The sequence below is a fragment of the Pseudomonas sp. KBW05 genome (assembly GCF_003852405.1).
Taxonomy (GTDB): Bacteria; Pseudomonadota; Gammaproteobacteria; order Pseudomonadales; family Pseudomonadaceae; genus Aquipseudomonas.
In genome coordinates, this window is record NZ_QAJM01000045.1 from 1 (window position 1) to 44,597 (window position 44,597).

Annotated in this window: 42 protein-coding genes; 21 read left to right on the forward strand and 21 right to left on the reverse strand. The window is 60.9% G+C overall.

Annotated elements, in window-relative coordinates; translation table 11 throughout:
• Positions 1-145 precede the first annotated feature (145 nt).
• Positions 146-1,345: a tyrosine--tRNA ligase gene (tyrS, locus tag DBR46_RS27825; protein WP_017739632.1), complete on the reverse strand. Its 1,200-nt coding sequence runs from the start codon at positions 1,343-1,345 to the stop codon at positions 146-148.
• A 209-nt stretch (positions 1,346-1,554) separates the two neighbouring features.
• Between tyrS and DBR46_RS27830 the strand changes: the two genes are divergently transcribed.
• Both DBR46_RS27830 and DBR46_RS27835 read left to right on the forward strand, forming a co-directional pair.
• A complete protein-coding gene (locus DBR46_RS27830) occupies positions 1,555-2,973 on the forward strand; it encodes a peptidoglycan DD-metalloendopeptidase family protein (protein ID WP_124529303.1) in 1,419 nt (472 codons plus the stop codon).
• A 3-nt stretch (positions 2,974-2,976) separates the two neighbouring features.
• Positions 2,977-4,068, forward strand: coding sequence for an anhydro-N-acetylmuramic acid kinase (locus DBR46_RS27835; RefSeq protein WP_124529305.1), 1,092 nt, complete (start codon positions 2,977-2,979; stop codon positions 4,066-4,068).
• Positions 4,069-4,133: 65 nt separating this feature from the next.
• Here the strand turns inward: DBR46_RS27835 and erpA are convergent, their stop codons facing one another.
• Both erpA and argC read right to left on the reverse strand, forming a co-directional pair.
• On the reverse strand, positions 4,134-4,484 hold the full coding sequence (gene erpA / locus DBR46_RS27840; protein ID WP_003176443.1) for an iron-sulfur cluster insertion protein ErpA: 351 nt from the start codon (positions 4,482-4,484) through the stop codon (positions 4,134-4,136).
• 165 nt (positions 4,485-4,649) lie between these two features.
• Positions 4,650-5,684, reverse strand: a complete 1,035-nt coding sequence (gene argC, locus DBR46_RS27845; RefSeq protein WP_010206935.1) for an N-acetyl-gamma-glutamyl-phosphate reductase — start codon at positions 5,682-5,684, stop codon at positions 4,650-4,652.
• A gap of 135 nt (positions 5,685-5,819) precedes the next feature.
• Here argC and hemJ point away from each other — a divergent pair, with 135 nt between their 5' ends.
• The 6 genes from hemJ to coq7 all read left to right on the forward strand — a co-directional run bounded on the left by hemJ (position 5,820) and on the right by coq7 (position 10,246).
• Positions 5,820-6,248: a protoporphyrinogen oxidase HemJ gene (gene hemJ / locus DBR46_RS27850; protein ID WP_124529307.1), complete on the forward strand. Its 429-nt coding sequence runs from the start codon at positions 5,820-5,822 to the stop codon at positions 6,246-6,248.
• Positions 6,249-6,272: 24 nt separating this feature from the next.
• The gene (locus DBR46_RS27855; RefSeq protein ID WP_124529309.1) at positions 6,273-7,235 is read left to right on the forward strand and encodes a nitronate monooxygenase family protein; all 963 of its coding nucleotides are present in this window, start codon (positions 6,273-6,275) and stop codon (positions 7,233-7,235) included.
• A gap of 69 nt (positions 7,236-7,304) precedes the next feature.
• The gene (locus DBR46_RS27860) at positions 7,305-8,252 is read left to right on the forward strand and encodes a DUF805 domain-containing protein (RefSeq protein ID WP_124529311.1); all 948 of its coding nucleotides are present in this window, start codon (positions 7,305-7,307) and stop codon (positions 8,250-8,252) included.
• Between the two features lie 62 nt (positions 8,253-8,314).
• Positions 8,315-9,103 (forward strand): SDR family oxidoreductase, encoded by a 789-nt coding sequence (locus tag DBR46_RS27865; RefSeq protein ID WP_124529313.1) that lies wholly within the window; start codon positions 8,315-8,317, stop codon positions 9,101-9,103.
• A gap of 46 nt (positions 9,104-9,149) precedes the next feature.
• Positions 9,150-9,488: a histidine triad nucleotide-binding protein gene (locus tag DBR46_RS27870; protein WP_124529315.1), complete on the forward strand. Its 339-nt coding sequence runs from the start codon at positions 9,150-9,152 to the stop codon at positions 9,486-9,488.
• A 110-nt stretch (positions 9,489-9,598) separates the two neighbouring features.
• Complete coding sequence (coq7, locus tag DBR46_RS27875) at positions 9,599-10,246, forward strand: 2-polyprenyl-3-methyl-6-methoxy-1,4-benzoquinone monooxygenase (protein ID WP_017739622.1); 648 nt, start codon at positions 9,599-9,601, stop codon at positions 10,244-10,246.
• 52 nt (positions 10,247-10,298) lie between these two features.
• Here coq7 and DBR46_RS27880 read toward each other — a convergent pair whose 3' ends face one another.
• On the reverse strand, positions 10,299-10,721 hold the full coding sequence (locus DBR46_RS27880; protein ID WP_005792019.1) for an OsmC family protein: 423 nt from the start codon (positions 10,719-10,721) through the stop codon (positions 10,299-10,301).
• Positions 10,722-10,957: 236 nt separating this feature from the next.
• Here DBR46_RS27880 and crp point away from each other — a divergent pair, with 236 nt between their 5' ends.
• Positions 10,958-11,602 carry a cAMP-activated global transcriptional regulator CRP gene (gene crp / locus DBR46_RS27885; protein ID WP_026137165.1) on the forward strand — a complete coding sequence of 215 codons (645 nt, stop codon included), beginning with the start codon at positions 10,958-10,960 and terminating at the stop codon, positions 11,600-11,602.
• On the opposite strand, the gene DBR46_RS27890 is transcribed toward crp, so the two are convergent.
• The 14 genes from DBR46_RS27890 to DBR46_RS27960 all read right to left on the reverse strand — a co-directional run bounded on the left by DBR46_RS27890 (position 11,599) and on the right by DBR46_RS27960 (position 26,759).
• Positions 11,599-12,294, reverse strand: coding sequence for a lipoate--protein ligase family protein (locus DBR46_RS27890; protein ID WP_124529317.1), 696 nt, complete (start codon positions 12,292-12,294; stop codon positions 11,599-11,601). The two genes, crp and DBR46_RS27890, sit on opposite strands and share 4 nt — an antisense overlap.
• Before the next feature lie 144 nt (positions 12,295-12,438).
• On the reverse strand, positions 12,439-13,275 hold the full coding sequence (gene trpC / locus DBR46_RS27900) for an indole-3-glycerol phosphate synthase TrpC (protein ID WP_124529319.1): 837 nt from the start codon (positions 13,273-13,275) through the stop codon (positions 12,439-12,441).
• The gene (trpD, locus tag DBR46_RS27905; RefSeq protein WP_017739618.1) at positions 13,272-14,321 is read right to left on the reverse strand and encodes an anthranilate phosphoribosyltransferase; all 1,050 of its coding nucleotides are present in this window, start codon (positions 14,319-14,321) and stop codon (positions 13,272-13,274) included. Before trpD ends, trpC begins: the two co-directional genes overlap by 4 nt.
• A 9-nt stretch (positions 14,322-14,330) precedes the next feature.
• Positions 14,331-14,924: an aminodeoxychorismate/anthranilate synthase component II gene (locus tag DBR46_RS27910; RefSeq protein ID WP_124529321.1), complete on the reverse strand. Its 594-nt coding sequence runs from the start codon at positions 14,922-14,924 to the stop codon at positions 14,331-14,333.
• Positions 14,925-14,933: 9 nt separating this feature from the next.
• Entirely contained in the window at positions 14,934-16,415 is a 1,482-nt protein-coding gene (gene trpE / locus DBR46_RS27915) for an anthranilate synthase component I (protein WP_124529323.1), read from the reverse strand.
• A gap of 69 nt (positions 16,416-16,484) precedes the next feature.
• Positions 16,485-17,303, reverse strand: coding sequence for a phosphoglycolate phosphatase (locus DBR46_RS27920; RefSeq protein WP_124529325.1), 819 nt, complete (start codon positions 17,301-17,303; stop codon positions 16,485-16,487).
• Positions 17,300-17,974 (reverse strand): ribulose-phosphate 3-epimerase, encoded by a 675-nt coding sequence (gene rpe / locus DBR46_RS27925; protein ID WP_017739614.1) that lies wholly within the window; start codon positions 17,972-17,974, stop codon positions 17,300-17,302. Before rpe ends, DBR46_RS27920 begins: the two co-directional genes overlap by 4 nt.
• An 84-nt stretch (positions 17,975-18,058) precedes the next feature.
• Complete coding sequence (locus DBR46_RS27930; RefSeq protein ID WP_124529327.1) at positions 18,059-19,207, reverse strand: iron-containing alcohol dehydrogenase; 1,149 nt, start codon at positions 19,205-19,207, stop codon at positions 18,059-18,061.
• 219 nt (positions 19,208-19,426) lie between these two features.
• On the reverse strand, positions 19,427-20,251 hold the full coding sequence (locus tag DBR46_RS27935) for an ABC transporter permease (protein ID WP_124529329.1): 825 nt from the start codon (positions 20,249-20,251) through the stop codon (positions 19,427-19,429).
• 12 nt (positions 20,252-20,263) lie between these two features.
• Complete coding sequence (locus tag DBR46_RS27940) at positions 20,264-21,511, reverse strand: ABC transporter permease (protein ID WP_124529331.1); 1,248 nt, start codon at positions 21,509-21,511, stop codon at positions 20,264-20,266.
• 182 nt (positions 21,512-21,693) lie between these two features.
• Positions 21,694-22,734, reverse strand: coding sequence for an ABC transporter substrate-binding protein (locus DBR46_RS27945; RefSeq protein WP_124529333.1), 1,041 nt, complete (start codon positions 22,732-22,734; stop codon positions 21,694-21,696).
• 44 nt (positions 22,735-22,778) lie between these two features.
• The gene (locus tag DBR46_RS27950; protein WP_017739609.1) at positions 22,779-23,891 is read right to left on the reverse strand and encodes an ABC transporter ATP-binding protein; all 1,113 of its coding nucleotides are present in this window, start codon (positions 23,889-23,891) and stop codon (positions 22,779-22,781) included.
• 225 nt (positions 23,892-24,116) lie between these two features.
• Positions 24,117-24,746 carry a response regulator transcription factor gene (locus tag DBR46_RS27955; RefSeq protein ID WP_017739608.1) on the reverse strand — a complete coding sequence of 210 codons (630 nt, stop codon included), beginning with the start codon at positions 24,744-24,746 and terminating at the stop codon, positions 24,117-24,119.
• An 18-nt stretch (positions 24,747-24,764) separates the two neighbouring features.
• Positions 24,765-26,759, reverse strand: coding sequence for a transporter substrate-binding domain-containing protein (locus DBR46_RS27960; RefSeq protein WP_124529335.1), 1,995 nt, complete (start codon positions 26,757-26,759; stop codon positions 24,765-24,767).
• Between the two features lie 77 nt (positions 26,760-26,836).
• On the opposite strand from DBR46_RS27960, the gene DBR46_RS27965 reads away from it, so the two are divergent.
• Positions 26,837-27,811, forward strand: coding sequence for an alpha/beta hydrolase family protein (locus DBR46_RS27965; RefSeq protein ID WP_124529337.1), 975 nt, complete (start codon positions 26,837-26,839; stop codon positions 27,809-27,811).
• Positions 27,812-27,963: 152 nt separating this feature from the next.
• On the opposite strand, the gene DBR46_RS27970 is transcribed toward DBR46_RS27965, so the two are convergent.
• Genes DBR46_RS27970 through DBR46_RS27980 form a run of 3 tightly spaced genes read right to left on the reverse strand, consistent with a single transcriptional unit; the run spans position 27,964 to position 30,429 of the window.
• Positions 27,964-28,731 (reverse strand): TerB family tellurite resistance protein, encoded by a 768-nt coding sequence (locus DBR46_RS27970; protein ID WP_124529339.1) that lies wholly within the window; start codon positions 28,729-28,731, stop codon positions 27,964-27,966.
• A 1-nt stretch (position 28,732) separates the two neighbouring features.
• Positions 28,733-29,407, reverse strand: coding sequence for an N-acetylmuramate alpha-1-phosphate uridylyltransferase MurU (murU, locus tag DBR46_RS27975; protein WP_124529341.1), 675 nt, complete (start codon positions 29,405-29,407; stop codon positions 28,733-28,735).
• The gene (locus DBR46_RS27980) at positions 29,404-30,429 is read right to left on the reverse strand and encodes an aminoglycoside phosphotransferase family protein (RefSeq protein ID WP_124529343.1); all 1,026 of its coding nucleotides are present in this window, start codon (positions 30,427-30,429) and stop codon (positions 29,404-29,406) included. Before DBR46_RS27980 ends, murU begins: the two co-directional genes overlap by 4 nt.
• 130 nt (positions 30,430-30,559) lie before the next feature.
• On the opposite strand from DBR46_RS27980, the gene DBR46_RS27985 reads away from it, so the two are divergent.
• The 11 genes from DBR46_RS27985 (at position 30,560) to DBR46_RS28035 (ending at position 44,568) form a co-directional block, all read left to right on the forward strand.
• The gene (locus DBR46_RS27985; protein ID WP_124529345.1) at positions 30,560-33,337 is read left to right on the forward strand and encodes an LPS-assembly protein LptD; all 2,778 of its coding nucleotides are present in this window, start codon (positions 30,560-30,562) and stop codon (positions 33,335-33,337) included.
• Positions 33,318-34,652, forward strand: coding sequence for a peptidylprolyl isomerase (locus DBR46_RS27990; RefSeq protein WP_124529361.1), 1,335 nt, complete (start codon positions 33,318-33,320; stop codon positions 34,650-34,652). The genes DBR46_RS27985 and DBR46_RS27990 overlap by 20 nt, the downstream gene beginning before the upstream one ends.
• Positions 34,649-35,638: a 4-hydroxythreonine-4-phosphate dehydrogenase PdxA gene (pdxA, locus tag DBR46_RS27995; RefSeq protein ID WP_124529347.1), complete on the forward strand. Its 990-nt coding sequence runs from the start codon at positions 34,649-34,651 to the stop codon at positions 35,636-35,638. The genes DBR46_RS27990 and pdxA overlap by 4 nt, the downstream gene beginning before the upstream one ends.
• Positions 35,635-36,447, forward strand: a complete 813-nt coding sequence (gene rsmA / locus DBR46_RS28000; RefSeq protein ID WP_124529349.1) for a 16S rRNA (adenine(1518)-N(6)/adenine(1519)-N(6))-dimethyltransferase RsmA — start codon at positions 35,635-35,637, stop codon at positions 36,445-36,447. Before pdxA ends, rsmA begins: the two co-directional genes overlap by 4 nt.
• A 106-nt stretch (positions 36,448-36,553) precedes the next feature.
• Positions 36,554-36,934, forward strand: coding sequence for a Co2+/Mg2+ efflux protein ApaG (gene apaG, locus DBR46_RS28005; protein ID WP_124529351.1), 381 nt, complete (start codon positions 36,554-36,556; stop codon positions 36,932-36,934).
• Positions 36,934-37,782: a symmetrical bis(5'-nucleosyl)-tetraphosphatase gene (locus tag DBR46_RS28010; RefSeq protein WP_124529353.1), complete on the forward strand. Its 849-nt coding sequence runs from the start codon at positions 36,934-36,936 to the stop codon at positions 37,780-37,782. The genes apaG and DBR46_RS28010 overlap by 1 nt, the downstream gene beginning before the upstream one ends.
• Before the next feature lie 8 nt (positions 37,783-37,790).
• Positions 37,791-38,120: a thiosulfate sulfurtransferase GlpE gene (gene glpE, locus DBR46_RS28015; RefSeq protein WP_124529355.1), complete on the forward strand. Its 330-nt coding sequence runs from the start codon at positions 37,791-37,793 to the stop codon at positions 38,118-38,120.
• 285 nt (positions 38,121-38,405) lie between these two features.
• Positions 38,406-40,328 carry a PrkA family serine protein kinase gene (locus DBR46_RS28020; RefSeq protein WP_017739508.1) on the forward strand — a complete coding sequence of 641 codons (1,923 nt, stop codon included), beginning with the start codon at positions 38,406-38,408 and terminating at the stop codon, positions 40,326-40,328.
• Positions 40,329-40,441: 113 nt separating this feature from the next.
• Positions 40,442-41,713: a YeaH/YhbH family protein gene (locus tag DBR46_RS28025; RefSeq protein ID WP_017739509.1), complete on the forward strand. Its 1,272-nt coding sequence runs from the start codon at positions 40,442-40,444 to the stop codon at positions 41,711-41,713.
• Positions 41,710-43,275 (forward strand): SpoVR family protein, encoded by a 1,566-nt coding sequence (locus DBR46_RS28030; protein WP_124529357.1) that lies wholly within the window; start codon positions 41,710-41,712, stop codon positions 43,273-43,275. The genes DBR46_RS28025 and DBR46_RS28030 overlap by 4 nt, the downstream gene beginning before the upstream one ends.
• A gap of 63 nt (positions 43,276-43,338) precedes the next feature.
• A complete protein-coding gene (locus DBR46_RS28035) occupies positions 43,339-44,568 on the forward strand; it encodes a multifunctional CCA addition/repair protein (protein ID WP_124529359.1) in 1,230 nt (409 codons plus the stop codon).
• The last annotated feature ends 29 nt before the right edge of the window (positions 44,569-44,597 follow it).

A 44,597-nucleotide genomic window follows, 5' to 3' on the forward strand; every position in this document is an offset into this window, starting at 1 on the left:
TCCTTCGCGCTTCGATGAACTTAAGCAACCTGCTGCCGAAACCTACATAACTCATTGTTTACCAAGGAGTTTTCCGTTTCGACTGCGCCGGAAGTGGGGCGAATTATAGACAGTTACAATTCGCCGTCAACACTTAATTACAGATTTATTCGGATTTGAGCGTGATACGCGCAAACGCCTTCTTTCCGGCCTGGCAGACATGGGTAGCGCCCAGCTCGTATATAAAGGTGCGATCGACAACCTCACCATCTATACGCACACCGCCGGAACCCAGAAGGTCACGCGCAACCGCTGAGTTTTTCACCAACCCTGCCTTATTAAGGACGGCAGCAATCGGCATAGCCTCCGCAGCAGTCAGCTCAACCTCCGGCAGATCATCCGGCAGCTCGCCATCCTTCATGCGATTGCCCGCCGCGCGGTGAGCACTGGCTGCAGCCTCTTCACCATGGAAACGCGCAACAATCTCTTCCGCCAGCTTGATCTTCACGTCACGCGGATTGGCACCCGCCTCGACGTCAGCGCGCAACGCATTGATCTCGTCCATCGAGCGGAAGCTCAACAGCTCGAAGTAACGCCACATCAACGCATCCGGAATCGAAACCAGCTTGCCATACATAACGCCCGGCGCTTCCTGGATACCCACATAGTTACCCAGCGACTTGGACATCTTCTTGACGCCATCCAACCCTTCCAGCAACGGCATGGTCAGGATGCACTGAGCCTCTTGCCCATACGCACGCTGCAGCTCTCGACCCATCAGCAGGTTGAACTTCTGATCGGTACCCCCCAACTCGACGTCCGCACGCAGCGCCACCGAATCATATCCCTGGACCAGCGGATACAGGAACTCGTGAATAGCGATTGGCTGGTTGGTGGAGTAACGCTTGTCGAAGTCATCACGCTCAAGCATGCGCGCGACAGTGTACTGAGAGGTCAGGCGAATGAAGTCCGCCGGCCCCATCTGATCCATCCAGGTGGAGTTGAACGCCACTTCCGTCTTGGCCGGATCAAGGATCTTGAACACCTGAGTCTTATAGGTCTCGGCATTATCGAGCACTTGCTCGCGCGTCAGCGGTGGGCGCGTCGCACTCTTGCCACTTGGGTCACCGATCATCCCGGTGAAGTCACCTATAAGGAAGATGACCTGATGCCCCAGCTCCTGGAACTGGCGCAGCTTATTAATAAGCACGGTATGACCCAGGTGCAGGTCCGGCGCAGTCGGATCAAAGCCGGCTTTAATACGCAGGGGCTGGCCACGCTTGAGCTTTTCGATCAGCTCCGCTTCGACCAACAGTTCTTCCGCACCACGTTTTATCAGCGCTAGCTGCTCTTCAACCGACTTCATAACAGACCCGCAAGGCTCAGATTCAAAAGGGAACCAACCATACAAGATCAGGGACTAATTACAAGTTTTGCCCTGCGCACGGACACCATTCAGCAAGCCCAGCGTTCGCGAGCTTGCGCCACAGATGATTTGGTTATATTTTATACAGTTATTTCATCTTCATCATGTCATTCATCTTTTCCATTTCATCTTCAAAGTCAAAATTACTTATGACCACTGAACCGTCTAAAGCGCCGCCGCTTTACCCGAAGACCCACCTGCTCGCCGCAAGTGGTATCGCCGCTCTTCTCAGCCTGGCACTCCTGGTATTCCCTTCCAGTGACGTAGAAGCCAAACGAACATCCCTGAGCCTTGACCTGGAAAGTCCAGTTGAACAACTGACACAAGATCAAGACGCTTCCGACGCGCAACAAGCCACAAATGCACCCACCGAATCACCGTTCGCCCAGATAGACGGCAGCCCGGAAGAGACTCAGCAAGCAACCCAGGAACAACCTGCGCCTGTTACCACTGCGGCCAAGAACCCGCAGCACCGCGAAGTAATCGTGGCCAAAGGCGATACTCTATCGACCCTGTTCGAGAAGGTCGGCCTGCCGTCAGCCACGGTTAATGAAGTATTGGCCAGCGACAAACAAGCCAAGCAGTTCACCCAGCTCAAGCACGGCCAGAAACTGGAGTTCGAACTGACCCCCGACGGCCAACTGCACAACCTGCACAGCAACATCAGCGACCTGGAAAGCATCACCCTGACCAAGGGCGCCAAAGGCTTCGCCTTCAACCGCATCACCACCAAACCCGTGATGCGCTCCGCCTATTCCCACGGCGTGATCAACAGTTCCCTGTCGCAATCGGCCGCACGCGCTGGCCTGTCCCACAGCATGACGATGGACATGGCCAGCGTGTTTGGCTACGACATCGACTTCGCCCAGGACATCCGCCAAGGCGACGAATTCGACGTAATCTACGAACAGAAGGTCGCCAACGGCAAAGTGGTCGGCACCGGCAATATCCTCTCTGCACGCTTCACCAACCGCGGCAAGACCTACACGGCCGTGCGCTACACCAACAAACAAGGCAACAGCAGCTACTACACGGCTGATGGCAACAGCATGCGCAAGGCCTTCATCCGCACACCCGTGGACTTCGCTCGTATTAGCTCGCGTTTCTCCATGGGTCGCAAGCACCCAATTCTGAACAAAATCCGCGCCCACAAAGGCGTCGACTATGCAGCCCCTCGCGGTACGCCCATCAAGGCCGCGGGTGACGGCAAAGTCCTGCTGGCCGGCCGCCGCGGTGGTTACGGCAACACTGTCATCATCCAACACGGCAACACCTACCGCACCCTGTATGGCCACATGCAAGGCTTCGCCAAAGGCGTGCAGACTGGCGGCACCGTGAAGCAAGGCCAGGTGATCGGCTATATCGGCACCACCGGCCTGTCCACCGGCCCGCATTTGCACTATGAGTTCCAGGTCAACGGCGTACACGTCGACCCACTGGGCCAGAAGCTGCCGATGGCCGACCCGATCGCCAAGGCCGAACGCGCGCGTTTCATGCAACAAAGCCAGCCACTGATGGCACGCATGGACCAGGAGCGCTCCACCCTGCTGGCCTCGGCGAAGCGTTAAGGTATGTCGCTCTATATAGGTGTGATGTCCGGGACCAGCCTCGACGGCCTGGACATCGCCCTGATCAAACAGGGCCCGGCGATCGAGCTGATCGCCACCCACTACATTCCCATGCCCGCCGCCCTGCGCACCGAATTGCTCGGACTGTGCGCCAGCGGTCCGGATGAGATTGCCCGTTCGGCCATCGCCCAGCAACACTGGGTGACGCTTGCAGCCCAAGGCATCCACGCCCTGCTCGACCAGCAAAACCTCAAGCCTCAGGATATTCGCGCGATTGGCAGCCATGGCCAGACCATCCGCCATGAGCCCGCTCGCGGTTTTACCGTACAGATCGGCAACCCTGCCCTGCTCACCGAGCTGACGGGCATCACCGTGGTCAGCGATTTTCGTAGCCGCGACGTCGCCGCCGGTGGCCAAGGCGCCCCGTTGGTTCCGGCCTTTCACGAAGCGCTGTTTGGTGAACGCACCGGCAATCGCGCGGTATTGAACGTAGGAGGCTTCAGCAACCTCAGCCTGATCGAGACTGGCAAGCCAGTAGCCGGTTTCGACTGCGGTCCAGGCAATGTGCTGCTGGATGCCTGGATTCATGAACAGCGGGGCGAACACTTCGACCGTGATGGCCAATGGGCAGCCAGCGGCACTATCGTGCCCCAGCTACTCAACGCCTTGCTCAGCGACCCCTTCTTCCTGACCAAGGGCCCTAAAAGCACCGGCCGCGAAGTGTTCAACCTGGGATGGCTGCAACAACACCTTGGCCGCTTGCCCGTATTCGCGCACCAGGACGTCCAGGCCACCCTGCTGGAGTTGACCGCCCAGACCATCGTGGAGTCCCTGCAAACCGCCCAACCCCAGACCGGAACCCTGCTGGTCTGTGGGGGTGGCGCGCACAACTCGACCTTGATGAATCGTCTGGCGGCGCTGCTACCCTCAACCCAGGTCAGCAGCACCGCGACCCATGGCGTAGACCCTGACTGGGTCGAAGCGATGGCCTTCGCCTGGCTGGCCCATTGTTGCCTTGAAGGCATCGCCGCCAACCGCCCCAGCGTTACCGGCGCGCGCGGGCTTCGCGTACTGGGCGCGATCTACCCCGCCTGAGCCCCAGACAGCAAAACGCCGCTTGGCCTATGAAAGCCAAGCGGCGTTTTTGTATCCGCAATCGATCAGATCGAGAACGAAGACCCGCAACCACAAGTGGTGGTGGCGTTAGGGTTCTTGATCACGAAACGCGAACCTTCCAGACCTTCCTGGTAATCCACCTCGGCACCTGCCAAGTACTGGAAGCTCATCGGGTCCACGACCAGGCTCACGCCCTCGCGCTCGACGATGGTGTCGTCATCGGCCACATCTTCATCGAAGGTAAAACCGTACTGAAACCCTGAACAACCGCCGCCCGTAACAAATACGCGCAGCTTCAAGCGATCATTACCCTCTTCATCGACCAGGCTCTTCACCTTGTGCGCAGCACCGTGGGTGAATTGCAAAGCCGTGGGGGTGAAGGACTCAACGCTCATGCTGATAATCTCCCGGCGTACCGCCGCCATATGCGTAATGGCGGGCATTATCCGCTTCTCCTAGAAAAGCGGTCAACTATTGTTACGGTATATCAATCTGCACAGCGGCCATTAAAAACGCAAAAGGCCCGATCAACGGGCCTTTTGTGCAACTACCGCAATGCCTTAAGGCAGCATGCCCGCGTGGGACAAGCCCAGCTTCTCATCCAGGCCGAACAGGATGTTCATGTTCTGCACCGCCTGCCCCGACGCGCCCTTGACCAGGTTATCGATCACCGACAACACCACCACCAGGTCGCCGTCCTGTGGACGGTGCACGGCAATACGGCAAACGTTGGCACCGCGCACGCTGCGGGTTTCCGGGTGGCTGCCAGCCGGCATCACATCGACGAACGGTTCGTTGGCATAACGTTTTTCAAACAACGCCTGCAGGTCCACCGAGCGATCAACCACAGTCGCGTACAGCGTGGAGTGAATACCACGAATCATCGGCGTCAGGTGCGGCACAAACGTCAGCCCCACATCCTTGCCGGCCGCACGACGCAGCCCCTGGCGGATTTCCGGCAAGTGACGATGCCCTTTTACCGCATAGGCCTTCATGCTTTCCGACGTCTCGGAGTACAGCGAACCTACCGCAGCACCACGACCGGCACCGCTGACGCCCGACTTGCAGTCAGCGATCAAACGCGATGCATCCGCCAGCCCGGCCTCCAGCAGCGGCAGGAAACCCAGCTGCGTTGCGGTCGGATAGCAACCTGGCACCGCAATCAGGCGCGCTTGCTTGATCTGCTCACGATTGACTTCCGGCAGACCGTATACCGCCTCTTCAAGCAATTCCGGGGCGCCGTGAGGCTGGCCGTACCACTTGGCCCACTCATCGGCGTCTTGCAGACGGAAGTCAGCCGACAGGTCGATGACCTTGGTACCCGCCGCCAGCAACTCACCGGCCAGTGCATGGGCAACCCCGTGCGGCGTAGCGAAGAACACCACGTCACAGGCGCCCAGGGTCTTGATGTCCGGCACGCTGAACGCCAGGCCGTCATAGTGGCCTCGCAGGTTCGGGTACATATCGGCCACGGCCAGCCCAGCCTCGGATCGGGAAGTGATGACCACCACCTCAGCCTGCGGATGCTGAGCCAACAGACGCAGCAATTCGACACCGGTGTAACCCGTGCCGCCGACGATACCGACCTTGACCATATACCTGCCCTCAACGAACCCACTGGAAAGCCGACGATAATAGGGGCCGTATCGTCCTGCGACAACCGCCAACGTGACGTACGGGCGCATGAGCCACTACTATCTTGGCTACCGTGAACCTGGGAATAACTAAAAATGCTTTATCTATGGGTCAAAGCCTTCCACATCATCAGCATCGTCTGCTGGTTTGCCGGGCTGTTCTACCTGCCACGCCTGTTCGTCTACCACGCGCAAAGTGAGGATACCGTCAGCAAGGAACGCTTCAGCCTGATGGAGCGCAAGCTGTATCGCGGCATCATGGGCCCGGCGAGCGTGGCCACGCTGGTGTTTGGCGGCTGGCTGATCTACCTGAACCCGAGCATCTTTCAATCGGGCGGCTGGATCCACGCCAAGCTCACCCTGGTCGTGCTGCTGATCGGCTACCACCACATGTGCGGCGCGCAGGTAAAACGCTTTGCCCGTGGCGAAAACACCCGCAGCCATGTCTTTTATCGCTGGTTCAATGAAGTCCCGGTTCTGATATTGCTGGCTATCGTAATTTTGGTCGTGGTCAAACCGTTCTAACTTCAATCACACGGGGTAACTCCAATGTCGCTGCCCGCTTTGCTTGAACAACATCTGCGCCTGCCTGTGGTGGTCGCGCCGATGTTTCTGATTTCCAATCCGCAACTGGTACTGGCCTGCTGCCGCAATGGTGTCGTCGGGAGTTTCCCGGCGCTCAACCAGCGCGAAAGCAGTGGTTTCAAAGCCTGGCTGGAAGAAATCGAAGCGGGCCTGGCGCAGTTGGACAACCCCGCGCCCTACGCCGTGAACCTGATCGTGCACCACAGCAACCCACGGCTGGAGGCCGACCTGGCGATCTGCGTCGAGCACAAGGTGCCGATCGTTATCACCAGCCTCGGCGCGGTGAAGGAGTTGGTCGATGCCGTGCACAGCTACGGCGGCCTGGTCTTCCACGACGTGACCACCCGGCGCCATGCCGAGAAAGCCGCTGAAGCCGGCGTAGATGGCCTGATCGCCGTGGCCGCCGGCGCCGGTGGCCATGCCGGCACCTGGAGCCCGTTCGCACTGATCGCCGAAATTCGTCAGTTCTTCGACAAAACCTTGCTGCTGGCCGGTTGCCTCAACCACGGCCACGAGGTCCTCGCGGCCCAACTGCTGGGGGCTGACCTGGCGTATTTCGGCACGCGCTTTATCGGCACCACCGAAAGCCACGCCCCGGATGCCTATAAAGAGATGCTGCTCACATCGCGCGCCGCCGACATCGTGCACACTCCCGCAGTGTCCGGCGTGCCCGCCAGCTTTATGCGCCAGAGCCTGGAGAACGCCGGTTTCGACCTCGCTGCGCTGCAGGGTAAAGGTGAGGTCAACTTCGGCTCCAAGCTCAAGCCATTAAGCGACGAAGCCAAGGCCTGGAAGACCGTCTGGTCGGCAGGCCAAGGCGTTGGTGAGATCGATGACCTGCCCAGCGTCGATGAACTCGTTGCCCGCCTGGATGCCGAATACCGCAAGGCACGCGAACAGGCGGTACAATTGCGCTGGCCACGCTGAACCCACCGCAAGGCCTGCCGACTGAGCAGGCCTGCATTACCTCCCCGATTAAGTGACAAGGAAGCCCGCATGAGCGACAACCGTTTCAAGATTGTGTTTGATGGAGCCTTGCTCCCGGGGGTCGAAAGCACCACTGCCAAACTGAACCTGGCCGAGCTGTTCAAAAGCGAAGTCGAGGCGATCGAGAAGCTCTTTACCGGCCGCACAGTCGCGCTGAAACGCGACCTGTCCCGTCCGGATGCAGAAACCTATCTCAATGCGCTGAAAAACGCCGGGGTCGATGCACGCATCGAAGCCGAGCAGCCCGTCGCATTCAGCCTTGCCGAAACCCATGAGACCGATTCGACTGCACCAAGCGCATCCCCCTATGCACCGCCGCGTGCTGCCGTAGGTGATGACTTGCCGGAGTACGCCACCCTCAACGTCTTCACCCTCAATGGGCGTATTGGCCGCCTGCGCTACCTGGCGTGGATGTTGGTGATGAGTGTCGCAATGCTCTTTGCGGCTGGCATTATCATCACCGTGGGTGCCGCCATATCGGTCGCCTCGCCGTTGGTCGCCATGATTGTCGGCCCGCTGCTGTGGCTCGCGCTGATCGTCGCGATGTTCTGGATCAGCATACTCATCAGCGTGCAGCGCCTGCATGACCTGGGCTGGTCTGGATGGTTGTACGCGCTGAACCTGGTGCCGGTCGTCAACACCGTCTTCGCCATTCTGCTGCTGGTGCTTCCGGGCAACGCCGGTGCCAACCAGTACGGCGCGCCGCCACCGCGCAACTCGACCGCGGTAAAAGTCCTGGCCACCCTGTGGCTGGCGTTTATTCCCGTGATGCTTGCCATCATGGTCACGTTGAGCATGTACGGCTACCTCGACCAACTCGGCGCCAACATCGACAGCAGCTACGAAAGCAGCTCCATTACCTCCGATGCTGACAGCGAGCAAAGCGTGATCGTTGAGGAAGACGACGCGCAAAGTGCTGACGAAGCAGCTGAACCTGTAGACTCTCCAGAACAGTAAGAAACGCCCGCCGCCTGTGATGCCTCTGTCACAGGCTCGGCGGCGTTGCGATGGAGAAAGGCATGACCCGTTACGCTCTGATCACCGGTGCCTCCAGCGGCATCGGCCTGGCTTTGGCCGAAGCCCTGGCCCGCCGCGGCCGCAGCTTGATTCTGGTGGCCCGCCAGCGTGATCAGTTGGAAAGCATTGCACTCGAATTGACTCAGCGTTTCGGCGTCGAGGTGCTGTTCCGTGCCTGCGACCTGGGTGAGCCGCTGCGTTTGTCCGGGTTTCTGCTGGAGCTTGAAGAAGGCGAACGGCAGATCGACCTGCTGGTCAACTGCGCCGGTATCGGCACCAGCGGGCCGTTCCTGGCCCAGGACTGGATGACCGAACAGGACCTGATCGAAGTTAACATCCTGGCCCTGACCCGCATGTGCCACGCCTTGGGCAACTCGATGGCGCTACACGGTGGCGGGCAGATCCTCAACGTCGCCTCGGTGGCCGCCTTTCAACCTGGCCCATGGATGAGCAGTTACTACGCCAGCAAGGCCTACGTGCTGCACTTTTCCGAAGGCTTGCGCGAAGAATTGAAGACCTGCGGCATCAAGGTCTCCGTGCTCTGCCCCGGCCCGACACGCACAGCGTTCTTCGGCACCGCGCAAATGGACACCGCCAAGCTCGAGCGCAGTGAAAAACTGATGAGCCCGGAAGAAGTGGCCCTGTTCACCGTGCGCGCCCTGGAAAAAAACAAAGCCATCATCATTCCCGGCCGCCGCAACCGCTGGCTCGCCTTCAGCCCGCGCTTCAGCCCACGCTGGCTCACCCGCAAGATTGCCGGCGCGATCAACAAGGCCTATTGCCCACGCTGAGCGCCTGAGTACACTCACCCTGCATATTCATAATGGAGAAACAGCTGTGGATACTCTGTTCACCAAGATCATCAACCGGGAAATACCTGCGGACATCATCTACGAAGATGATCAAATCCTGGCGTTCAAGGACATCCATCCGGCAGCGCCCGTGCATTTCCTCGTCATCCCGAAGAAACACATCGCCACCCTCAACGATCTGACCGAAGAAGACAAAGCCCTGGCCGGCCATATCTTGTTCACCGCCCAGCGCCTGGCACTGGAGCAGGGTTGCGAAGAAGGTTTCCGCGTGGTGATGAACTGCAACCCGAAAGGCGGGCAGACCGTTTATCACATTCATATGCATGTGCTGGGTCAGCGCCAGATGAACTGGCCGCCGGGTTGATCCCCCCCGAGGGAGCTTGCTCCCTCGCCACAAGGGCAAATTGACTCAGCGCAAACGCTTCACCTTCTCTTGCGGTAAACTGGCCGCCGAGATTCTTCCCGGAGGTCAGCATGACTACCCAACGTCACTACTCGCCGATTGACCGTCTGTTGCTGCAAGCCGACATGGCGATGCGCACGCTGCTGCCGTTCAGCGGCCAGCCGTATCGCCCTTCGCCAGCCATCGTGCAGCCCGACGCGCAGATGAGCGAGACCGACACCCGCCACGTCGCCGGCCTGATGCGCATCAACCATACCGGCGAAGTCTGTGCCCAGGCGCTGTACCAGGGCCAGGCGCTGACGGCCAAGCTGCCGCAAGTGCGCGCAGCCATGGAACATGCGGCCGAGGAAGAAATCGACCACCTGGCCTGGTGCGAGCAACGCATTCGCCAGCTCGGCAGCCATCCCAGCGTGCTCAACCCGCTGTTCTACGGTTTGTCGTTTGGTATCGGCGCCGCCGCCGGGCTGATCAGCGACAAGGTCAGCCTGGGTTTTGTCGCCGCAACTGAACATCAGGTGTGCAAACACCTGGACGAACACCTTGAGCAATTGCCGGCCGAAGACGAAAAGTCCCGTGCCATTCTTGAGCAAATGCGCATCGATGAAGAGCACCACGCAGAAAGCGCGCTGGATGCCGGCGGTTTCCGCTTCCCAGCGCCGGTGCGGTTCGGCATGAGCCTGTTGGCCAAGGTCATGACCAAAAGCACGTACCGTATCTGACCCACAAAAAAAGGGCGCTTTCAAAGCGCCCTTTTCTTTTGCCCATCGGCAATCAACCCAGTTCGATGATCTCGTAATCATGGGTGATGGCCACACCGGCCGCGCCGAGCATGATCGACGCAGAGCAATACTTCTCGGCCGACAGCTCGATGGCACGCTTGACCTGGGCTTCTTTCAGCGCCCGGCCCTTCACCACGAAATGCATGTGGATCTTGGTAAATACCTTGGGGTCTTCAGTGGCGCGCTCGGCTTCCAGGAAGGCTTCGCAGCTTTCCACGGCCTGGCGGGACTTCTTCAGGATGCTGACCACGTCGAAATTGCTGCAACCGCCTACACCAAGCAGGAGCATTTCCATCGGGCGTACGCCCAGGTTACGGCCACCGGCTTCCGGCGGGCCATCCATGACCACTACATGGCCACTGCCCGACTCACCGAGGAACATGGCTTCGCCCGCCCATTGGATGCGTGCCTTCATCGCCCAGACTCCACTGCTAAAAAAGGGTCGCCAGCTTAGCACAGGGCCCGTCGCCGGCTGCGTTTCCCATCAAAGCGATCAATAGCAGGGTTTGCCGAGTAAATTGGCTAATCGAGTCAGAATGTGTCTGTTAAGCTGGCGCCAAATCGATGGCGTATTGCTAGCATTTATACAACGCGTATCAATGCCGATACCCACGAATACAACAACTTCGCGCTGTCTTCCGGGATACAACCATGGTTGCTCTTACGCCCATACCCAAGATCAAGAATCTCGACAAGCTGTTGATGCACTGCCAGCGCCGACGTTACCCGGCCAAGCACAACATCATTTGCGCCGGCGAACGCTCCGAAACGCTGTTTTTTATCATCAAGGGCTCGGTCACCATCCTGATCGAGGACGAAGACGGCCGCGAGATGATCATCGCCTACCTCAACACCGGCGACTTCTTTGGCGAACTGGGGTTGTTTGAACAAGCGGGCAAAGAACAGGAGCGTAGCGCCTGGGTGCGGGCCAAGGTCGAGTGCGAAGTGGCCGAGATCAGCTACAGCAAATTCCGCGAACTGGCCCAGCAAGACCCGGACATTCTCTACGCCCTCAGCGGCCAGATTGCCCAGCGCCTGCGGGACACCACGCGCAAGGTCGGTGACCTGGCGTTCTTTGACGTCACCGGACGCGTTGCCCGCTGCCTGCTGGACCTGTGCAAGCAACCCGATGCCATGACCCATCCCGATGGCATGCAGATCAAAGTCACGCGTCAGGAAATCGGGCGCATTGTCGGTTGTTCGCGAGAGATGGTCGGCCGCGTGCTCAAGGATCTGGAAGAGCGCAACCTGGTCAACGTCAAAGGCAAGACGATGGTGGTGTTCGGTACCCGCTAAACCGCCAGGAAGCCGGCCAGCATCTGGCGGTACAAGGTGTCCAGCCGGCTGATCGCATCCGGCGCGGGAAAGGCTTCGTGCAAGGCGATATGGCTATCGGCACGCACCCGTTGGTCGAGACCGCAGGCTTCGTTGAAGCGATTGACGGACGCGATCAGTTCTTCACGGTCGCCGTCCAGCAGCAGCGCACCGTGCACCAACCCCACGGGGCGGCCGCCACTTTGGCGCCAGCGCTGGGCAGTGCCGACCATTTTTCGACTGTTGAGATTGACGTTATAGCGACCGTCGCAGAACGCGCCGTCGATTTCACCGACAGACGCATCGCCCCCCAGCTCGATCAGCAGATCGCAGATGGGCTGACAGAGGCGCAAGTAGCCGGTTTCGATACGATTCTGGTCGCCTTCACTACGCGGGGGGGCGTAGACCAGGGCGATGTTGACCGTGGCCGACGACTGCGGCACGGGCTCGCCGCCGGTTTCCCGCAACAACACCGGCCAACCGGCCTCTGCCGAAACCTGGCTGGCAGTATCGAATGCCGGCAGGCGGCTCAACCGGCGTGGCATCACCAAGGCTTGATCGTTGGGTTGCCAGAACAGCAGGCCGTAGTCCTGATCGCCGGCGCAGACGGCGGCCAACAGGTCTTGCTCGGCGGCAAGCCCAGCTTCAACCGTCATCCTTACTGGCTTAACCATCAAACACCTACCTTTCTGAACAAACACAAAACCCAATGTGGGAGCGGGCTTGCTCGCGAATTCGGTGGGTCAGCCAACACATGCATCGACTGACACTCCACTTTCGCGAGCAAGCCCGCTCCCACAGTTTGACCGCGTTTCAAATCAATCTAGCGTGGAACCACTGACCGCCACACCCCGCTCCGGGAAGAACAGGCGCTGCAACTCCGCCCCCGGGTTCTCGGCGCGCATGAACGTCTCGCCCACCAGGAACGAATACACCCCACTGATTTCCATCAGCTCCACATCGGCACGGTTGACGATGCCACTCTCGGTAATCACCAAACGGTCGCGCGGAATGCGCGGGAGCAGGTCGAGGGTGTTTTCCAGGCTGACTTCAAAGGTGTGCAGGTTGCGGTTGTTGACCCCCACCAGCGGTGTGTCGAGGGTTTTCAGTGCTCGCTCCAGCTCATCGCCGTCGTGCACTTCCACCAGCACATCCAAACCGACGCTTTTCGCCACGGCTGCCAGCTCGGCCATCTTCACGTCATCCAGTGCGGAGACGATCAGCAACACACAATCGGCGCCCAGGGCACGGGCTTCGACGATCTGGTACGGGTCAACCATGAAATCCTTGCGGATCACCGGCAACTTGCACGCGGCACGGGCCTGTTGCAGGAACAGGTCGGAACCCTGGAAGTAGTCGATATCGGTCAGTACGGACAGGCACGTCGCGCCGCCCTTCTCGTAGCTGACGGCAATTTCCGATGGGACGAAGTTTTCGCGGATCACGCCTTTGCTCGGCGAAGCCTTCTTGATCTCGGCGATCACGGCTGGCTGCTTGAGCTTGGCCTGGGCGATCAAGGCATTGGCGAAACCACGCGGTGCATCGGCCAGCTTCGCCTGGGCTTCCAGCTCGGCGAGGCTGACGCGGGCGCGGCGCTCGGCCACCTCTTCGGCTTTGCGGGCCAGGATCTTTTCCAGAACGGTTGGCACACTCATCCTTCATTCTCCATCTTGAATACTGCGGTGAATGCTCCCAGCTCTTCGAGCTTCTCGCGAGCCAGACCGGTGTGCAGCGCATCGTGGGCCAAGGCGACACCTTCCTTAAGACTATAGGCGTGGTCGGCCGCGTAAAGTGCCGCGCCAGCATTCAGAACAATCATCTCTGCCGCTTTCTGACCGTTCTCGGTCTTGCGACGCCCCAGGGCATCGCGAATCAATTCAAGCGAAGCCGCCGGGCTTTCCACCGCCAGGCCGTGCAGGCTCTGGCTCTTCATGCCCAGGTCTTCAGGCTCGACCCAGTATTCGGTGACTTGATCATTCTTCAGCTCCGCCACAAAGGTCGGCGCCGCCAGGCTGAACTCGTCCAGGCCATCTTTGGAATGCACCACCAGCACATGCTTGCTGCCCAGGCGCTGCAACACTTCGGCCAATGGCCGGCATAGCGCCTGGCTAAACACACCAACCACCTGGTGCTTCACACCGGCCGGATTCGTAAGCGGGCCGAGCATGTTGAACAGGGTGCGCAGGCCGAGGTCTTTACGCGGGCCAGCGGCGTACTTCATCGCACTGTGGTGAGTCTGGGCAAACATGAAGCCGATGCCGACGTTATCGATGCAACGCGCCACTTGTACTGGCGTGAGGTTCAGATAGATGCCGGCCGCTTCCAACAAGTCGGCACTGCCGCTCTTGCCGGACACCGCACGGTTACCGTGCTTGGCCACGGTGCAACCCGCCGCCGCCACCACAAAAGAAGACGCCGTCGACACGTTGAAGATGTTCGCACCGTCACCGCCGGTGCCCACCACATCAACCACGCCGTCGAGGGTCTTGAGCTCAACCTTGTCCGCCAGCTCGCGCATCACCGACACGGCGCCGACGATCTCGTCGATGCTTTCGCTCTTCATGCGCATCGCCATCATGAACGCGCCGATCTGCGCGTCGGTGCATTGACCGGTCATGATCTCGCGCATCACATCGCTCATTTCAGCGGTGCTCAGGTCCAGGTGGCCGACGATACGGCTCAGGGCAGTCTTGATATCCATGGAAAGTCCTTAGCGCGTGCCGCCGCTCTGCTTGAGAAAGTTGGCGAACAGCTCGTAGCCCTGCTCGGTCAGGATCGATTCAGGGTGAAATTGCACCCCTTCGACATTCAGTGTCTTGTGGCGCAGGCCCATGATTTCATCGACCGAGCCGTCTTCCAGCTGGGTCCAGGCGGTCAACTCCAGGCATTCCGGCAAGGTTTCGCGCTTGACCACCAGCGAGTGGTAGCGGGTCACGGTGACGGGCAAGTTAAGCCCATGGAATACGCCCAGATCATGATGGAATACCGGGCTGGTCTTGCCGTGCATCACCTGGCGCGCACGCACCACGTCACCGCCAAAGGCCTGGCCGATGGACTGGTGGCCCAGGCACACGCCGAGGATCGGCAGCTTGCCAGCAAAATACTGGATCGCTTCCAGGGAAATGCCCGCCTCGGTCGGCGTGCACGGCCCCGGCGAAACCACGATGCGCTCCGGGTTCAGGGCGGCGATTTCGGCCACGGTCATTTCATCGTTGCGCACCACCTTGACCTCGGCACCGAGTTCGCCCAGGTACTGCACAACGTTGTAAGTAAAGGAGTCGTAGTTATCAATCATCAGCAACATGGGGCAACCTCAGGAATTGGGGGTCTGTTCAGCCAGCGCAACGGCGCGGAACATCGCGCGGCGCTTGTTCAGGGTTTCTTCCCATTCGAGGGCCGGCACCGAGTCGGCGACAATCCCGCCACCGGCCTGCACGTGCAGTTCCCCGTCCTTGATCACGGCGGTGCGGATCGCAATCGCCGTGTCCATGTTGCCGTTCCAGGCGAAATAGCCCACGGCGCCGCCGTAGACACCGCGCTTGACCGGCTCCAGCTCGTCGATGATTTCCATCGCGCGGATCTTCGGCGCACCCGACAAGGTGCCGGCCGGCAGAATCGCGCGCAGTGCGTCCATTGCGGTCAAGCCGGCTTTCAGCTCGCCGGTGACGTTGGACACGATGTGCATCACGTTGGAATAACGCTCGATTACCATCTTCTCGGTGAGCTTCACCGAGCCGATTTCCGAGACGCGCCCGGTATCGTTGCGGCCCAGGTCGATCAGCATCAGGTGCTCGGCGATTTCCTTGTCGTCGCTGAGCAGGTCTTTTTCCAGCGCCACATCCTCTTCTTCGGTCGCGCCACGTGGGCGGGTACCGGCAATCGGGCGCACGGTGATCAGGTTGTCTTCGACACGCACCAGCACTTCCGGCGAACTGCCCACCACGTGGAAGTCGCCAAAGTTGAAGAAGTACATGTACGGCGTCGGGTTGAAGCAACGCAGGGCGCGGTACAGATCGATCGGCGCGGCCTTGAAGTCGATGGACATGCGCTGCGACGGAACGACCTGCATGCAGTCACCGGCGAGGATGTATTCCTTGATGGTATCGACGGCGCGCTCGTAGTCATCCTGCGTGAAGCTTGAACGAAAAATCGGGTCGGCCGCCGGCGGGCGACTAAGGTCCAGGCCACGACGCGGGGTGATCGGTTGGCGCAGTTTTTCCAGCAGGGCTTCGAGGCTGGCCTGGCCTTGCTCGAATGCGTCCGCCTGGGACGGGTCAGCCAGCACAATCGCGTGCATCTTGCCGGCGAGGTTGTCGAACACGACGACCGCGTCGGAGACCATCAGCAGAATGTCCGGCACGCCCAGCGGGTCCGGGTTCGGGCATTTGCCCAAGCGCTTTTCCACGTAGCGCACACAGTCGTAGCCGAAATAGCCCACCAGGCCACCGTTGAAACGCGGCAGACCCGCAATGGTCGGTACGTTGTAGCGCGCCTTGAAGGTTTCGACAAAGGCCAGCGGGTCTTCTACGTCGTGGCTTTCGATCTCGACGCCATCATGGGTGATGCTCACATGGTGGTCGTGAACGCGCATGACGGTGCGGCACGGCAGGCCGATGATCGAATAACGGCCCCACTTCTCGCCGCCCTGTACCGATTCCAGCAGATAGGAATTGGGCTCGTCGGCCAGTTTCAGGTAGATCGACAGCGGCGTGTCGAAGTCGGCCAGGGTTTCGCAGGCCAGGGGGATACGGTTATAGCCGGCAGCGGCCAAACGCAGGAATTCTTCGCGGATCATGTGTGCCTCGTGGCGTGAGGGTCTAACAGTCAGGTATGCAAACGTGCCGCATGGCGCGGCAGGGATCAGTCAGGCGCGCCAACGCCAGCGGGCCAGGGCCTTGATGACTTTCATCCAGAGTTTGCGAGTGACCACCACGATGGGATTTCCAGAAGGGGACGGATCGGTGTCGGGCAACGTTATCTCAGCGCCCGCTCCCAAGCAACCGGGGATTAGCAGTCGCAGGTCATCAATCACCAGCGACGGCGACTCTTCGGCAATCGGTCGGCCATGGTTATAGCCGTAGCTCAAAGCTACGCACTGCACGCCAGCCGCCTTTGCCGCCAGCACATCGCTGCGCGAATCACCGACAAATAGCGACTGCGACGCCGGAATATTCGCCATTTTCATCACGAAAAACAGCGCGGCCGGGTCGGGTTTCTTCTGCGGCAAGGTATCACCGCCGATGATCCAGCGGAAATACCGGCCGATTTTCATCTGGTCCAACAACGGCGCGACAAAACGCTCCGGCTTGTTGGTGATCAGGGCCATTTCCACGCCCTGCTTGCTCAGCCATTTGAGGGTGTCACGCACGCCGGGGTAAACCACGGTCAGTTCGTGGCCGTCTTCATAGGCGGCGTTGAACAGTTCCAGGGCATGCTCGGCCTCGACTTCATCGACACCATCTGCCTCGATATCATTGGCCAAGGCCCGGCGCACCAGCATCTGCACGCCGTTGCCGACCCACGTGCGCACGGCTTCGATCGCCACCGGCTTGCGCCCCAGCTTGAGCAGCATCTCGTTCACCGCGGCGGCAAGATCTGGCACCGAGTCGATCAGGGTACCGTCCAGATCGAACATCACCAGCCGTGGCAGCTTGCCGGGGAACAGCTGCTCGAAGCCGCTCATGGACGCGCCAGCGCTAGCTCGGCGCGCATCTTGTCGATGACGTCCTGATAGTTCGGCGCGTTGAAGATCGCCGAGCCGGCGACAAAAGTGTCAGCGCCAGCGGCGGCGATTTCGCGGATGTTGTTGACGTTGACCCCACCGTCGATCTCCAGGCGGATATCCCGGCCCGAAGCGTCGATCAGTGCGCGGGCTTCGCGCAGCTTGTCGAGGGTACCGGGGATGAACTTCTGCCCGCCGAAACCTGGGTTGACGCTCATCAGCAAGACCATGTCGACCTTGTCCATCACGTACTTGAGCACGTCCAGCGGCGTCGCCGGGTTGAACACCAGGCCCGCCTTGCAGCCGCCTTCGCGGATCAGTTGCAAGGTGCGGTCCACGTGCAGCGTGGCTTCCGGGTGGAAGGTGATGTAGGTCGCGCCGGCTTCGATGAAGTCACCGATGATGCGGTCTACCGGGCTGACCATCAGGTGCGCGTCAATCGGCGCGGTCACGCCGTACTTGCGCAGCGCCGCGCAGACCATCGGGCCGATGGTCAGGTTGGGCACGTAGTGGTTGTCCATGACATCGAAGTGCACGAAGTCCGCGCCAGCGGCCAACACGTTGTCCACTTCCTCACCCAGGCGGGCGAAGTCGGCGGAGAGAATCGATGGAGCAATTACGAAGGGCTGCATGACGCACCTTTTCTGAGCTAAATCACGATGGCGCGCATTGTATACCGCATGCTTTGCCGCGCGCACCGTGACCTGGCTCAATGGCTAGTAGGCAGCCCGGTAGATTTTCTCGATATCGGCCGCGCTGAGCTTGCGCGGATTATTGCGCATCAGCCGCTCGATGCCCGCCGCTTCGCTGGCCATGGCGGGGATCGCGTCCTCGGGCACGCCGAAGCTGCGCAGCCCCGCCGGGATCTCCACTGCGGCACACAGTCGCGTCATCGCCTCGACGGCCTGGTCGGCCGCATCATTGGCACTCAGGCCACTGACATTCACGCCCATGGCCTGGGCAATATCCTGCATGCGCTCCACGCACGCCAGCTTGTTCCAGTGCATCACGTAGGGCAGCAGCAAGGCATTGCTCACGCCATGGGCGATGTTGAAGCGCCCGCCCAGCGGATACGCCAGCGCATGCACCGCACCCACCCCGGCATTGCCGAAGGCCATACCGGCCATCAGGCTGGCGGTGGCCATATCGTCGCGGGCTTGCAGGTTGGACGGGTTGGCGTAGGCCTTGGGCAGCGCCTTGGCGATCAGCTTGATTGCGCCAATGGCCAACGCGTCGGTGATCGGCGAGGCATTCAGCGACAGGTACGACTCGATGGCATGCACCAGCGCATCCACGCCACTGGCGGCGGTCACGCTGCGCGGGCAGGTGAGGGTCATTTGCGGACTGATCAGCGCGACGTCCGGCAGCAGGTAGTCGCTGACGATGCCTTTTTTCAGCTGCGCGGCCTTGTCGGACAGAATCGCCACGTTGGTCACTTCCGAGCCGGTGCCGGCCGTGGTCGGAATGGCGATCAACGGCGGACCTTTGCGCGGCACCTGGTCAACGCCGAACAGATCCGCCAGCGCCCCGTGGTAACCGGCATACGCGGCCACGCTCTTGGCAATGTCGATGGCACTGCCACCGCCCACACCGATCAGGCCGTCATGCCCGCCCTCGCGGTACACGCGCATGCAGTCTTCGACGATGGCGATTTCCGGATCGGGCAGCACACGATCAAAGATTTCATAACTGCGCTCGCCCAGGTGCTCGAGCGCCAGCGCCACGGTGCCGGACTTGACCAGCGCGGCGTCAGTGACGATCAGCGGGTTGTCCACATCCAGGCGGGTGAGCTCAGCGGCCAGTTGTTCGATGGCACCGGAACCGGTGAGCAGTTTGTGGGCGATCTTGAATGAGGAAGTACTCATGTGCGCGGCCTCTTATTCGGAAATGGGCTGGCACAAGAGTAGCTGAGGGAAATAGGTTGTCAGCCATTCAGCAACTGAATGCAGAGGTAATTCAAAGTGGGCACGGTCAATGTGGGAGCTGGCTTGCCTGCGATAGCGGTGTGTCAGCAGCAGATAAGCAAGCTGGCCCACCGCTATCGCAGGCAAGCCAGCTCCCACAGTTGATCGGGTTTCGGTCAGTTAGATTTGGGCGGTACGCAGTTTTTCGCTACGGCCGCGCAGCCATTCCAAGGTCAGCAACAACAGTACAGAGAAGGCAATCAGCAAGGTCGCTGCGGCAGCAATCGTCGGGCTGAGGTTCTCGCGAATCCCGCTGAACATCTGCCGTGGCAACGTCGCTTGCTCAGGCCCGGCGAGAAACAGCGTCACCACCACTTCATCAAACGAGGTGGCAAAGGCAAACAGCGCCCCGGAAATCACCCCCGGCGCAATCAGCGGCAAGGTCACCCGGCGAAACGCGGTCAACGGCGACGCCCCCAGGCTGGCCGCTGCCCGCACCAGGTTATGGTTGAACCCCTGCAACGTCGCCGACACGGTGATGATCACAAACGGCACGCCCAGCACTGCATGCACCACGATCAACGAGAAGAAACTGTTACCCAGGCCCAGCGGCGCAAAGAACAGGTAACTGGCCACGCCGATGATCACCACCGGCACCACCATCGGCGAAATCACCAGGGCCATCACCAGCGCCTTGCCCGGGAAGTTGCCGCGCGTCAGGCCAATCGCCGCCAGCGTGCCGAACACCATGGCCAATACCGTGGCCGCCGGGGCGACGATGATGCTGTTCTTCAGCGCCCGCATCCATTCGGCCGAGGCGAAGAAGTCCTGGTACCAGTGCAGCGAGAAGCCTTGCAGCGGGTACACGAGGAAACTGCCGCTGTTGAACGACAGCGGGATGATCACCAGCACCGGCAGTATCAGGAACAGCAGGATCAAGCCGCAGAGAATCCGCAAGCTGTAGAACCAAACCCGCTCAACGGGCGACATATAAGGGCTCAGCATCGCAAGGTCTCCTCAGCTCAGGCGCAGGCGGCTGGCGCCCACCAGCCGGTTGTAGATCAGGTACAGCACCACGGTGGCCAGCAGCAGCAAGCCGCCCAACGCAGTGGCCATGCCCCAGTTAATGCTGGTGTTGGTGTAGAACGCCACGAAATAGCTGACCATCTGGTCGTTCGGGCTGCCCAGCAGGGCCGGGGTGATGTAGTAACCAATCGCCAGGATGAACACCAACAGGCAACCGGCGCCCACGCCAGCGTAGGTCTGCGGGAAGTACACGCGCCAGAAGCTGGCGAAGGGGTGACAGCCCAGGGAAATCGCCGCGCGCATATAGGTGGGCGAGATGCCTTTCATCACGCTGTAGATCGGCAGAATCATGAACGGCAGCAGGATGTGCACCATGGAGATGTATACCCCGGTGCGGTTGAACACCAACTCCAGCGGTTTATCGATCAGGCCCATGCCCATCAGCGCACTGTTGATCAGCCCGCCCGATTGCAGCAACACGATCCACGCCGCCACCCGCACCAGGATCGAAGTCCAGAACGGCAGCAACACCAGGATCATCAACAGGTTGCTTTTGCGCGCCGGCAGGTTGGCCAGCAGGTACGCCAGCGGATAGGCCAGCAGCAGGCAGATCGCAGTGATCACCAGGCCCATCCAGAAGGTACGGGCGAAGATGTCCAGGTAGATCGCCTGGTCCGGCGTGGCCGGGGCCACTTCGCCGAGGTCGTCGATGCGGTGATCGACGGCCGCCAGCAGATAGAACGGCGTCAGGCTGCTGGTGTTGCGCCGGATCGCCTGCCAGTACGCCGGGTCGCCCCAGCGTTCGTCGAGGTTTTCCAACGCTTCTTTATAAGAGGCCGGCGCTTCGGTAAACGGCAGCGCCCGCGCGGTTTTGGTCAGCAGGCTGCGATAGCCGGCCAGTTCCATGTTCAAGCGTTTGGACAAATCGCCCAACGTCTGGTTTTTGCGTGCTTCGCCCAGGTCCTCGCTGAGGGCCTGATACACCGGCTCGCCCGGCAGGCCGCGACCGTCCCAGGCCGTGACCGCCACCACGGTACGCGGCAAGCCGCCCACCACTTCCGGGTTGCCGACGCTCTTGAACAGCAGCGCAACGATCGGCACCAGGAACACCAGCAGCAAAAACAGCACCAGCGGCGCAATCAAGGCCTGGGCCTTCCAGCGGTTGACCCGCTCGGCACGCGCCAGGCGCTGCTTGAGGGTGGGGCTGTTGACCTCGTTCGAGGGAACGGCGATGGCCATGGCTGACTCCGGAAAATCTGAAAATGAATGCAATCTACTGAACACAGCAGATCCCATGTGGGAGCGGGCTTGCTCGCGAAAGCGGTGAATCAGCTTGCACATGTGGCGGCTGACCTACCGCTTTCGCGAGCAAGCCCGCTCCCACACAAGCCCACTACACATGGATTAAGTGGTGTTGCTGATTACTTGGCAGCCCAGGAGTTGAAGCGCTGCTCCAACTGCTCGCCGTTATCCGCCCAGAAGCTCACGTCGATCTGCACCTGGTTGGCGATGTTTTCCGGGGTGGTCGGCATATCCTTGAGGATGTCCTTGGCCAGCAACGGTACGGCTTGGGTGTTGGCCGGGCCGTAGGCGATGTTTTCCGAGTAGGTCTTCTGCTGCTGCGGTTGCACGGAGAAGGCGATGAATTTTTTCGCCGCTTCAGCGCGGTCTTTTGCCAGGCCTTTAGGGATGGCCCACGCGTCGAAGTCGTAGATCCCGCCGTTCCACACCACTTTCAGGTTGCTTTCTTTCTGCACGGCGGCGATGCGGCCGTTGTACGCCGAGCTCATGACCACGTCACCCGAGGCCAGGTACTGCGGCGGCTGTGCGCCGGCTTCCCACCACTGGATCGACGGTTTCAGTTCGTCGAGTTTCTTGAACGCACGGTCCTGGCCATCTTTGCCGGCCAGCACTTTGTAGACGTCCTTCGGCGCAACGCCGTCGGCCATCAGAGCGAATTCCAGGGTGTACTTGGCGCCTTTACGCAGGCCGCGCTTGCCCGGGAATTTCTTCACGTCCCAGAAATCGGCCCAACTGGTGGGTGCCGAGGCCAGTTTGTCGGCGTTGTAGGCCAACACGGTGGACCATACGAAGAAACCCACGCCGCACGGTTGGATCGCGCCCTTCACGTAGTCCGCGGTGTTGCCGAACAGTTTCGGGTCCAGGGGCTCGAACATGTCTTCGTCACAGCCACGGGACAGCTCTGGCGATTCCACTTCCACCAGGTCCCAGGACACGCTCTTGGTGTCGACCATGGCCTTGACCTTGGCCATTTCACCGTTGTACTCGCCAGCGACGATCTTGCCGTAGCCCGCGCTTTCCCACGGTGCATAGAACGCCTTGACCTGTGCCGCCTTATTCGCGCCACCGAAGGACACGACTGTCAGGTCCGGGCCGGCCATGGCGTGTGTGGCGCCCATCAAACCGATAGCCAGCGCCGAATACTTCAGGGATTTCAACATTGTTGTTCTCTCCACGTGCAGGGTTGGTGAAGCCATGGGGGCGATCAATTCGCCTCTAGAAGTGGGTCGAGTGCGCGAACGTGCTCGACTTGCCAGCCAATCGGAACCACGTCGCCGACCGCCAGGGCCGGGTCCAGCTCGGCAATCGGTTGTTTCACAAAAAAATCGCTCTTGCCGCAGACTTCCAGGCGCACGCGTACGTGGTCGCCCAGGTAGATGAATTCGGCCACGCGGCCAGAGAAGCGGTTGACGCAGCTTTCGCTGGAGCCATTGAGGCTGACGCGCTCCGGGCGTACCGACAGGGTCACCGGGCCGCCGATCTGGCCGACGTTGACCGCCAGTGCCTCGACTTTCTCGCCGCGCGCCAGCTCCACCACGCAACGCTCGCCGGTGTGGCTGTGCAGGCGGCCATTGAGGCGGTTGTTCTCGCCGATGAAGTTGGCGACAAAAGTGTTCTTCGGCTCTTCGTAGAGGGTGCGCGGTGCGGCGATCTGTTGGATCTCGCCTTGATGGAACACCGCCACGCGGTCAGACATGGTCAGCGCTTCACCCTGGTCATGGGTCACGTACACCACCGTCACGCCGAGGCGTTGGTGCAGGTGCTTGATCTCCATCTGCATGTGTTCGCGCAGTTGCTTATCGAGGGCGCCAAGGGGTTCGTCCATCAGCACCAGCTGCGGTTCGAACACCAGCGCCCGGGCCAGGGCCACACGCTGTTGCTGGCCGCCGGACAATTGCGCCGGATAACGCTGGGCGAAGGCATCGAGCTGGACCATGCTCAGCACGCGTTTGACCCGCTCGCTGATGTCGGTCTTGCTCAAACCGCGCACCGACAGCGGGAACGCCAGGTTCTCGGCGACGGTCATGTGCGGGAACAGCGCATAGTTCTGGAACACCATGCCGATGTCGCGCTTGTGCGGCGGCACGTTGTTGATGGAACGCCCGGCCAGCTGGATTTCGCCGGCGGTCGGCGTTTCAAAGCCGGCAAGCATCATCAGGCTGGTGGTCTTGCCCGAACCGGAAGGCCCGAGCAAGGTGAGGAACTCGCCCTTGCGAATCTCCAGGTTGAGGTCTTTGACGATCAGGTTCTCGCCGTCGTAGCTCTTCTGCACGCCACGAAAGCTGACCAGGACCTCATTTGAATCCACCTCGCTCATACCCGCACCTTTGTGTTTTGGACTGCTGTGGCACAAGCGTAGTCCAGGCGCGAGGCCCCGGAAATCGGGGGCCGGGAGAGAATTGCATCAGCCGGGTGGAAGGCTGGGGGTAGGGATCGCCCTACACGGATGGCGGGGATGGGACAGTGCGGCCGCAAGCGGTTAGCTGCAAGCGGCAAGAATGGGTTCGGCGGTGTTTTGGGGGTGTCGTTTTTGGGTATGTACCTAGAGAAGCTTGTGCTCCATGGCGTACTTCACCAGTTCCGCCAGGGAGGTGATATTGAGCTTTTGCATCAGGCGCGCCTTGTGGGTGCTGATGGTCTTGCTGCTCAGCGCCAGCTGCTGGGCGATGTCATTGACGTTGGCGCCCTGGGCCAGGCGTTCGAACACCGAGAACTCACGCTCCGACAACAATGAGTGCAAGGGCCGCGTATCGGTGAGGCCGACTTCAAAGACCATGCGGTCGGCCAAATCCGGGTCGATGTAGCGCCCGCCCGCCGCAACCTTGCGAATCGCCGTGAGCAACAGCGCCGGATCGCTGTCCTTGGTCGCATAACCGGCAGCGCCGACCTTCAACGCACGCGCGGCCATTTGCGCTTCGTCATGCATGGACAACACCAGGATCGCCGGCGGATTGCTCAACGCACGAATCCGCGCGATCGCTTCCAGGCCGTTGACGCCGGGCATCGAGATATCCAGCAACACCACCTCGCACGGCACATGGCGCAAGGTCTCCAGCAACTGTTCACCATTGCTCGCCTCCCCTACTACCAGCAGGTCTTTGGCCAGGCCGATCAATTGCTTGATGCCTTCTCGAACGATGGTGTGGTCTTCGGCTACCAGTACGCGAATCACAGGGACTTCCTCTTAGCGTTATGCATCCAACGGCACCGTGACACTCAGGGTGGTGCCCTCCCCCAACTCGCTGGAAAGGCTCAATTGCCCGCCCATGATCAGCACCCGCTCGCGCATGCCCACCAGGCCAAACGACACCGGGCGGCCCTGGGCCTGGATGAACCCGACGCCATCGTCGCTGATGGTCAGCCGCAGGTGAGCGCCTTCCACCGCCAGGGTCAGTTCGACAGTATGCGCCTGGGCATGGCGCATCACATTGGTCAGCGCCTCTTGCAGGATGCGGAACAGGCCGATGGCCTTGGCATCGCTCAAGGCCGGCAGGTTATCCGGGACCTGCACCAGGCAGGGGATTTGTGTGCGGGCTTCGAAACGCCGCGCCTGCCATTCGATGGCGGAGGCAATGCCCGCGTCGAGAATCGGCGGGCGCAAGGCCGTCGCTACGTCGCGCACCAGCTGGAACAGTTGAGCGATCAAGCGCTTCATGCTGTTCAAGCGCTCGTGCAGGCCAGGGTCCAACTGCGCGTAGGCCAGTTCGCACATGGAGGTTTCCAGCTTGAGCACGGTGAGCATCTGCCCCAATTCATCGTGGACTTCCCGGGCGATGCGCGCTTTTTCTTCTTCGCGCACGGTTTCCAGGTGAGCGGACAGTTCGCGCAATTGCGCCTCGCTTTGCAGCAAGGCGGCGACGTAGCGGCGGCGCTCGGTCACGTCGTTGAGGTAGACCACGAGGTATTCGCCCTCGGCAAAGCGCAAAAAGCTCAACGACACATCGGCGGGCAAGACGCTGCCATCGGCGCGCCGGCAATCGGTGGCGAAGTTCTGCGGGCCGTCTTCGCTGGCGCGGGCGCGCTTCCACAGGTTGAGCCAGCGGTCCATGTCCAGCGTCGGATCAAGGTCCGCCAGCGGCCGTTCGATCAGCGCGCCGGGGCCGTAGCCGAGCATGCTTTCGGCCGCGCGGTTGGCGTAGCGCACGTGGCTGTCCCAGTTGACCCAGAGGATGCCGACGGTGCTTTGGTCGATGGAAAACTGCGTCAACCGCAACGCTTCGGCCCCCGCCGCCCGCGCGGCACTTTCTTCCCGCGCACCAAGCAAACTGTGCTCCAGGCCGCGCAACTGGCGACGCTGCCAGAGCACCACGGCCAGGCTGGCCAACAGCAACAGGGCGAGCAACAGGCTGAGGTTTTGCCACAGCCCCGGCGACTCCGACAAACGCGGGTACTTGGGTTGCAGCCAGCGGTTGTGCAGTTGGTCCAGGTCGCGGGCGGGGATCGCACGCAACGCGCTTTGCATGATGCCGGCCAGCTCCGGCCATTCCCGGCGTGTGGCTACGCGCAGCAATTGCGGCAGGCCGATGTCGCCCACCACGGCCAGCCCGGCGAATTCGGCTTCACCCGACAACCGGCTCAGTTGCGCCTCATCCACCACGGCATACCGCGCCTGCTGGCTGACCAGCAACTGCAACGCCTGGCGTTCCATGGGCACGCCTTGCAGGTTCAGTTTGGGATACGTGCTGCGCAGGTAATCGGCAACGGCGCTGGGCATGCGCACAGCGATGCGCGAGAGTTCGTCGAGTTTTTCCAGCTCGACGGCACCGCCACCGTCACGGATGCCGACGATATGCTGAGGCACGCGCATATACGGGTCGCTGAACAACCACAGGCGCAAACCGGCCGGGGTTTGTTGCAGGCCGGGGGCGATATCCACCTCGCCATCGCGCACCGCTTCTTCCAGCTGTTCCTGGGTGGGAAAGTTGCGCCAGCTCAGCTCGATGTTCAGCGCCTTGGCCAGCCACTGCATCAACTCGACATTGGCCCCCGACAAGCGCTGCAAGCGCCGATCGTATTGCGCATAGGGTGCCTGCAAGACCAGGCCCACCCGCAACTCCGGGTGCGCGGCCAACCATTGCCGTTGCCCCGCATCCAGTTGCGCTGGCGGCACCGCAGGCGCAGAAGTGGCCCCCGCGATCAAGGGAAACCACAAACAGCCGATAACCAGCAGACAGCGAAAACCCATGATCCACGTCTCACATCACTGACAAATACAGACCAACCCATTAGGCTGCTGGAATCTCTTCTGGCCGGAAATCAACGATGCCATCTCGAAACCGTTCAGCAGTGCCAGCATTGTGCCTGTCGTTACTCTTTACCAGCGGCTTTTCTGTGCAGGCCGCCGACACGCCCGCTCCACCTGCCGAAACAGCCGCTGTCCGCCAGCCCTTGGCCGAGCGCGGCCAGGAAGACGCCGCAGCCCTGGAGCGCCAGGTTCCGCGCGAAGAACAGCAGCAATTGCAGGGCGGCAGCGACACCTTCCTGGCCCTGTGGAAACCGGCCAACAGCGCTGAGCCCGAAGGCGTGGTGATTATCGTACCGGGCGCCGGGGAAAGTGCTGACTGGCCGCAAGCAATCGCACCGCTACGGCGCAAACTGCCGGACGCCAACTGGAGCACCCTCAGCCTGTCGCTGCCGGACGTGAACATCGACACCCTGCCGCCCCGCCTGATCGAAGCACCCAAGGCGGCGGTCGACACCAGCAGCAAAGACGGCAGCACCGCCGCCAAGCCTATCGAACAAGCCGCCAGCGCCGAAGCCGAAGGCACCGACCCCGCCGTGGTCGCGGGTACGGACGAGCAAGACAAGACCGACGCCAAACGCATCTTCGAGCGCATCGATGCCGCCGTCGCCTTCGCCCAGACCCAAGGCGCGCGCAGTGTGGTGCTGCTCGGCCATGGCACCGGCGCGTGGTGGGCCGCGCGTTACCTGGAAGAGAAACAACCGGCACAGGTGCAGAAACTGGTGATGGTCGCGGGCAAGTCGCCGGTCGGTCGTCAGCCGAACCTGCAACAGCTGGCGCCGACACTGAAAGTGCCGACGGCGGATGTGTTCTATCAAGACACGGCCCAGGAGCGCAAAGCGGCACTGGAACGTGTCCAGGCTGCCAAACGGTCGAAGAATGACGGCTACAAGCAGGTGTCGCTGAAGACCGTGCCGGGGAATAGCGCGGCGGAGCAGGAGCAGCTGTATCGGCGGATTCGCGGATGGTTGAGCCCGCAGGCAAGTGCCGACTGATCACACATCGCAAAAACACAGCAAAACCCATGTGGGAGCGGGCTTGCTCGCGAAAGCGGTGGATCAGTCAGCACATCTGATACTGAAACACCGCTTTCGCGAGCAAGCCCGCTCCCACAGTGAAATGGGTTATCAAATTAAGACAGTCACGACTAACGAAAATCCCGGCGCTCGCGAATCAGCGTGTAGGCATTGTGCAGCTCACGGGTTCGCTCGGTGGCCTCGCTTACTTGCGCGGTACTGGCACCGCTGCCGGCGATCTTGTCCGGATGGTGGCGACTGAGCAGGCGGCGGTAGGCGCGCTTGATCACCGCAGGTTCAGTGCTGATCGTCACGCCGAGCAGGCGCAACGCGTCCTGATAAGACATGCCCCGACTCACCAGCGGCTTGCGCTCCGGCTTGTAGTCAGCGGCCAATGCCTGAAGCTGTTGCGGCGTCCAGCCCAGCCACTTGCCCCACAATTCGATCAGGTCGCGCTCGGCATCATCCGCCTTGCCGTCGGCCCACACCATGCGCCAGCACGCACGCAGCACACCTTCCGCCGCATGGGGCTGGCTCTTGAGCACGCGCAAGTAACTGCGCACGCGGTCTGATCCGGACTTGCCACGATTGAACGCAGCAATCGCGCGGCGCTGGGCCGGTTCGCTCATGTCCAGCGCGCGCATTTCTTGCCGTGCCTGCTGGATATGCCCGTCGACGATCCGACCATTGCTTTTCGCCAGGCGGCCGAGCAGCACAAACAACAGCTCGTCATTGCGCAACGCCGGGCGCCCGCCGAGGCGTTCGCGCAGCTGCGCCCAATTGTGCAGTTGCAGCCGGCGATCCAACGCCTGCCCCAACAGCGCACCCAACAAGGCCCCCGGAATGCTGGCAATGGCAAAGCCAGCCCCGGCGCCGATCAGCGTCCCTGGCCACAGCATCTTACTGCCCCGCTGTCAGCAGGGTTTCAACCTGCGCCAGGCGCTCCAGCGTCCCGACATCAATCCAGCGTCCCGCCATGTGCTCCCCCGTTACCAAACCTTTGGCCATCGCCGCCCGCAGCAGCGGCGCCAGCTTGAAGGCACCCGCAGTGCAACCCGCGAACAACTGCGGGTCGAGCACTGAAATGCCACTGAAGGTCAGGTTATCGGCACCGGGCGCGGCATCATGAAGCAAACCCTGATCCAGGTAGAAATCGCCGCCCGAGGGGTGATGCGCCGGGTTGTCGACCATCACCAGATGGGCCAGGCCCTGGAGCGGTTGCTTGAGCTGGGTGAAGTCGTAGTCGGTCCAGATATCGCCATTGACCACCAGGAACGGTTCATCCCCCAGCAACGGCAAGGCCTGGAAAATCCCGCCACCCGTCTCCAGCGGCTCACCCTCTGGCGAGTACTGGATACGCAAGCCAAACTGCGCGCCGTCACCCAGGTAGCTTTCGATCTGCTGGCCAAGCCAGGCATGGTTGATCACGATATCGGTGAAGCCAGCCTTGGCCAGCGCCTCCAGGTGATACTCGATCAGGCGTTTGCCGCCAGCCTGCACCAACGGTTTGGGCGTGTGCAGGGTGAGCGGACGCATCCGCTCGCCTTTGCCCGCGGCCAGGATCATGGCCTTCATACGGTGGCCCCGACAGGTTGGCGCAGGCTGGCCAACAGTTCAGCCAGTTCACGCAGCTCAGGGCGCTCGGCCAGTACCGCTTCTATATAGGCGAAGAAGCGCGGCACGTCGGCCAGGTAACGAGGCTTGCCGTCGCGATGGCAGATACGCGCGAAGATACCGATGACCTTGAGGTGACGCTGCACGCCCATCAGGTCGCTGGCGCGCAGGAAATCGTCGAATTGCGCTTGCACCGGAATGCCGGCTTGCATCGCGCGCTCCCAATAACCGCGCTGCCATTCCCGCACACGGGCCTGGGGCCAACTGAGGAACGCGTCCTTGAACAGGCAGGTGATGTCGTAGGTCACCGGGCCATAGACCGCATCCTGGAAATCCAGCACGCCAGGGTTCGGCGCGCTGATCATCAGGTTGCGCGGCATGTAGTCGCGGTGCACCAGCACTTTCGGCTGGGCCAGGGCGCTGTCGATCAACAGGTCGCTGGCACGCTGCCAGAGCGCTTGCTGCTGGGCGTCCAATTCGATCCCCAGGTGACGGCGTACGTACCACTCGGGAAACAATTCCAGCTCGCGCCGCAGCAAGGCGACGTCATAGCTAGGCAGTGGCGCGTCCATCGGCAACTGCTGGAAAGCCAGCAACGCGTCGATGGCATCGGCGAACAATTGATCGGCGTTTTGCGCGTCAATCACGTCCAGATAGGTTTTTGTGCCCAGGTCATTGAGCAAAAGAAAGCCGCGCGGCAAATCTTCTGCATAAATTTTTGGCACATTTATTCCCGACTTCGCCAGCAAATGAGCGATATCGACGAAAGGTTTGCAGTTTTCCTGGGGGGGTGGCGCGTCCATCACGACGAACGTGCGGGCGCCGCCTTCCCAGCGGAAATAACGCCTGAAACTCGCGTCGCTACTGGCCGCGGTCAATGTGGCCGGGGGTACGGCACCCCAGCCTTGAGCGTTGAAAAGGATCGGCAGTTGCTCATCCAGCCAGACTTCCAGCTGTTGTAAACGTAGATCTTGGTCGGGCATTACAAGGGTCTCCGACGGCCCTAGCCGTCAAGCGGGTCATGCTTTATTATCACGCATCTTTTTCAGACCATCGAGAGTCGTGCGGCCCACACCGCGGGCAGATGGCACGCAGGAAGCCCGGACTAATAAGATGGCATTGAAATCCCCCGCGTTTCGTAGAAAATTTCCGTTGCTGGTAACCGGCAGTCTGCTGGCCATGCAACCTTTCGCCACCTCATTCGTGGTCGCTGCGGAGCAGTATGACTGTTCCGTCTCCGCTTCGGGTGCCTGGGCTTGCGCGCCGAAGACCGCCGCTGCCCCATTGCCACCGCGCCCGGTGCATGACGGTGCTGCCGTCAGCGCGGCCGGCGACACGGCGCAAGCCGCTGCCGGTGGCAACGCCGAGGCCGTGCCGCAGACCGCGCTGGTCACCGAGGCCAAGGGCCGTGGCCTGCGTTCGCGCAGCGCCGACTACAGCCACCTGGACTGGGTACCCCGCGAGAAGCTGACCGCCGCCCAACTGGCCGAAACCGGCCCGTATTGCGGCGGTGCGTACATCGAGCCGACCCGTCCTGGCATGAACGACAAGACGAGTTCGAGCGATGCGCCGACCTTCATCGGCGCCAAGGCTTCTCGTTACGAGCAGGAATCCCAAGTCGCAACCCTGGCCGGTGACGTCGTCATGCGCCAGGGCAGCATGCAGCTGGAATCCGAAGAGGCCAGCCTGTATCAAGCTGAAAACCGTGGCGAGCTGAACGGCAAAGTGCGTCTGCGCGACAACGGTGCCCTGATCGTCGGTGACCACGCCGAAGTCCAGCTGGACACCGGCGCAGCGCAGATCGACAACGCCGAATACGTGATGCACAAATCACGTATCCGCGGCAGCGCGCTGTACGCCAAGCGTGCCGAAAACGCGATCATCCGTCTCAAGGACGGTACGTACACCACCTGCGAGCCGGACAGCAACGCCTGGCAGCTCAAGGGCAACAACATCACGTTGAACCCGGCCACCGGTTTCGGTACGGCCACCAACGCGACGTTGCGGATCAAGAACATTCCGATCCTGTACACCCCTTACATCTATTTCCCGATCGACGACCGTCGTCAATCCGGCTTCCTGCCGCCGAGCTTCAGCACCGGCAGCGAAACCGGCTTTACGCTGGTTACGCCGTACTACTTCAACCTGGCGCCGAACTACGATGCCACGTTGTATCCGCAGTACATGACCAAACGCGGCCTGTTGATGGAAGGCGAATTCCGCTACCTCACCAAGTCCAGCGAAGGTCAGTTCGGTGGGGCGTACCTGAACGACGATAGCGACGAGCGGAAGAAGCAGACTGATTACCAAAGCACCCGTTATATGCTCAATTGGCAGCATAAGGGTGGGCTGGATTCGCGTCTGTCGACTGAGGTCGACTACACCAAGATCAGCGACCCTTACTACTTCCAGGACCTGAAGTCCTATCAGGAAGGTGTTGAGAGCCGTGACTTCCTGAACCAGCAAGGCGCTGTGACCTACCGGGGCGACTCCTATCAGGCGCGCTTGAATGTCCAGGCTTACCAGCTGGCGACGATCTCCCAGATCACGCCGTATGACCGGTTGCCGCAGGTTACCTTTAACGGTGCGCTGCCATTCCATCCGGGCGGGCTGGACTTTACCTACGAGACTGAAGCAGTCCGGTTTGAACGTAGCCTGGAAAAAGGCATGTTCACGGATGAAAACGGTGTCGAATCGGCTCGCCTGGACACAAACGTCAGAGGCCTGACCCGTGCCAACGGCACTCGCCTGAATGCCGCGCCTGCTGTCAGCTACCCGATGAACTGGACCTACGGTTTTGTTACGCCGAAGCTCAAGTACGTTTACACCAAATACGATTTGGACCTGGACGCTACAGGCAAGAACTACATGGCCGCCAATGGCCAGAAGTTCAAGAGTTCGCAAGACCGTGCCGTGCCTGTCGCCAGTATCGACAGCGGCCTGTACTTCGACCGCGACACCAATTGGTTCGGCAAAGACTATCGCCAGACCTTGGAACCGCGTGCGTTCTATCTTTACGTACCGAACAAAGATCAGAGCGACATCCCGGTCTTTGACACAAGTGAGTACTCGTTCAGCTATTCCTCACTGTTCCGCGACAACCGCTTCAGCGGTTCCGACCGGATCGGCGACGAGAACAAGCTGTCCTTGGGTGTGACCAGCCGCTGGATCGAGGAGAACGGCTTCGAGCGTCAACGCGTAGCCGTAGGTCAGGCGATTTACTTCAAGGATCGCCAAGTACAACTTCCAGGCGTACTCGCAGCGGACCGTGCCGACGCACAGTCTGACTTGTCGCCAATCGCCCTCGACTACGAGTTCCGCTTCAACCGCGACTGGCGCGCCACTGCCGACTACAACTGGGACACCGAGAACCACAGCCCTCGTTCCGGCAGCGCGATGTTCCACTACCAGCCGGAAGACAACCCGAACAAGGTCGTCAACCTCGGCTATCGCTATCGCAACGACCAGGTGGTCTACAACCAGATCAGCGGCAAATGGCAGTTCGGTGGTGACTACGGCACGCCAGGCGATCCTAACTTCGTGAAGGATTACTACAAAATCCAGCAACACGACTTCTCGATGATGTGGCCGATCGTTCCGCAGTGGAACCTGATCACCCGCTGGCAGTATGACTATGCCCGCAACCGTACCCTGGAAGCCTTCGGTGGTTTCGAGTACGACAACTGCTGCTGGAAACTGCGCGTCATCAACCGTTACTGGGTTTCCAACGACGAATACAGCCAGATCGCCCCGCTTAACGAAAAGGGTGACCACGGGCTCTTCTTCCAAATCGTCCTCAAAGGACTCGGCGGCCTGACCGGCGCCAAGGTAGAGAGCTTCCTCGACAAAGGCATTGAAGGTTATCGTGAACGTGAAGACCAAGCTTTCTGATTGTCTGCGCCCGCTCGTACTGGGCGCGCTGTTCCTGGGTACCGCATCGGCACACGCTGCGGTTCAACAGCTGGATAAAGTGGTGGCCATCGTCGATAACGACGTGATCATGCAGAGCCAGCTGGACCAACGCGTCAAGGAAGTTCAGCAAACCATCGCCAAGCGTGGCGGTGGTGTGCCACCGACCAGCGTGCTGGACCAACAGGTGCTGGAGCGCCTGATCGTCGAGAACCTGCAACTGCAGATCGGCGAGCGTTCGGGCATCCGTATTTCGGACGAAGAGCTGAACCAGGCCGTTGGCACCATTGCTCAGCGCAACAACATGAGCATTGACCAGTTCCGCGCTGCCCTGGCCCGCGATGGCCTGTCCTATGAGGACGCCCGTGACCAGATCCGCCGCGAAATGATCATCAGCCGTGTGCGTCAGCGTCGTGTGGCTGAGCGGGTGCAGGTCTCCGAGCAGGAAGTGAAGAACTTCCTGGCCTCGGACCTGGGCAAGATGCAGCTTTCCGAAGAGCTGCACCTGGCCAACATCCTGATCGGCACACCGGACAGCGCCAACTCCGAGCAGCTCAACGCCGCCGCAGCGAAGACCCAGGCGGTTTATGAGCGCCTGAAAGCCGGCGCCGACTTTGCCCAGACTGCGATTGCCGTCTCCAACAGCGACAACGCCCTGGACGGCGGTGACATGGGGTGGCGTAAAGCCGCGCAACTGCCACCTCCGTTCGACCGTGAGCTGAGCGCCATGCAGCCGGGTGAAATCACTCAGCCTGCACGCACGCCAGGCGGTTTCATCATCCTGAAGTTGCTGGAAAAGCGCGGCGGCGAGACCTCGCTGAAAGACGAAGTACATGTTCGTCATATCCTGGTCAAACCAAGCGAAATCCGCACTGAAGCGCAAACCAAGGAACTGGCCCAGAAGATCTACGACCGTATCCAAAGCGGTGAAGACTTCGCCACCCTGGCCAAGAGCTTCTCGGAAGACCCAGGTTCTGCCCTCAACGGCGGCGACTTGAGTTGGATCGATCCGAAAGCCCTGGTGCCAGAGTTCCAACAGGTGATGGCCGATACCCCGCAGGGTGTATTGTCCAAGCCGTTCAAGACCCAATACGGCTGGCACGTGCTGGAAGTCCTTGGCCGTCGCGCCACCGACAACACCAGCCAGGCCCGCGAGCAACAAGCCCTGTCCGTACTGCGTAACCGCAAATACGACGAAGAGCTGCAAACCTGGTTGCGTCAGATCCGTGACGAAGCCTACGTAGAAAACAAGCTGCCAGGCGCCGAGCAAACAGGCACCGACCAGGCAGCCCAGTGAAACCCCAGCGTTTCGCGGTAACACCCGGCGAGCCGGCCGGCATTGGTCCAGACCTGTGCCTGCTGCTCGCCTCGCACCCCCAGCCACACCCCCTGATTGCCATTACCAGCCGCGACCTGCTCCTTGAGCGGGCTGCGCAACTGGGTGTGGCTGTCAGTTTGCTGGATGTGGCACCGGGCAACTGGCCCGACCTGCCCGCCCCCGCCGGCAGCCTGTATGTGTGGGACACCCCACTGCAAGCCAAGGTAGTGGCCGGACAGCTGGACACCGCCAATGCCGCGTTCGTCCTGGAAACACTGACCCGCGCCGGGCAAGGCTGTATCGACGGCGACTTCGCCGGCATGATCACCGCTCCGGTGCACAAAGGCGTGATCAACGAATCGGGCATCGCCTTTTCCGGGCATACCGAATTCCTCGCCGAACTGACCCACACCGAACAAGTCGTGATGATGCTGGCCACCCGTGGCCTGCGCGTCGCCCTGGTGACCACGCACCTGCCGCTGCGTGAAATTGCCGATGCAATCACCGTCGAGCGTGTAGAACGCGTCACCCGCATCCTGCACGCCGACCTGCAACAGAAATTCGGCATTGCCCAACCGCGCATCCTGGTCTGTGGGCTCAACCCCCACGCCGGTGAAGGCGGCCACTTGGGCCATGAAGAAATCGACATCATCGAACCCACCCTGGAGCGTCTGCGCCAAGAAGGCATGGACCTGCGCGGCCCATTGCCTGCGGACACTCTGTTTACCCCCAAATATCTGGAGCACTGCGACGCAGTGCTGGCGATGTACCATGACCAGGGGCTGCCTGTGCTGAAATACAAAGGCTTTGGCGCCGCAGTCAACGTGACACTGGGCCTGCCGATCATCCGCACCTCCGTCGACCATGGCACTGCCCTGGACCTGGCCGGCAGCGGCAAGATCGATACCGGCAGCCTGCACGTGGCCCTGGAAACCGCCTATCAGATGGCCGAGACCCGTATATGACCGAGCATTACCAACACCGGGCGCGCAAGCGCTTCGGGCAAAACTTCCTGCACGACGCGGGCGTTATCGACCGCATCCTGCGCTCCATCCATGCCAAGCCCGAAGACCGCCTGCTGGAAATCGGCCCCGGCCAGGGCGCACTCACCCAAGGCCTGCTGGCCAGCGGCGGGCAACTGGACGTGGTGGAACTGGACAAGGACCTGATCCCGATCCTCAACCAGCAGTTCGCCGACAAGCCGAACTTCAACCTGCACCAGGGCGATGCGCTGAAGTTCGACTTCAACAGCCTCAATGCCGCACCCAACAGCCTGCGGGTCGTGGGCAATCTGCCGTACAACATCTCCACGCCGTTGATCTTCCACCTGCTGAACAACGCCGGGATCATCCGCGACATGCACTTCATGCTGCAAAAAGAAGTGGTTGAGCGTTTGGCGGCAGGCCCTGGCGGTGGTGATTGGGGCCGCCTGTCGATCATGGTTCAGTACCACTGCCGCGTCGAACACCTGTTCAACGTTGGCCCGGGCGCATTCAACCCGCCACCGAAGGTCGATTCGGCCATCGTGCGCCTGGTGCCGCATGCCGTGCTGCCGCACCCGGCCAAGGACCACAAACTGCTGGAACGTGTCGTCCGCGAAGCGTTCAACCAGCGTCGCAAGACGTTGCGCAACACGCTCAAAGCCCTGCTGAGCAACACTGAAATCGAAGCCGCCGGCGTCGATGGCAGCTTGCGCCCTGAGCAGCTGGACCTGGCGGCGTTCGTACGCCTGGCCGACCAGCTTGCCATCCAGCCAGCCCCCGCCGCGGACTGAAGCCTGCCGTGCCTGGGCCAGACAGCATGTCTGGCCTAGTGCCCAGCTCTTGGCCTAGACTGATCCGCATCTGCTGTCCTCCGCTTTTGCTTTTAAGGCCTCTTGCATGTCCGATCCTCGCTACCAGATCGACGTCAGCGTCGTCACCCGCTTCCTGGCGGACCAATCGCAACCCGAACACAACCGCTTCGCCTTTGCCTACACCATCACGGTGAAAAACAACGGGCTGGTGCCGGCCAAGCTGCTGTCGCGCCACTGGGTGATCACCGACGGCGACGGCCAGGTCGAAGAAGTGCGCGGTGCGGGCGTGGTTGGCCAGCAGCCGTTGATTGATTGCGGAGCCAGCCACACTTACAGCAGCGGCACGGTAATGACCTCCAAGGTCGGCACCATGCAAGGCACGTATCAGATGAAAGCCACCGACGGCCAGTTGTTCGACGCCATCATCGCGCCCTTCCGCCTCGCCGTGCCGGGAGCCCTGCACTGATGGCGACGTACGCGGTCGGCGACCTGCAAGGCTGCCTGGAACCGCTCAAGTGCCTGCTTGAACGCGTGTCCTTCGATCCAACACGCGACCGCCTGTGGCTGGTCGGTGACCTGGTCAACCGCGGCCCCCAATCCCTGGAAACCTTGCGCTACTTATATAGCCTGCGCGATGCCCTGGTGTGTGTGCTGGGCAACCACGACCTGCATCTGCTGGCCGCCGCCAAGAACATCGAGCGCCTGAAAAAGGGCGACACCCTGCGGGAAATCCTCGAAGCACCGGACCGTGCCGACTTGCTCGACTGGCTGCGCCGCCAGAAGATCATGCACTACGACGAGGCCCGCAACATGGCCTTGGTCCATGCGGGCATCCCGCCCCAATGGACCTTGAAAAAAGCCCTCAAGTGCGCCGCCGAAGTCGAAGCCGCCATGGCCGATGACAGCCTGTACACCGCCTACCTCGACGGCATGTACGGCAACGAGCCGGTGAAGTGGGACAACGACCTCAAGGGCGTCACTCGCCTGCGCGTAATCACCAACTACTTCACCCGCATGCGCTTCTGCACCGCCGAAGGCAAACTGGACCTCAAGAGCAAGGAAGGTGCCGATACCGCACTGCCCGGCTACAAACCCTGGTTCGCCCACAAAGAGCGCAAGACCCGTGACACAAAGATCATCTTTGGCCACTGGGCAGCCCTCGAAGGCAAGTGCAATGAACCCGGCGTGTTCGCCCTCGACACCGGCTGCGTGTGGGGCGGCGCCATGACCCTGATGAACATCGACACCGGCGAGCACCACCGCTGCCAGTGCGAATCCCCCCTTTCCGTTACCCTGCCGGCCGCCAAGCCCTAGGAGCCTCCATGAGCGAATTCAAACGCATCTCCCCCGAACAAGCCCAGGCCCTGCGCGGGCAAGGCGCAGTGGTCGTCGACATCCGCGATCAGCCTACCTACGTGGCGGCTCACATCACCGGCGCGCAACACCTCGACAACGTCAACATCGCCGACTTCATCCGCGCAGCCGACCTCGATGCGCCGGTGATCGTGGCCTGCTACCACGGCAACTCCAGCCAGAGCGCAGCCGCCTACCTGATAAGCCAGGGCTTCTCCGACGTCTATAGCCTGGACGGTGGCTTTGAGCTGTGGCGTACGACGTTTCCTGCGGAAATTGCCTCGGGCGATTCGCAATAATTTTTTTCAAACCCCGCTACCCCGCGTGACGCTTGGCCTCGCGCCGTTTCTGACGAACGGCGCAGCCAAACTAATTACGCATCGCGCCTTGACCTCCCCGATTCCGAACTATCCTTAAGCGCAGGCCATCCGAATCAGGGGAGAGCCGGTACACCGGCGTGCGGGTCATCGGTAGCGTTTCAGGGTGTTCTGGGGGGAAAACGGCCATTGGCGATCGTCAATGACTGCCAGCATCGACTGATTGATCCGGCGTCGGCTCCACGTATCGAGCGAGGTGACGACGTCATGAGTATTTTTAGCCACTTCCAACAACGCTTCGAGTCCACACAGCAAGAAGAACTCACTCTGCAGGAGTACCTTGAGCTGTGCAAAAAGGACCGCAGTACCTATGCGTCTGCCGCCGAACGCCTGCTGCTGGCGATTGGCGAGCCGGAGCTGGTAGACACCTCCAACAACTCGCGCCTGTCGCGGATTTTTTCCAACAAGGTGATCCGCCGCTATCCGGCCTTTGAAGACTTCCATGGCATGGAAGAATGCATCGACCAGATCGTCTCCTACTTCCGCCATGCCGCCCAAGGCCTGGAAGAGAAGAAACAGATCCTCTACCTGCTCGGCCCCGTCGGTGGCGGTAAATCGTCCCTGGCCGAAAAGCTCAAACAACTGATCGAGAAGGTGCCCTTCTACGCGATCAAGGGCTCGCCGGTCTTCGAGTCGCCCCTGGGCCTGTTCAACGCCACCGAAGATGGCGCGATCCTCGAAGAAGATTTCGGCATTCCACGCCGCTACCTCAACACCATCATGTCGCCCTGGGCCACCAAGCGCCTGGCCGAGTTCGGCGGTGACATCAGCCAGTTCCGCGTGGTCAAGCTCTACCCATCGATCCTCAACCAGATCGGCGTGGCCAAGACCGAACCGGGGGACGAAAACAATCAGGACATCTCGGCGCTGGTGGGCAAGGTCGATATCCGCAAGCTCGAAGAATTTCCGCAGAACGACGCCGACGCCTACAGCTACTCCGGCGCGCTGTGCCGGGCCAACCAGGGCCTGATGGAGTTCGTGGAAATGTTCAAGGCACCGATCAAGGTGCTGCACCCACTGCTGACCGCCACCCAGGAAGGCAACTACAACAGTACCGAAGGCCTGGGCGCGATTCCGTTCACCGGCATCCTGCTAGCCCACTCCAACGAATCGGAATGGCACACCTTCCGCAACAACAAGAACAACGAAGCCTTCATCGACCGGATCTATATCGTCAAAGTGCCGTACTGCCTGCGGGTCAGCGATGAAATCAAGATCTACGACAAGCTGCTGTTCAACAGCTCCCTGGCCAAGGCGCACTGCGCACCCGACACCCTGAAGATGCTCGCCCAGTTCACCGTGCTGTCGCGCCTCAAGGAGCCGGAAAACTCGAACATCTACTCGAAGATGCGCGTGTACGACGGCGAAAACCTCAAGGACACCGACCCCAAGGCCAAGTCGATCCAGGAATACCGCGACACGGCCGGCGTAGACGAGGGCATGAACGGCCTGTCCACGCGTTTTGCCTTCAAGATCCTGTCCAAGGTCTTCAACTTCGACCCCCACGAGATCGCCGCCAACCCGGTGCACCTGCTCTATGTGCTGGAACAGCAGATCGAACAGGAGCAATTCCAGGCCGAGACCCGCGAACGCTACCTGCGCTTCCTCAAGGAATACCTGGCACCGCGCTACATCGAGTTCATCGGCAAAGAAATCCAGACCGCGTACCTGGAGTCCTACAGCGAGTACGGCCAGAACATCTTCGACCGCTACGTGCTGTACGCCGACTTCTGGATCCAGGACCAGGAATACCGCGACCCGGAAACCGGCGAGATTCTCAACCGCGTAGCCCTCAACGAGGAACTGGAGAAAATCGAGAAACCGGCCGGTATAAGCAACCCGAAAGATTTCCGCAACGAAATCGTCAACTTCGTGCTGCGTGCCCGGGCCAACAACAACGGCAAGAACCCGACCTGGCTCAGCTACGAGAAGCTGCGGGTGGTCATCGAGAAGAAAATGTTCTCCAACACCGAGGATCTGTTGCCGGTCATCAGCTTCAACGCCAAGGCCAGCAAGGAGGACCAGCAAAAACACAACGACTTCGTCACACGCATGGTCGAACGCGGCTACACCGACAAACAGGTACGGCTGCTCTCCGAGTGGTACCTGCGGGTTCGCAAATCGCAGTAAGGCAGCGACGCGCGTGCAGTGCCAGGCCTTGGGCCTGGCAACTGACCGCCTGTCTTTAAGCTTCCAGCTCGCAGTTTGAAGCTTGTAACGTGAAGCTGCCCGGAGGGCTCCCCATGAGCTATGTGATCGACCGACGCCTCAATGGCAAGAACAAGAGCACGGTAAACCGCCAGCGTTTCCTGCGGCGTTACCGTGACCACATCAAAAAGGCCGTGGAAGAGGCCGTCAGCCGCCGCTCCATCACCGATATGGAACATGGCGAACAAATCAGCATTCCCGGACGGGACATCGACGAACCGGTGCTGCACCACGGCCGTGGCGGCAAACAGACGGTGGTACACCCGGGCAACAAGGAGTTCACCACCGGCGAGCATATCCAGCGCCCCCAAGGTGGCGGCGGCGGTAAAGGCCCGGGCAAGGCCGGCAACTCCGGCGAGGGCATGGATGAGTTCGTGTTCCAGATCACCCAGGAGGAATTCCTCGAATTCATGTTCGAAGACCTGGAGCTGCCCAACCTGGTCAAGCGCAACCTCACCGGCACCGACACCTTCAAGACCGTGCGCGCGGGGATCAGCAACGAGGGCAACCCGTCGCGCATCAACATCATCCGCACCCTGCGCTCGGCACATGCGCGGCGTATCGCCCTGTCTGGCAGCAGCCGCGCCAAATTGAAGGAAGCCAAGGAAGAACTGGCCCGCCTGAAACGTGAAGAGCCGGACAACTTCGGCGATATCCAGGATATCGAGGCGGAAATCGAGAAACTCAGCGCGCGCATCCACCGCGTGCCGTTCCTCGACACCTTCGACCTTAAATACAACTTGCTGGTCAAGCAGCCCAACCCCAGCTCCAAGGCGGTGATGTTCTGCCTGATGGACGTTTCCGGCTCCATGACCCAGGCCACCAAGGACATCGCCAAGCGCTTCTTTATCTTGCTGTACCTGTTCCTGAAGCGGAACTACGACAAGATCGACGTGGTGTTCATCCGCCATCACACCAGCGCCCGGGAAGTCGACGAAGAGGAGTTCTTCTACTCGCGGGAAACCGGCGGCACCATTGTTTCCAGTGCGCTGAAGCTGATGCAGGAGATCATGGCCGAACGCTACCCGGCCAACGAATGGAACATCTACGCCGCCCAGGCCTCGGACGGTGACAACTGGAACGACGACTCGCCGATCTGCCGCGACATCCTGATCAACCAGATCATGCCGTTCGTGCAGTACTACACTTACGTTGAAATCACCCCCCGTGAGCACCAGGCCCTGTGGTTCGAATACGAGCGCATCGGCGAAGCCTTTGCCGACACGTTCGCCCAGCAGCAATTGGTCTCGGCCGGCGATATCTACCCGGTCTTCCGTGAACTCTTCCAGCGCAGGTTAGTGACATGACCGCCAAAAAAGAGCAAAGACGCCAACCCATTTCCACGGGTTCCGAGTGGACCTTTGAACTGATCCAGGCCTATGACCGGGAAATCAGCCGTATTGCGGCGGGTTATGCCCTGGACACCTACCCCAACCAGATCGAAGTGATCACCGCCGAACAGATGATGGATGCCTATGCCTCGGTCGGCATGCCCCTGGGCTATCACCATTGGTCCTACGGCAAACACTTCCTCAGCACCGAGAAGTCCTACAGCCGCGGGCAGATGGGCCTGGCCTACGAGATCGTCATCAACTCGGACCCGTGCATCGCCTACCTGATGGAAGAAAACACCATCTGCATGCAGGCACTGGTGGTGGCCCATGCCTGCTACGGGCACAACAGCTTCTTCAAGGGCAACTACCTGTTCCGCACCTGGACTGACGCCAGCTCGATCATCGACTACCTGGTGTTCGCCAAGCAGTACATCATGCAATGCGAGGAACGCCACGGCATCGACGCCGTGGAGGACCTGCTCGACTCCTGCCATGCGCTGATGAACTACGGCGTGGACCGCTACAAACGCCCGTACCCGATTTCTGCCGAGGAAGAACGCCTGCGCCAGAAGGAGCGCGAGGAGCACCTGCAAAAGCAGATCAACGACCTGTGGCGCACCATTCCGAAAAAGACCGGCAAGAACAGCGACAAGGACAATGCACGCTTCCCCGCCGAACCTCAGGAAAACATCCTGTATTTCCTGGAAAAACACGCGCCGCTGCTGGAACCCTGGCAGCGGGAAATCGTGCGCATTGTGCGCAAGATCGCCCAGTACTTTTATCCACAACGCCAAACCCAGGTGATGAACGAAGGCTGGGCAACGTTCTGGCACTACACGCTGATGAACGACCTGTATGACGAAGGCCTGGTCACCGACGGCTTCATGATGGAGTTCCTTACTTCCCACACCAGCGTGGTATTCCAACCCGGCTTCGACAGCCCGTATTACAGCGGCATCAACCCCTACGCCCTGGGTTTTGCCATGTACCGTGATATCCGGCGCATGTGCGAACACCCCACCGAAGAGGACCGCCGCTGGTTCCCGGAAATCGCCGGCACCGATTGGCTGTCCACGATCAAGTTCGCCATGAGCAGCTTCAAGGATGAGAGTTTCATCCTGCAATACTTGTCACCCCAGGTGATTCGCGACCTCAAGCTGTTCAGCATCCTCGACGACGACCTCAAGGACGACCTGGTAGTACCTGCCATCCACGACGAACCCGGCTACCGCACCATCCGTGAAACCCTGGCGGCGCAATACAACCTGGGCAACCGCGAGCCCAACGTGCAGATCTACAGCATCGACGTGCGCGGCGACCGCTCGCTGACCCTCCGTCACCAGCAACACGACCGCAAACCCCTGGGCGAATCCACCGACGAAGTGCTCAAGCACCTGCATCGGCTCTGGGGCTTCGACATTCACCTGGAAACGCTGCAGGGCGATCAGGTGATGAAGACCCATCATGTGCCACCGCGCACCGATCACAACGACAACGACTACGGCCGCCTGGACCTGGCCGTCGTTCACCTCTAAAACCGCAAAGCCTCCATTGGCCAGGCACAGGCGGTATCCTGTGGGGCTAATGGAGGCTTTTTCATGAAAATCTACAAAGTCGGCGGGGCGGTACGCGATCGCCTGCTGGGCATCCCGGTCACCGACATTGACCGTGTTGTGGTCGGCGCCACGGCCGAAGAGATGCTTGCCTTGGGCTATAAACCGGTAGGCTCGGACTTCCCGGTGTTCCTCGACCCGAAAAACGGCGACGAGTACGCCCTCGCCCGCACCGAACGCAAGAACGGCCGGGGTTACGGCGGCTTTGTTTTCCACGCCAGCCCTGACGTCACCCTGGAAGAAGACCTGATCCGCCGCGACCTGACCATCAATGCCATGGCAGAAGACGACGATGGCAATGTGACCGATCCTTACGACGGCCAGCTTGATCTCGAAGCGCGCGTTTTACGTCATGTTTCCCCCGCGTTCGCCGAAGATCCACTGCGAGTCCTGCGCGTTGCCCGCTTCGCTGCACGCTACGCCAACCTGGGTTTCACCATTGCGCCGCCAACCCTGGAGCTGATGCGCCAACTCAGCGAATCCAACGAACTGGAAGCCCTGACCCCGGAGCGCAGCTGGAAAGAAATCTCCCGCGCACTGATGGAAGATCAGCCCCAGGTCTTCATCCAGGTCCTACGGGATTGCAATGCGCTGAAAACCTTGATGCCGGAAGTGGATGCGCTCTTCGGCGTGCCGCAACCTGCGACCCATCACCCCGAAATCGATACCGGCGTGCATACCTTGAGCGTGCTGGAACAGGCCGCCTTGCACAAACAGCCGCTGACCGTGCGCTGGGCCTGCCTGCTGCATGACCTGGGCAAAGGCCTGACGCCTGTGGATAAGTTGCCGCAGCATATTGCCCACGAACACACCGGTTTGAAGCTGGTCAAGGCGGTCAACGAACGCTTCAAAGTCCCGAGGGATTGCCAGGAGTTGGCGCTGCTGGTTTGCCAATATCACACCCACGGCCACCGCGCGCTGGAGCTGAAAGCCTCGACATTGCTGGAGTTGTTGCAGAGTTTTGACGTGTACCGTCGCCCGCAGCGCTTTGAAGAGTTTGTGGTCGCCTGTGAAATGGACGCCCGGGGCCGCAAGGGTTTCGAACAACGCAGTTATCCACAGGCCGATTATTTGCGCGGCGCAGCCAAGGCTGCGCGCGAAGTAGCGGTAGCGCCACTGCTGGAGCAAGGCTTCAAAGGCCCGGAACTGGGCGAAGCGCTCAAGCGCGAACGGCTCAAGGCGCTGAAAGCCTACAAGGAACAACACCCCCTGTAGACGCCGATCCATTGTGGCGAGGGAGCTTG

Excerpts from the sequence above, each read along its gene's own strand:
- tyrS (WP_017739632.1), bottom strand. The coding sequence starts at position 1,345 with ATGAAGTCGGTTGAAGAGCAGCTAGCGCTGATAAAACGTGGTGCGGAA.
- DBR46_RS27830 (WP_124529303.1), top strand. The coding sequence starts at position 1,555 with ATGACCACTGAACCGTCTAAAGCGCCGCCGCTTTACCCGAAGACCCAC.
- DBR46_RS27835 (WP_124529305.1), top strand. The coding sequence starts at position 2,977 with ATGTCGCTCTATATAGGTGTGATGTCCGGGACCAGCCTCGACGGCCTG.
- erpA (WP_003176443.1), bottom strand. The coding sequence starts at position 4,484 with ATGAGCGTTGAGTCCTTCACCCCCACGGCTTTGCAATTCACCCACGGT.
- argC (WP_010206935.1), bottom strand. The coding sequence starts at position 5,684 with ATGGTCAAGGTCGGTATCGTCGGCGGCACGGGTTACACCGGTGTCGAA.
- hemJ (WP_124529307.1), top strand. The coding sequence starts at position 5,820 with ATGCTTTATCTATGGGTCAAAGCCTTCCACATCATCAGCATCGTCTGC.
- DBR46_RS27855 (WP_124529309.1), top strand. The coding sequence starts at position 6,273 with ATGTCGCTGCCCGCTTTGCTTGAACAACATCTGCGCCTGCCTGTGGTG.
- DBR46_RS27860 (WP_124529311.1), top strand. The coding sequence starts at position 7,305 with ATGAGCGACAACCGTTTCAAGATTGTGTTTGATGGAGCCTTGCTCCCG.
- DBR46_RS27865 (WP_124529313.1), top strand. The coding sequence starts at position 8,315 with ATGACCCGTTACGCTCTGATCACCGGTGCCTCCAGCGGCATCGGCCTG.
- coq7 (WP_017739622.1), top strand. The coding sequence starts at position 9,599 with ATGACTACCCAACGTCACTACTCGCCGATTGACCGTCTGTTGCTGCAA.
- DBR46_RS27880 (WP_005792019.1), bottom strand. The coding sequence starts at position 10,721 with ATGAAGGCACGCATCCAATGGGCGGGCGAAGCCATGTTCCTCGGTGAG.
- crp (WP_026137165.1), top strand. The coding sequence starts at position 10,958 with ATGGTTGCTCTTACGCCCATACCCAAGATCAAGAATCTCGACAAGCTG.
- DBR46_RS27890 (WP_124529317.1), bottom strand. The coding sequence starts at position 12,294 with ATGGTTAAGCCAGTAAGGATGACGGTTGAAGCTGGGCTTGCCGCCGAG.
- trpC (WP_124529319.1), bottom strand. The coding sequence starts at position 13,275 with ATGAGTGTGCCAACCGTTCTGGAAAAGATCCTGGCCCGCAAAGCCGAA.
- trpD (WP_017739618.1), bottom strand. The coding sequence starts at position 14,321 with ATGGATATCAAGACTGCCCTGAGCCGTATCGTCGGCCACCTGGACCTG.
- DBR46_RS27910 (WP_124529321.1), bottom strand. The coding sequence starts at position 14,924 with ATGTTGCTGATGATTGATAACTACGACTCCTTTACTTACAACGTTGTG.
- trpE (WP_124529323.1), bottom strand. The coding sequence starts at position 16,415 with ATGATCCGCGAAGAATTCCTGCGTTTGGCCGCTGCCGGCTATAACCGT.
- DBR46_RS27920 (WP_124529325.1), bottom strand. The coding sequence starts at position 17,303 with ATGAGCGGCTTCGAGCAGCTGTTCCCCGGCAAGCTGCCACGGCTGGTG.
- rpe (WP_017739614.1), bottom strand. The coding sequence starts at position 17,974 with ATGCAGCCCTTCGTAATTGCTCCATCGATTCTCTCCGCCGACTTCGCC.
- DBR46_RS27930 (WP_124529327.1), bottom strand. The coding sequence starts at position 19,207 with ATGAGTACTTCCTCATTCAAGATCGCCCACAAACTGCTCACCGGTTCC.
- DBR46_RS27935 (WP_124529329.1), bottom strand. The coding sequence starts at position 20,251 with ATGCTGAGCCCTTATATGTCGCCCGTTGAGCGGGTTTGGTTCTACAGC.
- DBR46_RS27940 (WP_124529331.1), bottom strand. The coding sequence starts at position 21,511 with ATGGCCATCGCCGTTCCCTCGAACGAGGTCAACAGCCCCACCCTCAAG.
- DBR46_RS27945 (WP_124529333.1), bottom strand. The coding sequence starts at position 22,734 with ATGTTGAAATCCCTGAAGTATTCGGCGCTGGCTATCGGTTTGATGGGC.
- DBR46_RS27950 (WP_017739609.1), bottom strand. The coding sequence starts at position 23,891 with ATGAGCGAGGTGGATTCAAATGAGGTCCTGGTCAGCTTTCGTGGCGTG.
- DBR46_RS27960 (WP_124529335.1), bottom strand. The coding sequence starts at position 26,759 with ATGGGTTTTCGCTGTCTGCTGGTTATCGGCTGTTTGTGGTTTCCCTTG.
- DBR46_RS27965 (WP_124529337.1), top strand. The coding sequence starts at position 26,837 with ATGCCATCTCGAAACCGTTCAGCAGTGCCAGCATTGTGCCTGTCGTTA.
- DBR46_RS27970 (WP_124529339.1), bottom strand. The coding sequence starts at position 28,731 with ATGCTGTGGCCAGGGACGCTGATCGGCGCCGGGGCTGGCTTTGCCATT.
- murU (WP_124529341.1), bottom strand. The coding sequence starts at position 29,407 with ATGAAGGCCATGATCCTGGCCGCGGGCAAAGGCGAGCGGATGCGTCCG.
- DBR46_RS27980 (WP_124529343.1), bottom strand. The coding sequence starts at position 30,429 with ATGCCCGACCAAGATCTACGTTTACAACAGCTGGAAGTCTGGCTGGAT.
- DBR46_RS27985 (WP_124529345.1), top strand. The coding sequence starts at position 30,560 with ATGGCATTGAAATCCCCCGCGTTTCGTAGAAAATTTCCGTTGCTGGTA.
- rsmA (WP_124529349.1), top strand. The coding sequence starts at position 35,635 with ATGACCGAGCATTACCAACACCGGGCGCGCAAGCGCTTCGGGCAAAAC.
- apaG (WP_124529351.1), top strand. The coding sequence starts at position 36,554 with ATGTCCGATCCTCGCTACCAGATCGACGTCAGCGTCGTCACCCGCTTC.
- DBR46_RS28010 (WP_124529353.1), top strand. The coding sequence starts at position 36,934 with ATGGCGACGTACGCGGTCGGCGACCTGCAAGGCTGCCTGGAACCGCTC.
- glpE (WP_124529355.1), top strand. The coding sequence starts at position 37,791 with ATGAGCGAATTCAAACGCATCTCCCCCGAACAAGCCCAGGCCCTGCGC.
- DBR46_RS28020 (WP_017739508.1), top strand. The coding sequence starts at position 38,406 with ATGAGTATTTTTAGCCACTTCCAACAACGCTTCGAGTCCACACAGCAA.
- DBR46_RS28025 (WP_017739509.1), top strand. The coding sequence starts at position 40,442 with ATGAGCTATGTGATCGACCGACGCCTCAATGGCAAGAACAAGAGCACG.
- DBR46_RS28030 (WP_124529357.1), top strand. The coding sequence starts at position 41,710 with ATGACCGCCAAAAAAGAGCAAAGACGCCAACCCATTTCCACGGGTTCC.
- DBR46_RS28035 (WP_124529359.1), top strand. The coding sequence starts at position 43,339 with ATGAAAATCTACAAAGTCGGCGGGGCGGTACGCGATCGCCTGCTGGGC.